This is a genomic window from Ochrobactrum sp. SFR4 (genome assembly GCF_019730395.1).
Taxonomy (GTDB): Bacteria; Pseudomonadota; Alphaproteobacteria; order Rhizobiales; family Rhizobiaceae; genus Pseudochrobactrum.
This window is the reverse complement of the sequence record NZ_JAAPBB010000010.1, coordinates 57,672-115,342: the sequence shown is the minus strand read 5'-3', so window position 1 is coordinate 115,342 and position 57,671 is coordinate 57,672. Positions and strand designations below refer to the sequence as shown.

The following is a 57,671-nucleotide window of genomic DNA, read 5'->3' as shown; positions in this document are numbered from 1 at the left end:
TCGGGCGGAACGCCTTTAAATATAACAGCGGGGTCATTTTCGAAGCCGAACCGGCGGTAGTAGTTTGGATCGCCAAGGACGACACAGCCTTTGGCTCCTACTCTCCGGATACGTTCCAGGCCTTCACGGATGAGAGCATCGCCCACTCCCTTCCCTTGAAATTCCGGGCTGACTGCGACCGGCCCTAGCCCCATCCAACCCGTTTCAGATTGAGCCGTTTTTACTGGCGAGAAGGCACAGTGTCCGATGATTTTTTCATCGACAACTGCAACCAGTGATAGGTTGAGAGCATTAGCAGAACGAAGTGCGTCAATGATCTTACTTTCAGTGCCATCGCTATGTTCAGCTGTGCTAAATGCATGCTCCGTCACCTCTCGTATATGTCCAATGTCCGCTGGGCTTTCATCCCTGATGGTAAACTTAAACATGATCTGTCCTATCGATTGTCTAGCTGTGAGCGAACTGAACGACGACCCTTCTCAGAAATCTGGTAGGGAGATGAGGATTGTGAAGAGATAAGGCGCTTACGGCGCAGCTTGAGAAACACCTCTAGTGTGCAGTCGGCCAGGACATGGCCATTCCGTGTAAAGCAGAGGATTTCGATAATTCGGCCATTATCAGACCGATGATGGCGGATGAATCCACCTTGAGCCAGCACGTGTAAAACACGTTGCTCCAGTCGAGAGATATTCATAAATGTAGCCTGTGAAATAAATAACACCCATGCATCAGGTACTACACGGTAAATTACCGCGCAGACGACGCTTACGTGTCTCGACAATTCGAGACGCTTAACGGGTGGTCACAAGCTCCAGCATCTATAATTCCCTATCTAACTTTGCTGATGGGAAAAATAAACTTTGATGTCATTGATGTCAAGGGAACGGATCATTCACGATAGCACAACAAATCCGTAAATCCGTGGCGTAAACGAGTGCGCGAAAGGTCAGTAAGTTTCAATTCTGTTCTGCAAATGTTTACAGTGTGGAAAAGAGTCAACACAAATTCGAGACGTCTAATGGGCGCTGTGAATTGGTGTGGATGGTTTGCAGGCGGAAGGGAGGATTCAGATACGATTCGATTATGGAACAGTTGTAGAACAAACCTTGCCAGAATCTTGCCACTCGCAGGCGTTTAGCTATGCGCAGCTATACATATTCAAAAATCTAAATGCTTGGGAAAAGTTAGGAAAACTGGTGCTGCGAGAGAGGATTGAACTCTCGACCTCTCCATTACCAATGGAGTGCTCTACCACTGAGCTACCGCAGCATACTGTCCGTTGCGGCGGACTTCTGGCATAAGATTCGTGAAACCGCAAGCCATCAAATGCATTTCTTTTGCTTAAAATACAAAAACCGTACAATCCTGTGCATATGTATGCTTTTCCAAACAGGATTGCTGGTGTAAAAGAACCGCATAATGACTGATAAGCCTGATACCTCATCCCAAAAAGCAGAAGCAGATCAGCGTGCTAAGCGCCGTTCTGAACAATTGCGCGCGAATCTCATGCGCCGTAAAGCGCAGATTCGTTCAAGACGTTCCGGTGCGGAAGATGAGCGCGGCGAAGGATTGCCTGCTGCCGGTAAGACTGAGACTGACTGAATATCCCGTTTGGATGATTATTTCTAAACTTTTTCAATTTAGGATCATGTTCGAAAGACTAAAACATGTCGCGGAAATGTGGGCACCGGTTTTCCGATAGCGACATGCGTAAAAACAAGAAGATAGGGTAAGCGCGGTGGATACAATTAACGCGTAAACCCACGACACGCTCTAGAGCGCCGTACGCCCCATTGGGCGCTACACAGGCTGCTCTAACATTTTAAAATTAGGGCACAATTCCTTAAACTGATCCAAGTTTAAGGAATTGGCTCTAACACCTGAATATTTACAGTTCGGGGCTGCATTATGTGCCTCCCGCATAATGCAAAGCTGCCGGACGGATCACGACTTTAATGAAAAGTGTGATTTTAGAATAAAAGACACATTTCTGATTGAATCAGGCTGTTGTGTCAGCACCAAACTGCTTTATGGCAGCATTAATATCAGCGCAGACTTTGCACGGCAAAGATATCTGTAACAGGAAAACCGGAACAGGACAGAGGCAGCGTGTGCTGTGACTGTCTGAAAACAGGCTGTCTCGACAAGCGCAGGGAATGCGTTTTGTGCAGGAAGACATTGCCGTGAAAGTGAAAAATTATGGATCGTATTAAAATCACCGGCGGCAATAAACTGAACGGCATTATCCCGATTTCTGGCGCGAAAAATGCAGCTCTGCCACTGATGATTGCATCGCTTCTGACCGATGAAACGCTGACGCTTGAAAATATGCCGCATCTGGCTGATGTGGAACTGCTGACACGCATTCTCGGCAACCACGGTGCGGATTATTCGGTCAACGGTCGTCGTGAACATCAGAACGGCTCTTATGAGCGCACTGTGCATTTCACCACGAAGAATATCGTCGACATCACCGCACCTTATGAGCTGGTTGCTAAAATGCGCGCCAGCTTTTGGGTTATCGGGCCTCTTCTGGCGCGTGCCGGTGAGGCGATTGTGTCGCTGCCAGGCGGCTGCTCGATCGGTACACGTCCGGTTGATCTGATGCTCGACAGTCTGACCGCACTTGGCGCAAAGATCGAGATTGAAAACGGTTATGCCCGCGCAACAACCAGTTCGGGGCTTGTCGGGGCTGAATTTACATTCCCGAAAGTCTCTGTCGGCGCGACCCATGTGGCACTGATGGCTGCCTGTCTCGCCAAGGGTGATACAATCATTCATAACGCGGCCTGTGAACCGGAAGTGGTGAACCTCGCAGAGTGCTTGAATGCTATGGGTGCGAAAATTGAAGGTGCGGGTACGCCAACTATTCGCATTCAGGGTGTAACCAGCCTGAAAGGTGCACGCGTTCGCGTGATTCCTGATCGTATTGAAACAGGCACTTATGCCATGGCTGTTGCTATGACCGGCGGTGATGTGGTCCTGCAAAATACCCGTTCGGATCTGCTGCAGTCTGCATTGGATGTCGTACGCCAGACCGGCACAGAGATCACCGATGTTGAAAACGGCATCCGCGTGGTGCGCAATGGTCACGGTATTGAACCGGTGAATATTACAACTGATCCGTTTCCGGGCTTCCCGACTGATTTGCAGGCGCAGTTCATGGGTCTGATGACCAAAGCCAAAGGCACATCGCATATTACGGAAACGATTTTTGAAAACCGTTTCATGCATGTGCAGGAACTGGCACGTCTGGGCGCAAAAATCTCTCTTTCCGGTCAGACCGCAACGGTTGAAGGTGTTGAGCGCCTGAAAGGTGCGCCGGTGATGGCGACCGATCTTCGCGCATCAGCAACACTGGTGATTGCAGGTCTGGCGGCAGAAGGTGAAACCACTGTAAACCGCGTTTACCATCTGGATCGTGGTTTTGAGCGTCTGGAAGAGAAACTCTCCAATTGCGGGGCCGAAGTTTCCCGCATCAGCGGTTAATCTGTTTTCAGGTTTTTCTGTTTCAGACCCCGATCTGTTGTCGCAGGTCGGGGTTTGTTATTAATCAGTAGTGCTTTTTACTGTTAAGTGCTTATATCAATGGCACAGACTGTTCGCAGCCGGTAACGCTGAAACAGCGAATTGAAATGCTCAAGGAGAATGATTGCGAATGCTCAAGCTTGTGGCAATGGATGAGGAAGACTTACAGATTATTTCTGCTCATATGCAGGATGCGGTTCTGAAAGTCGGCGATCTGGATTACCGCCCTGCGGAGCAACGTTTTATTCTTGCCTGCAACCGTTTTGCCCGTGAACAGCCGCCTGCACGCGCACGTGGCAAAGAGAGCTATGAGCGTCGTCGCAGCGTGTTGCATTTTGACCGTGTAACGCAGGTGCGTGCGCAGAATATTGACCGCGCAGCGCAGCAGGATGTGTTGTCTTTGCTGGCGATTAATTTTGAACCGGCTGATGCGCCTTCCGGTGTGATTGAATTGGTTTTTGCAGCAGATAAGACCATTCGTCTTACTGTTGAAGTGATTGAAATGCGCCTTGCTGATCTGGGACCTGCCTGGGAAACCGGCAGCAAGCCGGATCACATAGCTGCCGATAATATGACGAAATGAGGGGTTAGCGTGGTTCAGACGCTCATACAAAGTGCCGCAGATTTTGAGAACCGTTTTGCGGCGTTTCTGGCAGGTAAACGCGAAATTTCAGAAGATGTTGACCGTGCCGTGCGTGAAATTGTGCAGCAGGTACGCGAGCGCGGCGATCAGGCGCTGATCGATTATTCCAGACGTTTTGACCGGATTGATCTGGAAAAGACCGGCATTGCTGTGACGGCTGAGGAAGTGCGGGAAGCCGTTAAAAATGCCGATCAGTCTGTGATTGATGCGCTGATTGTGGCGCGTGACCGGATTGAATCCTACCATAAACGTCAGCTGCCGAAAGATGACTATTATACTGATGCTATCGGTGTTGAGCTTGGTTCACGCTGGACAGCTGTTGAATCGGTCGGACTTTATGTGCCGGGTGGCACAGCCAGCTATCCGAGTTCGGTGCTGATGAACGCAGTTCCGGCTAAAGTTGCGGGCGTTGAGCGTATCGTTATTGTGGTTCCGTCACCGGATGGCGCGTTGAATCCTCTGGTGCTGGTGGCTGCGCATCTTGCCGGTGTTTCAGAGATTTACCGCGTGGGCGGTGCGCAGGCTGTTGCAGCTCTGGCCTATGGTACGGAAACCATCAAACCGGTTTCCAAAATTGTTGGTCCTGGCAATGCCTATGTTGCGGCTGCAAAACGTTTGGTTTTCGGCACGGTCGGCATTGATATGATTGCAGGCCCGTCAGAAGTGCTGGTTGTGGCCGACAGTGAGAATAATCCGGACTGGATTGCCGCAGATTTGCTGGCGCAGGCTGAGCATGATGCTTTTGCCCAGTCAATTCTGCTGACCGACAGTGCGGATTTCGCCAAATCGGTAGAAGATGCGGTTGAACGTCAGTTGCAGACCTTGCCGCGTGAGGCAATCGCCCGTGCAAGCTGGCAGGATTTTGGTGCGGTCATTCTGGTGGAAGATTTTGACACTGCGGTGCCGCTGATTAACCGTATTGCTGCCGAGCATCTGGAAATTGCAGTGGCTGATACGGATGGTCTGCTGCCGAAAATCCGCAATGCCGGTGCGATTTTCATCGGTAAATATACACCGGAAGCGATCGGTGATTACGTTGGCGGGCCGAACCATGTTCTGCCGACAGCCCGTTCTGCGCGGTTCTCTTCCGGTCTGTCGGTGATGGATTTTGTAAAGCGCACCTCGCTTTTAAAACTGGGTGCGGAGCAATTGCGTCTTCTCGGACCATCCGCGATTACACTGGCTGAAACTGAGGGATTGCAGGCACACGGCCTGTCGATTTCACGACGACTGAATATGTAACGATGAATGAGGGACAGCGGGCAGGGTTTCTGTATACCGCCTGCGTAAAGAGTGATGACCGGAAAAAGTGACAATGCCCGGCTGATCGATGTGGAACTGGACGAGACAATCGGCCAGTCTACGCCGGATATTGAGCATGAACGGGCCGTCGCTATTTTCGATCTGATCGAGGAGAACAGTTTTTCTCCGGTTGGTGACAGTAATGGCGGGCCTTATCGTCTACGTTTGTCACTGGTTGAAAAGCGCCTGATTTTCAATATTACGCGTGAGGCAGGGGAGCTTGTGGCAACGCATATTCTCTCGCTGTCTCCGCTGCGTAAAACGGTCAAAGATTACTTTCTGATCTGCGAAAGCTATTATGCAGCCATCCGCTCGGCAACGCCGAGCCGTATTGAGGCGATTGATATGGGGCGGCGCGGCTTGCATAATGAAGGTTCCCAAACATTGATGAACCGGCTTGAGGGTAAGATCGACCTTGATTTCGATACGGCACGGCGTTTGTTTACGCTTGTCTGTGTGCTGCACTGGCGCGGGTGACGGATGAGCATAATTCCTGATCCGGTGCCGGATATTCTTGCAGATGCTGCCACTGTCAAAAAACCGGCCTCCGTTCTGTTTGTCTGCGGAATGAATGCCATACGCTCGCCGATGGCGGAGATTCTCACCCGTTCTATGTTGCAGGGTAAAACCTATGTGGCATCAGCCGGCGTAACACGTGGCGAGCGCGACATGTTTGTGGATGCGGTGCTTGAGGAAGAGGGGTTGTCGCTGAATGAAAGACAGCCTGTCGGACTGGAAGAGCTGAATGACGGGTATTTTGATCTGATTATTACGCTGACACCGCAGGCACATCACGTGGTGCTGGAGCGGATGCGCAGTTTTGCGGCCAATGTGGAATATTGGCCGATGCCTGATCCGACACTGGTCACCGGCTCGCGGGAACAGCGTTTATCGGCTTACCGCGATGTTCGCGACCGTTTAAAACAGAAAATTACTGAACGTTTTCTGTGATTCAGCAGAGCTTTTAACAGTTCTACATTTCAGTTGTTCACAAACGGACTCTAATCATATAGGTTCCGCGCAAATTCAGACCTTCTGCATGATGCAGATTTATTAAACCAAAAGACAGGTTACGTATGGCTAAAGAAGAAGTCCTTGAGTTCCCGGGTATTGTAACGGAACTTTTGCCGAATGCTATGTTTCGGGTAAAACTCGAAAATGAACATGAAATCATCGCTCATACGGCTGGCCGTATGCGTAAAAACCGCATTCGCGTTCTGGCCGGTGACAAAGTACTGGTGGAAATGACCCCATATGACCTTTCCAAAGGTCGTATTACCTACCGCTTTAAATAAAATTCCTGCTGCCGGACTCATATCTGACCATGAAGACAACAATGTCCCATACTCTGGTACTGGCCTCGGCATCGCCGCGGCGCATTGAGCTTCTGGCGCAAATAGGTATTGAACCTGCATTTCTGCAGCCTGCTGATATTGATGAAACACCACAGCGTTCGGAACATCCCCGTTCGCTGGCAAAACGTTTGTCAAAGCAGAAGGCAGAAAGAGCTAAGGACAAGCTGAAGAATGATGCGGATTATAAATCCGCTTTCATTCTCGCAGCCGATACTGTGGTGGGCGTGGGACGGCAGATCCTGCCTAAGGCGGAGAGTGAGGATGTGGCGCTTGATTGTCTGCGCCTGCTTTCCGGCCGTGCCCATAAAGTTTTTACCGGTGTTTGTCTGGTCACGCCGAAAGGCAGTCTGCGTCAGGTACTGGTTGAAAGCCGTGTGCGCTTTGACCGGTTGAGCCGCCGCCAGATGGATGCCTATATCAGTTCCGGTGAATGGCGCGGCAAAGCAGGTGGCTATGCTATTCAGGGGCTGGCAGGCAGTTTTATCGTCAAAATGGTCGGTTCCTACAGCAATATTGTCGGTCTGCCGTTACATGAAACGCAGGCATTGCTGGAAGGTGAAAATTTTCCGGTTTACGACCAGTGGCATGAAGGCAAAGTGTGATGGCAGATAAAGAAAACCCTGCCGCTTCTTATGAAAATGTGACACCGCTGCGTCCGGCACGGCCTTGCCCTGAATGCGGAAAACCCTCAGTACGCGACTCTTATCCGTTTTGTTCGCCGCGCTGCCGCAGCGTCGACTTAAACCGCTGGCTGTCAGATGCTTATGTCATTCCCGGCAAGCCGGTTGACGATAGCGATCAGGAAAACAGCTGACAGAAACAGAAGCGGTCAGGGGAGCAATATGAATTTTCTGATTGTTTTTCTCGGAGCAGGGATCGGCGGGGCAGCCCGTTACGGCACCGGTTTGCTGTTGTCACGTTTCTCTGCACTGACAATGTTTCCGCTCAGCACATTTGCGGTCAATATTACCGGCTCTCTGCTGATGGGACTGATTATCGGCTATTTTTCAGCGCGTAGTGGCCTCGCGGAGAACTGGAAGCTGTTTCTTACCACCGGTATTATGGGTGGTTTCACGACATTCTCTGCCTTTTCACTGGAAACAGTGCTGCTCATGGAAAGCGGATATATTGGCACGGCATTGGCTTATATCCTGTCCTCTGTGATTTTTGGGGCAGCAGCCCTGATGGCAGGGTTGTATTTGATGCGCTTAATTTAGAGCGTATCCCGAAAAGTGCGAAGCGCCTTCGCGGGGAAAACAGTCCGCCGGACTGTTTTCTTATCCCGCTTCGATCGGGTGAGATGCGCGTTAAAACAAAGAGTCAGAGCGGTTCTGCCGATTCAAAAATTAACCGGAACCGCTCTGGCATGTCACCACATTTCAATATGGATTTTTGAGCCATCGCTGAAGCGGTTGATATGAAACGGTGAAGGGTCAACAACGGGCTTTTCACCGGTCACCATATCGGCGATCAGTTTTCCTGCACCGGGGCCGATACCAAAGCCATGGCCGGAAAAGCCGGTGGCGACAATGCAATTCGGCAGATGATCCAGAGGCGAGATAACCGGTACAATATCCGGCGTCGTATCAATCAGCCCTGCCCATTGCTGGGCGATTTGTACATTTTTGAAGGCAGGCAAAGCCTGCTGCAGTGCTTTGAAAACGGCCTGATTGCCAGCTTTATGCGGCTCCGGATCAAGAATACGGATTTTCTCAAAGATGGAGGTCTGATCTGCGGGGCGTAATTTCCACTCAAAAGCTTCTTCAATAAAGCGCTGTCCGAACCGCAAACGCACGGTTTTCCATTCAGTGCGCAATGCAGGAATGAATTTGGGCAGAAAGCGGAAACTGTCGGGCACGATATCGGCAATACTGCCTGAGAGGCTGGCAACTGTATAGCCGCCATCCATACGTTTGCGCAGTGCGAAGTCTGAAAAGGCGATGGCAGTCTCGACGCCGGCTTCAACCGGCGTGGTGCGCAATACGGATGAGCGCATTTTCAGTTGCGGCAGGGTGATACCCAGATCAGAACAAATCAGACGGGACCAGCTGCCGCCGGCAATCACCACAGCTTCACACTCAACCGCGCCTTGTTCGGTAACCACAGTGCTGACGCGGCCATTGGTGGTTTCAATCCGGCGCACAGCACAATTCTGCATGATGACAGCACCAAGCTCGCGCGCTTTTTCTGCAATAGCAGGTGCTGCTTTTTGCGGCTCTGCACGGCCGTCCGCGGCGGTATAGAGCGCACCATAGAGCGAACGTTGCAGACCGGGGGCGAGTGCTGCGGCCTGTTGCTTGCCAACAACCTGACTGTCAATGCCGTGCTCTCTGGCAATGTTCACCCACTCGCGCCATTTTTCCAGATTTTCTTCTTTTTCCGCCGCAAAGGCAATACCGGTGGTGCGAAATCCGGTTTCCCTGCCGGTCAGCGTATTCATCTGCGCCCATTGTTTCATACTCTCAACGATCAGCGGCATTTCACGGCTGTCGCGGCCGGTATGACGGCACCAGCCCCAGTTGCGGCTTGATTGCTCACCGGCAATCACGCCTTTTTCCAGCAGGGTTACAGGAATACCGCGCTGCGCCAGATAAAGTGCTGCGGACACACCGATAATCCCGCCGCCGATAATAGCGATCTGCGTTTTTGCCGGTAATGACGGAGAGGACTGGACGCTGTCTGTCTGCGGACCCATAAGATATTCCTGTATGCCTGTATCAATTTTATTTTGCAGCTTCGGCTATTCCGGTTGATTCGACAATTGCAGAAACAATGGCGCAACCGGCTGGATTATGAAAAAAACATGTCATAATCCGCACTCAGTTTTGTCATCAAACCAATTTAATAGATAATTTGCGGGCGAGTTTTTCCACACCTTGTGTAAAAGCCGTCAAAATCGGAAATTTTGTGCCTGAGATCGGGAAATTGCGGACATAAGTTGCAATCAAGCACTTGCTATTATGCAGGCCAAAACCACATAATAACAACCGGATTTAACGAGATAATTTCGTTTATTATATAGTTTTATGAGAGTGAAAACCGCTCTTGAGGAATTTGAGGAGGGCAGGCGCGGATGGTGACGGACGGAAAAGTCCTTTTTTTGCTCATCATACTGCCATTTATTGGCTGCGCCCTTACAGGCCTTCTCAGATCGAATGACCGGCAGGTTGCTGTCTGGTTCGCGGGGCTGACTGCGGTTGCCGCACTGCTGCTGACCATTGCTCTTTATCCCTATGTGACCGGCGGCAAAGTTCTGCACACGCAGATGGCATGGCTGCCTGCCTATGGTCTCAATGTCACTTTGCGGATGGATGGTCTTGCCTGGCTGTTTGCCATGCTGGTTACGGGTATCGGCCTGCTCGTGGTGATCTATGCGCGTTATTATATGTCATCGGAAGATCCGGTGCCGCGCTTTTTCTCGTTCTTTCTTGCCTTTATGGGGGCAATGCTCGGCGTGGTGCTGTCGGGCAACCTGATCCTGATGGTGGTGTTCTGGGAACTCACCAGTATTTTCTCTTTCCTGCTGATCGGTTACTGGTATCAGAATGTCAGTGCCCGTGACGGTGCGCGTATGGCACTGACCGTTACCGGTCTTGGCGGTTTTGGCCTGTTGCTCGGTGTTTTGCTGCTTGGGCATATTGTTGGTAGCTATGAGCTGGATGTTATTCTGGCATCGGGCAATCTGATTAAAAATCATCCGCTCTATACAGTGGCTCTGGTGCTGATCCTTCTTGGTACTTTCACCAAGAGCGCACAATTTCCGTTCCATTTCTGGCTGCCCAATGCAATGGCCGCGCCGACGCCGGTTTCGGCCTATCTGCATTCTGCAACGATGGTGAAGCTCGGTGTGTTTCTGATGGTGCGTCTGTGGCCTGCACTGGCGGGTACAGAAGAGTGGTTCTGGTTGCTGGGGCTTGCCGGTCTTACAACTTTGCTGCTGGGCGCCTGGTTTGCGCTGTTCCAGCAGGATCTGAAAGGCCTGCTGGCCTATTCAACCATCAGCCATCTGGGGCTGATTACCGCTTTGCTCAGCCTCGGCAGCCCGCTGTCAGCCGTTGCCGCGATTTTCCACATGGTCAATCATGCGATTTTCAAAGCTTCACTGTTTATGGCGGCGGGGATTATCGATCATGAAACCGGCACGCGTGACTTGCGAAAATTAAGCGGCTTGTTCCGCTTCATGCCGATTACGGCAACTTTGGCGATGGTTGCCAGTGCGGCGATGGCCGGTGTGCCGCTGCTGAACGGCTTCATTTCCAAAGAAATGTTCTTTGCGGAAACCGTGGAGACGCATTTGTCTTCATGGCTCGATACGGTCACACCTTATGTGGCAACGCTGGCGAGCGCTTTCAGTGTCGCTTATTCGATCCGCTTTATCTATTCGACCTTCTTTGGTCCCGCACCGGTTGACCTGCCGCATACACCGAAAGAGCCGCCGCAATGGGTACGTTTCCCGATTGAGTTGCTGGTGCTGCTCTGCCTGCTGATCGGTATTGTGCCGACATTGATTGTCGGACCGTTCCTGCATACGGCTGTCGTGTCGGTTCTTGGCAGTGCCACACCGGAATACAGCCTTGCAATCTGGCACGGCTTTAATGTGCCGCTGCTGATGAGTGTGATTGCGCTGATCGGCGGAACCGTGATTTTCATGGTGATGAAAAACTATCTGGCAAAATGCGATGAAGGGCCGCCATTACTGCGCCATCTCAATGGTCAGCGTATTTTTGAACTGGTGCTGGTGACTGTTTCATGGAAATGGGCACGTAGTATTGAAAGCCGGTTCGGAACACGTCGTTTGCAACCGCAAATGCGGGTGCTGATGCTGATTGCGATTTTTGCCGGTGCCTGGCCTGTTTATCAGGCGGGGCTATTTATGGGGCCATTGGTGCCGCTGCCGGTGGATCCGGTCTTTGCCATTGTCTGGCTGATCGGCGCACTTTGTGCGGTCGGTGCGGCCTATCAGGCCAAGTATCACCGGCTGGCCTCGCTGATGCTGCTTGGTGGTGCAGGACTTGTGACTTGTTTTACTTTTGTGTGGCTCTCCGCGCCGGATCTCGCGGTCACGCAGTTGCTGGTGGAAATTGTCACTACAGTTCTGCTGCTGCTTGGTCTGCGCTGGCTGCCGAAACGCTGGCAGGAAGATGAAAATGCAAGCATTCCTCTGGTGCCGCGCTTGCGCCGTTACCGCGATCTGATTATCGCGCTGGCTGGCGGCGGCGGTATGGCGCTTGTTTCCTATGCGATGATGACCCGTTTCAGCCCTGCGACGCTTGCTGATTATTTCCTCGGCAATGCCTATACGGAAGCAGGCGGCAAGAATGTGGTCAATGTGTTGCTGGTGGATTTCCGCGGCTTTGATACGCTGGGAGAAATCACGGTGCTCGGCATTGTCGGTTTGACGGTTTATGCGCTGCTGCGTCGTTTCCGTCCGGCATCGGACACAATGGAATCCCCGCAACAGCAGAAAATCCAGAACGCTTTTGATGAGGCTGATCCGGAGCGTCATGCCGGTGCAACCCTGTCCGAATATCTCGCTGTGCCTTCTGTGATTATGCAATATTTGTTCGGCGTGATTATCGTTTTCGCCATGCATCTGCTGCTGCGCGGTCATGATCTGCCGGGTGGCGGTTTTGCGGCCGGTATTACGATGGCAATCGGCTTTATTCTGCAATATCTGGCCTTTGGTACCCGCTGGGTGGAAAGCCATTTGCGCATTCTGCCGGTCAAATGGATGGGTTTCGGTTTGCTGACTGCAGCGGCAACCGGTGCCGGTTCATTTTTTGCCGGTTATCCGTTTCTCACCACCTATTTTGATTATGCGGAAGTACCGCTGATCGGCAAAATGCCGGTGGCATCCGCACTGCTGTTTGACATCGGCGTCTTTACACTTGTGGTCGGTGCTACCGTGCTGATGCTGATTGCCTTGGCACACCAGTCGATCCGTCACCGACGCTCGGAAAAAACACAATCGGAGCAGGCTGAACAGGCCGTACTCGTTAAGCAGGGAGAGGGACGCTAATGGAACTTATTCTTGCTCTCGGTATCGGTATTCTGACAGCTTCCGGCCTGTGGCTTTTACAGCGCCCGCGTACTTTTCAGGTGATTATCGGCCTGTCGCTGATTTCCTATGCGGTTAATCTGTTTATTTTCAGCATGGCCAGCCTGCGTACAGATTCAGCGCCTATTCTGGGCGATCAGCCTGATCCCGCTCTTTATACCGACCCGCTGCCGCAGGCACTGGTACTGACAGCGATTGTGATCGGCTTTGCTATGACAGCCCTGTTTCTGGTGGTCATGCTGGCTTCCCGTGGTCTGACCGGTACTGACCATGTTGACGGCAGGGAGAACCAGTAATGCAGGATTGGCAGGAACATCTGATTATTGCGCCGATTCTGCTGCCGCTTGTCACTGCAGCTTTGTTGCTGCTCTATGATGAGCGTCGCCGTGTGCTGAAAGCCGCGATCAGTATTGCAGCAACTTTTGCGCTGTTCGTTGTGGCAATTATGCTGGTCAATATGGCCAATACGCCGGACGACCGTGTGATTCCTTATCTGCTGGGTAACTGGCCGGCACCCTATGCGATTGTGCTGGTGCTGGATCGTTTCTCGGCAATGATGGTATTGCTGACCAGTATCCTCGGACTGGCGGCACTGTGTTTTGCACTGGCGCGCTGGCACAAAGCGGGTTCGCATTTTCATACGCTGTTTCAGCTTTTGCTGATGGGGTTAAACGGCGCATTCCTGACCGGTGATCTGTTCAACCTGTTTGTATTTTTTGAGGTGCTGCTGGCCGCATCTTACGGGCTGGTGCTGCATGGCTCCGGTGCCACCCGCGTTAAAGCGGGCTTGCATTATATTGCCGTCAATCTCGCGGCATCATCGCTGTTTCTGATCGGCGTCAGCATGATCTATGGCGTGACCGGCACACTGAATATGGCCGATCTGACACAGCGTATTCCCAATGTGCCGGCTGATGATCTGATGTTCCTGCAGGCTGGCGGCGCTATTCTCGGCACGGCATTTCTGGTGAAAGCCGGTGCATGGCCGCTGAATTTCTGGTTACCGACAACCTATACGGCTGCGGCCGCACCGGTGGCTGCACTGTTTGCAATCATGTCCAAGGTCGGCATTTATGTGTTGCTGCGTCTGTCGCTGTTGTTTTTTGGTGAACTGACACCACGGACAACAGGTTTCGGTGATGCAGGACTGTTTTACATCGGTCTGGCGACCATCGCTTTTGGTCTGATCGGGGTGTTGGCATCGCAGGCGCTCGGGCGCATTGCCGGTTACAGCGTGCTGGTCTCTTCCGGAACATTGCTGGCGGCAATCGGTACGGGCAATGTGGCCGTTACCGGCAGCGCGCTGTTTTATATGATCAGTTCAACACTGACGATTGCGGCTTTCTTTCTGCTGATTGAGCTGGTTGAGCGTGGTCAGGATGCGGCGGCCAACGTGCTGGCGGTGACGATTGAAGCCTATGGTGACGAGGAAGAAGAAGAGGAAGAGGAAGTCGGCACAGTTTTGCCTGCAACACTTGCTATTCTCGGCGCCTGTTTTGCCGTCAGCGCTATTTTGCTGATCGGTCTGCCGCCGTTTTCCGGTTTTGTGGCGAAAATCTCGCTGTTGTCGGCATTGTTCAATCCGGCTGGCATGGGCATTGATGCGCCAATTTCCGCGGCAAGCTGGGCCTATGTTACGCTGATTATTCTGTCCGGCGTCTCTGCCCTGATTGCGATGTCGCGTTCCGGTATCCGTACTTTCTGGGCGTCGATGGAAGGCAATGTGCCGCGTGTGCTGATTATTGAACTGGTGCCGGTGGTTGGGTTGTTGTTTCTGTGTCTTGCGCTGACCATTCAGGCGGCACCGGTGATGCGCTATCTCGATGCAACCGCGCAGGCACTGCATCGTCCGCATAATTATATAGACCATGTTCTGGATGCAAAACGCTCGGCGGGATTTGAACCGGCTGTTATCAGCACGCCTGCCGCGAAGGGAGATGCACAATGAGAGCATTGTTTCCGTATCCCGTTTTGTCTCTGAGCTTCTGGATTATGTGGCTGCTGCTCAACGGCTTTACACCCGGACATATGATTTTGGGTTTCTTCGTTGCAGTTGGTGCAGGTCTGGCTTTTACATCACTTGATCCCGAGCCGATACGGATTCGCTCGGTTCGGGCAATTATCGAGCTGTTTTTTCGTGTTGTTGCTGATATTTTCTGGTCAAATATTGCGGTTATCAAAATCATTCTGACGAACCCGAAAGAGCGTCAGGCAGGATTTGTGACTATCAGCCTGCAATTGCGCGGGCGTTTGCCGCTTGGCATTCTGGCCTGTATCGTGACCTCAACACCCGGTACCGCATGGGCAAATTTTAATCCCGTAACGGGTGTTTTGCTGATTCATATTCTCGATAAGGACGGAGAAGATGAATTCCGCACTATGATAAAACAGCATTATGAACGCCTGCTGATGGAGATTTTCACATGAGTACAGTGATTTTATCCTGGGCGCTGCTTGTGTCCCAGCTTTGTCTGGGAGCCGCTCTGCTTTGTGCAACATGGCGTCTGATTGCGGGGCCGCGTGCGCAGGATCGTATATTGGGTCTGGATACGCTTTATGCCACGATGATGATGTTATTTATCACTTTCGGTATCCGCACCGGTACATCGATTTATTTTGAAGCAGCCCTTGTTATTGCGCTGCTGGGCTTTGTGTCCAGCGTGGCACTGGCAAAATTCCTGATGCGCGGCGAGGTGATCGAATGAACCATGCAACGCAACTGCCGCTCTGGGCTGCAATTCTGGTTTCGGTCTTTTTGCTGGGCGGATCAGTGATTACGCTGATCGGCGCGATTGGTCTTTTACGCTTTAAAAAGTTCTATGAACGGATTCATGCCCCGACACTCGGCACGACTTTTGGCGTCGGCGGCATTCTCATTGCATCAATTATTTTCTTTACAGTCTTGCAATCGCGACCGGTTTTGCATGAACTGTTAATTACCGCTTTTGTGTTTGTGACAACGCCGGTAACACTGATGCTATTGACGCGGGCAACCATGCATCGCGATAAAACGGATGACAGCCGGCAATTGCCGACCTCAAACGACCTTTATTAGCGATTTCTGGACGTGCCCCTTCTCTGATTTGTGTTGCGACTTATTGTCCAGACCTGCTTTGCGGGTTGCGGAGGAGCAACAATAATAATATCTGAATTTTCAGTAATTTCTGAAAATTCAGAAAATACGGGAGCAACTGATTTGGAATTGTCGCCAATCGTACAATCATTTGTACTGCACTTCGGTGAAATGGGCAGCCGCTGGGGTATCAACCGCACGGTCGGGCAGATTTATGCCTTGCTCTATCTTTCTAAAGATCCGCTCTGTGCCGATCAGATCGTGGACGCCCTTGGTGTCTCACGGTCGAATGTTTCTATGGGTATCAGAGAGCTGCAAGGCTGGAACCTTGTTTTGCTGAAGCACATTCCGGGTGACCGGCGTGATTTTTACTCCACACCGGGCGATGTCTGGCAGATTCTGCGCACATTGGCAGAAGAACGTAAAAAACGTGAAGTCGACCCGACTTTGAGTGTGTTGCGTGAAATTCTCATGGAAAAGCCGACAACGGAGAGTGACGCATTTGCGCAAGCGCGTATGGGCGATATGCATAGTCTGATTGAACGTCTGACCAACTGGTATGATGATGTGAAGTCGCTTGAAACCGAACGACTGACGATGCTTCTGAGCATGGGGTCCAAGGTCACGCGTTTCCTTGAAGCCAAAGATAAAATTGTCTCGCTCGGCCGCAGCCGCGCGCAGAAAAAAGAAGGACAATCAGAGTGAAGGAGGGACGGAGTGAGTGAAGTCTTATCCGGTTCGTCTGTCCCTTCGGAAATTCCGGCGGCAACACCGGAACGATCCGTGTCTGATACAGCAACAGTTACCGGCAGCGACAAGGCTGCCGGAACTGTAAAGGCGTCTGCACGGCGCCGTAAAAAGCGTGCACAGCCGGCAAGTTTACGCAAAGGCGGCTGGTTACAGGTTCTGGCAGCGCTGATCTGGCTGCCTCAGGCAGGGCTGATGGCCTATGCGATTAATGAACTGGCAGTCAGCGGCACAGTCAGTAATCTTCTGATGATTGTTACCGGTATTTTTCTGCTTGGTCTGCTGCGTACCATTTTGCAGGGCGCCGGCGAGCGGATTGCCTTTAAAACATCGCGCGCGGCGCTGTCTGACCTGCGGGCAAAATCGGTGCAGGCGCTGGCTGACCGTTCTCCGCTGGATCGCAACCGTGCGGCATCGGGTGAGGCGGCGAGTATTCTCGCCGAGCAGGCCGAGATGGTGGTGACCTATTGGTCGCGTTACCAGCCGGTGCAGATGAAAGTTATGATCGTTCCGATTGTCTTTCTGATTGCTGTGTTGTGGTATTCCTGGGCGGCGGCACTGGTCTTGCTGGTTGCGGCACCTCTTATTCCGGTTTTCATGGCGCTGATCGGTTATCGCGCCAAAGCCGCCAGTGAAGAGCAGCTGGTGGAAATGGGGCAGATGAATGGTTTCCTGCTCGACCGTCTGCGCGGACTGGCAACGATCCGCACATTCCACGCTGTTGATCTGACTGCACAACGGCTGCGCCATAATGCGGAAACGCTGCGCCACAAAACCATGATCGTGCTGCGCATTGCGTTCTTGTCTTCAGCGGTACTGGAGCTGTTTTCTGCGCTCGGCGTGGCGATGGTTGCGGTTTATATCGGCTTCCATCTGCTGGGTGAACTGAATTTCGGCGCGTGGGGCGCAACGCTGACATTGGGGCAGGGGCTGTTTATCCTGCTGCTGGCGCCGACATTTTTTGAACCGCTGCGCGAACTTTCCGCTGTCTGGCATGACCGCGCTGCCGGTGAAGCCGCGATTGACGCGCTGGAAAATATCAGTGCAGGCGGTATGAAACTCACCGCAGTTGCTGCGACTGCGATACCGGCTGAGACAGATAAAAACCATGCTGTCACGCTGCGCGATGTGGATTTAAGCTATGATGCAGATGATGAGACTGATCTGCTCTCCGGCTTTAGCTTACAAATTGCGCAAGGCGAGCATGTTGCTCTCCTGGGGCCAAGCGGCAGCGGTAAATCAACACTGCTGGCGATGATGGCCGGTCTGATCGCACCACGCAACGGCGATGTTCTGATACATGGTTCGGTGCTTGATCAGAGCAGTGCTGACGCGCTGCGTCAGCAATTCTCATGGGTCGGCCAGAAGCCACATATTTTCTCCGGTTCTGTGCGTTCCAATATTACGCTCGGCCGTGAAGATTTTGCCTTGAATGATGTGCAGGCTGCCCTGAAAACAGCAGCACTGGATAATGTGGCTTCGGCTGCTGCGGCCACTGATCTTGGTGAAAACGGCACTGGTCTTTCCGGTGGTGAAGGTTTGCGTCTGGCTTTGGCAAGGGCAGCACTGAAATCCGGTGCGGATATAATCTTTGCCGATGAGCCGACAGCCCATCTCGATAGTGAAACCGCGCTTAAGGCGACAGAAGGTCTGCTGACCATGGCGCAGGGCAAGACATTGATCATTGCCACACATGATGAAGAACTGGCACGCAAAATGGGACGCATCATTCGTGTAGACAGGCCAGTTGGTGCAGAAAATCTGCATGTACAGGAAGACAGTGGTCGTGCCGCTGCACCTGTATCCTCTGCACGGAGGGCGGCAGAATGAAGAAGCTTGCGGTTCTGAAACCGGTTCTCAAACTGTTTTTCTCGGAAAAGCGCGGCAAATTATGGGCAGGCATGTTGCTGGCTGCCATGACAGTTCTGTGCGGTATTCTGCTGCTTGGTCTGTCCGGCTGGTTTATCACCGCAACGGCAATTGCCGGTCTGGCATCTGCTACGGCTTTGGCTTTCGATGTGTTTGCGCCCGCTGCGGGTATTCGTTTGCTGGCTATTTTGCGCACTGCGTCGCGCTATGCCGAGCGTCTGGTCACTCATGATGCAACACTGGCTGTGCTGGCGGCATTGCGTGAGAAATTGTTCCGCAGCTGGGCAGCACCGCAGGCCGCGAAAGAACTTTTACGTCGTCCGAGCCGCCTGCTGTTCCGCCTGACAGCGGATATTGATGCACTGGATGCGCTTTATCTGCGCGTGCTGGTGCCTGCCGGTGCGGCTTTTGTCACCATATTGGTTGTTGGTTTTGCTTTCTGGCTGATGGATAGCACTTTCTCGCTGGCAATGGTTGCTGTTTTGGTGCTTGCCGGTTTTGGCCTGCCGCTGATTGCAGCGCTCTGGGCGATGAAACCGATGCGCCGCCGTGCCAAAGCCGTTGAGGCTGTGCGTGCGCGCAGTATTGATCTGGTCTCCGGTCAGACCGATCTGCTGATGGCGGGACGTCTGCAAGCGCAAAGCGCAAGCATATGTGCGGCTGATAAAAGATTGTCCGATGCCGATGAGCAGCTCAACCGGATTGAAATTTCGGTCGGTGCCGGTTTTGGCATCGCTACGGCTTTGCTGCTCTGTGTTGCTTTGCTCGGTGGCGTCTGGCTTGCAGAGGCTGGCGCAATTTCACCTGCTGTTGCTGCTTTTGCATTGCTGATGGCACTGGGGGCGATGGAGCCGTTTGCAGCATTACGCCGTGGTGCCATGGAACTTGGCCGCACATTGATGGCTGCCCGCCGCGTTGGCGACCGTTATGAAACACAGCCGCATTTCTATGTGCCTGTACAACCGGCCGATCCTCATGAGGCTGTTTATCTGGAACAGATCAATATGCGCTATGAGGACAAGATGCCTCTGGTGCTGCAGAATATCAGCCTGAATGTACGCAAAGGTGAAAAACTGGCGATTGTCGGCACGAGCGGCACAGGTAAATCGACGCTCATGGCTTTGCTGGCCGGTGAAGTAACTGCGGATTCCGGCATTATCCGCCATGAGGCAGCAACGCTGCTGACGCAGAAAACCCAGCTGTTTCAGGATAGTCTGGCGGAAAATCTGCGTCTTGCTCGCCCACAGGCAACAGAGGATGATCTGATGCAGGTGTTGGAAATGGCCGGCCTGTCAGAAACGGTAGGTGACATGCCGCAGCAGTTGGAAACAATGCTCGGCGAGGGCGGCCTTGGCCTGTCCGGCGGTCAGGCACGCCGTCTCGCACTGGCGCGTCTGTTTCTGCACAATACCCCGCTCTGGCTGCTGGATGAACCGACGGAAGGGCTGGATAAAGCCACTGCGCAGGACATTCTGCAGCGACTGGCACAGGCAACAAGTCAGAATAGTGGCCACGGCAGAACCATGATTATTGCGACGCATCTGCGCCGCGAGGCCGAGATTGCAGACCGTATCGTCGTGATGAGCAATGGTCGCATGACGGCAGAAGCATTGAAAGGAACGCAGGCATTTTCAGATATTCTGAAGACACTGCGTCAGGTTTAACAAGAATACCTGTCCGGAACCGGACACGTTGACAGCCATGTCTTTGAAAAGGAAGCCCCGCTTTATGAAGCATGATTTTTTACACATAATCAGAGGGATGATCTGACAAAAACGGATCACATTATCTGATTTTGAAAGCGGTTTTCTCCCAAGCGCCGCTTTCATCCCCACAATGTGAGAACCCTGTAACCGGCCGGTATTACCAGCCGGAACGGATATGCATTTCCTGATGCTATAAATTAGTATAGCCTAGAATTGGTCTATTTTAAGCGTGTCCCGAAAAGTGCGAAGCGGTTTTCGGACAAGATACGAATAAAAGCAAATAGATAGAGCATATCCGCCCTGCAGGTTTCTCACAGACATTTCCGGCAACAATGCCGGTCATACGGACTGTTTGATATACGCGCATTTTGACCGGAATGCCCCCTATTTTCCGGAGAGACGCGTAAAAGCTTTGTTTTCAAGCATAGTTTGCCGGATACTGAATAGTTTCCGGCGCTAGGCTACAACAGGAGCGCCGCGCCCCCGCGGCGGATGATGATGGAACTGGATATTGTTTCACTATCCCGTCTGCAATTTGCAGTCACCGCCATGTACCACTTTTTGTTTGTTCCATTGACGCTCGGCCTGTCTATTTTGCTGGCGATTATGGAAACGGTCTATGTGATGACCGGCCGCCTGATCTGGCGGCAAATGACAAAATTCTGGGGTACATTGTTTGGTATTAACTTTGTAACCGGTGTCGCCACCGGCGTTGTGATGGAATTCCAGTTCGGTATGAACTGGAGTTATTACAGTCACTATGTCGGGGATATTTTCGGTGCGCCGCTGGCGCTCGAAGGGCTGATGGCTTTCTTTCTGGAAGCGACCTTTATCGGCCTGTTTTTCTTCGGCTGGGACCGCTTGTCCAAAATCGGCCACCTGACCGTGACTTATCTGATGGCGATCGGCTCCAATATTTCCGCTTTGTGGATTCTGGTTGCCAATGGCTGGATGCAAAATCCGGTCGGATCGCGCTTTAATCCTGAAACCATGCGTATGGAAATCACGGATTTCTTTGCCGTTGTTTTCAACCCTGTTGCGCAGGCCAAGGTCGTGCACACGGTTTCTGCCGGTTATGTGACGGCGTCTATTTTCATTCTCGGTGTTTCGGCATGGTATATGCTCAAAGGCCGGCATCTGGAACTGGCCAAACGCTCGATGACTGTTGCGGCTTCTTTCGGTCTGGCCGGTGCTTTGTCGGTTGTGGTGCTGGGGGATGAAAGCGGCTATCTGACATCCGACCATCAGAGCATGAAAATGGCTGCAATTGAGGCCATGTGGGACACAGAACCGGCTCCGGCATCATTTACGGTCATTGGTTTGCCTGATCAGGAAAACCGCGTGACACATTATGCCATTCACATTCCTTATGTGATGGGGCTGATCGGTACGCGCTCGCTGACCATTGAGATTCCGGGTATTAATCAGCTGGTTTTGCAGGCTCAGGATCGCATCCGTGATGGCATCAAGGCCTATGATGCTTTGCAGACAATCAAAGCAACACCACGGGGCGAGCAGGCACCGGCAGAAGCCAAACAGGCTTTTGAACAATATGGTGAGCGTCTGGGTTATGGTCTGCTGCTGAAGAAATATGTTGATGATCCGCGCACCGCTACGGATGAGCAGATCGTAGCTGCCGCCAATGATACTGTTCCCGGTGTGCTGCCGCTGTTCATCGCCTTCCGTGTGATGGTTGCGCTCAGTATGTATTTCCTGTTGCTGACCGGCACTTTCTTTTTCCTGTCTGCACGCAGAAAACTGGACAAACATCGCTGGCTGCTCTGGGTTGCGGTTTTCTCTATTCCGCTGCCTTGGCTGGCTGCAGAAATGGGGTGGCTGGTTGCAGAATTCGGCCGTCAGCCATGGAGCATTGAAGGGGTTCTGCCGACAGTCGTGGCGGTATCCAATCTCAGCCCCGTAACCGTGCTGATCTCACTGAGCGGATTTATCCTGATCTATACAGTGCTCTTCATTATTGAGATGGGCGTGATGATCCGTGCGATCCGCAACGGGCCGCAGCCGGATCATGCTCCGGTTTCCGCACCCTTTGAGAAACCTGTTCCCAGTAAACCGGTACAAATCGGGGAGGCAAAATAATGGTTTTGTCCGAACTTCTTGATTATTCAACCTTACGTCTGATCTGGTGGGTATTGCTGGGTGTGCTGCTCATCGGCTTTGCGGCGATGGATGGTTTTGACCTTGGTATTGAAACCATGCTGCCTTTTGTTGCCCGTACTGATCTGGAACGCAGGCTGGTGCTGGAAACCATTGAACCGGTCTGGGAAGGCAATCAGGTCTGGCTCATTCTGGCCGGCGGTGCGATTTTTGCCGCATGGCCGCAGCTTTATGCGGTGTCTTTCTCCGGCTTCTATCTGGCGATGTTCATCATTTTGTTCGCGCTGATCCTGCGGCCGGTCGGTTTCAAATACCGCAACAAGCGTGAAAGCTCGCTGTGGCGCAACAATTGGGACCGGGCATTGTTCATCGGTGGTTTTGTGCCGTCACTGATTTTTGGTGTGGCTGTCGGCAATGTGTTGCTCGGCGTGCCGTTCCGTATCAATGACGATATGATGATCTTCTATGAAGGTTCATTCTTTGCCTTGCTCAACCCGTTTGCACTGCTGGCAGGTCTGATGTCGGTCATCATGCTGGCCATGCATGGTTGTGTGTGGCTCTGTGTCAAAACCACAGGCATTGTGGCTGAGCGTGCTAAAAAATACGGCACGCTTCTCGCATTGCTGACAGTGGTCTTTTATGTCGCCGCTGGGCTATATCTCTGGAAATCCGGTCTGGGTTACCGCATTACCAGTGAGATTGATCCGAACGGTCCGTCTAACCCGCTGTTTAAAACCGCAGTGATTGAGCAAGGCGCATGGCTTGCCAATTATCTGCGCTATCCGGCTCTGTGGGCTGTGCCTGCACTCGGCCTGCTGTCGCCTTTCGCGGTGATCCTCTTTTTGTGGGCACGGCGTCCGCTCGTGGCATTGCTGTTCGGTAAATTGTCCATCTTCGGTGTGATTACATCGGTGGGTGTGGCAATGTTCCCGTTCATTCTGCCATCCTCGCTGAATCCGAGTGCCAGCCTGACGGTTTGGGACAGCTCATCCAGCCATCTGACCCTGTTCATCATGCTGATCAGTACCGGCATTATGCTGCCGATCATCATGCTCTATACCAGCTGGGTCTATTATGTGCTGCGCGGAAAAGTGACGGAAAGTGATCTGGAAGAGGGGCATTACTGATGCTCGTTTCATCATCATTTCTGTCTCTTGTATAATATGAGGTTTTAAATGTGGTATTTCGCCTGGATTTTGGGGTTACCCCTCGCAGCGGCTTTCGCGGTGCTCAACGCCATGTGGTATGAGCTGGTGGATGATGCTGCCAAGCGCAAAGAACATAGCCATACAGGCTCTGAACATTAAATAAAAAAAAGCCGGTCTGAGAAAACTCAGACCGGCTTTTTAGTCGTGTCAGAACCGGTAATTCACACCGATTTTGAATGTATGAAAATCAAGCGAATTGGATGCTTTGCGTCCGTTTTTAACACTCGACGATCCTTCATGCTTGACGGTCTCATAGATTGTTTTCTCATAAGGTTTACAGAAACGCGGGAACTGAGTGCAGAAGTCGCCCATTCCCGGCTGTTTTGACGGGTCAACAATCTCAACACCAACCTTTTCCTGTGTTTCCCAGTCACGCATGATACCGGCACGGGCATTGTTAAAGTTGAAATTGGTTTTGCCGAAACGTGTGTAGGAATAATCCGCCATCACCGACCACCGGTCATTAATGGCATATTCAATCCCGCCGCCGGCTGTCCAGCCGAAGCGTGTTGCTTTCTCCTTTTCAGTCAGCGCAATTTCTGTGACTTTGTCAGAGCTGTCTGCACTGACACGATATTGCTCGCGCGACTGACTCTCGCGGGCAAAGGCCACACCGCCGCTGCCGTAAAGCATCCATTTATTGTCAAAAGCATAGCCGAGTTTACCGCGCACAGCGGCAGTCCAGTCAATGTCATAGATGGTCTGTGCCTGCACATTACCGGTGCCGGCAAAATCGCCTTCTGTTGTGCGGGCTTTATGTGCAGCATTCAGATAGGTTTTGCTCCAGTCTGCACCGATGCCCAGCACCACACGGTTTGGCAATTGCCAGTTATAACCGGCCTGCACACCAAACAAACCGCTATCCATGCCGAAATCAGCGGATTCCGTTGCCGCAACCGCATTGGATGTGCCGTCGAGAGCGGTTGTGTTGCCCCATGTCCGGCCAAAAACACCACCGGCATGGGCGCCGGCATAAAGGCCTGTCCAGTCAATCGGAGCGCCTTCAGCTGTCGGACGCCGTGTCAGGAAGGACGGCAGGGACGGCAATTGCTGTTCACCGCCGATATCCGCCGTGAGGCTGGCATAGAAAGTACGGCCCGGGCCCGGCTGCGTCACAAGCCCCAGAGGATCAATGTAGAATTTATCAAACACATTCTCGACGCGGAATGCCGCTGTCAGATTGTCAGTGATTTTATATTCTGCAAACAGGTCAACAAGCGCATAAGGTTTCCAGAGCACCGGTGTGATGAATTCCGATGCGCCTTGTGCAGTCACATCGCCATGACCGATAGCACGCGGCCCCGTATAGGAGACACGGCCGCCGAGCATCAGCCGTTCTTCCAGCAGTTTCTGCGACAGGGTCAGGTCAACCGAATATTTGGGCTGTACATGGTTGGTGGCATAATCACCATAAAGGCTCTTACCGTCACAACTGTCGGATGTCCGGCAATATTCAACATTCAGATAATAATTGGCTGCCAGATCAGCTGTGAAACCGTCCAGCTCATAGCGACCGGAAAATTCCAGACCGGAAAACTTTGCACGGTGGATATTGCCGATATTCAGAGCGAAATTGCTCGGATTTTTAGTGTCATATACAATATTGCGCGAGATGTAGTTTTTAACATCCCAGTTGAAGTAACCGAGTTTCAGCATACCCGTATCTTCATCGGCAAGCAGGCCGTTACGGACGACATTGGTACCGATTTCCCAGTTGCTGGAACGCTCAGGCTTTACATCCGTATTTGCGGTAACGCTGTTAAATGCGGAAACGGATTCAATAATGCTCGGCGCGCGCAGCGTATTGGAATAATTGACATAGAACTGGGTCTGTTCCCACGGTTCAAAAGTCAGACCGACAGACGGGCTGAAACCGCCGTCATTGGTTCTGGAACCCTGTTCCTTTGCATTATTGATCTGATTGCGCTCATAGGGGTCGAAACGGTCTTTCGACCAGAAATGCGAATAGCGCAAACCACCATTCACAGTAAGCCAGTCAACAGGCTTATAAGCAGCCTTCGTATAAGCCGCGACTTCATGGCGGATCGCATCGCGCGGTGTCATCCAGCCTTCCAGAGCTGCGGAATGTTCACTGCCGCGCGTATCTTCCACACGGAAAGACGTGCCGTAAGTCAGATCCAGATCGCCTGCATCAAAAGTGAAAGCGGATTTGTTCTGGATATCCCCGCCCCACATATCACTGTCAGATCCGACACGGAAATCGGCAGGCAGGCCGATCCCTCCCGGTGTAACACCACGACCGCCGCGTACCGGATTACGCAATTGCAGATGCGTCCAGTAGAGATTGGCGCGCAGATCAATCAACTCGTTGTCTTCCGGCTTCCAGTTATAACGCGCAGTCACCGTGTCGAGGCTGGTTCCCGCGGTTTGCTTTTGCTGTATGGACTGGTCTTTAATGCCGCTCAAGCGTGAGGCCAGCCTGTCACCAGCCTCGCTGCGATAGCCCATATAGCCGAGCTGCAATTCATGATCGTCCGCAAAACGGGCATTGAGTTTTGTCAGCCATGACTCGGTTTCCAGCTGGGTATTGAGTATTTCCTCACCCGGACGGTAATTGGTCAGCCCCTGATTGGCATAATATTCGTTCCAGTAATTGCTTGGGCTTCTGGGTGTGCAATTAATGGCAACCATTGAATTGCAATAAGGCTGTTTGCCCAGATTGACCGGATCGGCCGCTGCAGAGCCACGCGTTCCTGCATGGTAATTACCCTGTTTACGCCGCGCATAACCGGCCAGAACATCGATTGAATCGCCTTTATAGGCGCCGACAATACTGCCGGAAGCGGATGTCGGAGACAGGAATGACGGCCTGTCCAACCCGTCTTTTGAGCCAACAGGTGCTTTCATTGCATCCCACGGCGCATAGGGCCACTGATAACCGCTGAGAGCGCCGGCCAGTGGCTTGGATGTGTTGCCGCCAATGCCGCCTTTAACGCGGATACCCCAGTGATTACCGTCTTTAACAATATCGTCCACGCCGACAGTGCGCATACTGACCGAACCGGCATTGCCCCATGAAGCGGTGTCCGCCCCCTTGTTGATTTCCACACCGGCAATAAAGTCAGGATCAACAAAGGTGCGGTTGGAAACACCCTGATAGCCCTGATAGACGGTGACAGAGTTTTCCGCTCCGTCAATGGTCGTGGATACGCGCCCCATGCCCTGCATACCGCGAATATTGACATCAATTGATCCTGCACCATTGCGGGCTTCACCGGATTTGACACCGGGTGTACCGCGAAACATATCCGCAGGGCTGGAACCGCGATAACGCTCAATTGTTTCGCCGGAAATATAGGTGGTTGGTGCTGCCGTTTCATAAGGCGCTGTTGCGGCGGCGATTGCTCCGCCGCTGGAAACAGTTATCTGGTTCAGAATGAGTGAGCCGTCCGGTGCAGCGCCGCCGGTATTGGCGGCAAGACGCTCGGTAATCAGCACGGATTTTGTGCCGGTGAAATTATAGGTCAGGCCGGAACCCTGCAAAATCCGCGCCAGCGCCTGCTCCTTGGTGGCTGCACCTGAAATTCCCGGAGAAGATTTCCCGCGCACAACAGCAGGTTCATAGGATAGCTGGGTGCCGGATTGGCTGCCAAAGGCTGCGAGTGCACGGTTGAGCGGACCGGACGGAATATTGAAGCCTGTCTGTTGCTGTGCCTGTGCATTGAAGCTGGTTGCTGTCAGAACCACGCCGGTTATCATTGCGGTGGTTGCCAGCAAAGCGGCTATCATGGCTTTGCTGCATTTGGTGTGTCGTGCCGCTTGTTTGGTGGCGCCTGTCATGCCTGCTCACTCCGTCGGTCAATCATTACAGGCGTTTTTTCTGCATGAGAAAACGCCCTCATATTCTTCTTTACGAGTGGCGGATAAAAATATTCAGTTTTTACTCATATTTTATACGGAAGAGACAATTGTCAGCAAAGATGCAATTTTTCGTGTTTTAGCGCCAAAAGGCCGGACAACTGCTGCAATGGCTGCATCAGGGTCGTTAAGATCAAACACACCGCTGACCGTGCGCGATCCGAGTGAAGGATCAGCGATCAATACGCGCCCGTTTTGCCAACGGGAAATTTTTGCACAAAGGGCGGCAACAGTTTCATTTTCCGCAAACAGCATATTGGAGCGCCATGCTGCAATTTGTGATGGCTCCTGTTCGCCGCGGGTAATCCGGCTGGTTGCGCTGTCAAAAGTCAGCCACGTACCGGCTTCCAATCTTTCTCCGGCGACTGTGCCGGTTCTGGCTTCAACACTGCCATGCGCGACGGCCACAGAGAGAAAGCCTTTTTCTGCAGAAACATCAAAAGCCGTGCCCAACGCCGTGACCAGCATAGGGCCGGTTGAGACGGTAAAAGGGCTTGTGCTGTCCGGCTGAACCTGAAAATACGCCATGCCGGACAACAGCCCGATACGGCGGTCTTGCTCAGAAAAATCAACGGCAATTGCACTGTCAGGCCCCAGCGTGGCGAGGCTGCCGTCAGGCAGGGGAATGTCCCGGATCTCTGCCGTGGAGGTGATGTGATCGGCCTGCGACAGGAGCCACAGATGCGGCACTGTCAGCGCGCCGGTGGTCAGGGCTCCAAGGCCGAGTGTGGTTCCGGCTATAAAATTGCGGCGGGATAGTTTGCTTTTCTCCGGTATTTTCCGGTTCTCTGTGAACAAAGTGCCGGTCATGCCATGAATGGCAGCCACACGCGCCCAGGCTGCGGCATGGGCAGGGCTGCGGGTGACCCATGTTTTAATCATGTCGGCAGAAACGGGATTAACGGGGTCATTTTGCAGACGGATAGCCAGATCGGCTGCTTCACGAAACAGCCGCTGTGCTTCTTCTGTCTCATCAGCGGAATTGGTCATATGTTCCAAGCCTGTCCGGATAGATTACTGTCTCATTTCTGTTTACGAATGAGCGTGGTTAATTTTCAGTGTATGGGAAAATTTGTCACAGTCCGGTAAGGCGCCTGTCAATAAATTCATAGGCATCTCTGATGAGGGTCCATGTTCTGCCCACGGAGAGATTAAGTTCCGCTGCAATCGCCGCAATGGTCATCTCATCCATGCGGTGCATTTCAAATGCTTTGCGCGTTCGGGCGGGCAGTTCCTGCAAAGCCTGTTGTGCCAGCATCAGTTTTTGCCGGTCATAGACCTGTTTTTCCGGTGAGGGAGAGGGGTCAGCAATGGCAGAAAAATCTTCGGGTGTGAGATCGGCTCTGCGCAGCAAACCTTCACGCCGCTGATGATCTGTACCGAGGTTGCGCGCAATTCTGAACAAATAGGCTGCGGGATTATAAGTGGTTTTGCTTTCCGCAGGCGGAGAGACCAAAACGCGTAAAAAAGTATCCTGCGTCAGATCGGCAGCAGTTTCTTCAGGAAGCCCTCTGCGGCGTAATGATTGTATAATATCACGCGCATGTTTTTTAAAAAGATGATGGAGATCCCACATCTGTGCAACCGTTTTCTGAAAGCATTTGCCTGCCGGCTGCGCAGAAAATTATGCACATATCTGTCCGGCTCGTCAGGCAATGACGATATAATAAATCTTGACTATAATAATCAAGTTTATTTTGCAAGGCATAAATCTCGCTTCAGATACGGGTAGGGGCTATGCCGGTGAGTGTGACCCAACGGCATAGCGGTCTGGTTGTCCCTGCGAGCCTTAAAAATTGGCCGTCAGAGATGCATAGAATGTCCGGCCCGGTCCCGGTTGCTGTGCAAGGCTGAGCGGATCGACATAGAACCGGTCTGTCAGATTTTCCACGCGCACACTGGCGGTATAAGTATCGTTGATTTTATATTCTGCAAACACATCCACCAATGTGTAAGGCTGCCAGTTGATCATAGTAATAAACTGCGACATGCCCTGACCTGTGACATCACCGTGTCCGCTCGCACGCGATGCGGTATAGGAAATGCGGCCGCCGACTGTGAGTGCATCATCCAGCAATTTCTGGGTCAGGGTCAGGTCTACACCATATTTAGGCGGCACCTGATTGGTGGCATAGTCGGCATAGAGAGACTTGTTTTCACAGGTTTCGGCGGTACGGCAGAACTCCACATTCAGATAATAATTGGCAGCCAGTGTGGCTTCGAAACCGCCGAGCGTATAATTCGCCGACATTTCAAGGCCGGAGAAACGGGCACGGTCTATATTGAAAATGCGTACATTCGCAGAGTTCGCATATTTGTGGAATTCGCGCGCGATGTAATCTTTTACATCCCAGTTGAAGTAACCCAGTTTGAGCATTGCACGATCTGTACCGGCAATCAGGTCATCCTGAATGAAGTTTGCACCGATTTCCCAGTTGTTGGAGCGCTCTGCCTTGGCATCCTCATTCACAGTCATATTGAATGCGGACACGGCCTCCATAATGCTCGGAGCGCGTAAGGTGCTGGAATAATTGGTGTAGAATTGTGCGCCTTCAAACGGCTCGATTGTTACGCCCAATGACGGGCTGAAGCCGCCCTGTTTGAAACGCGCTTTGCCGTAAACCATGTCAGGATGAACATATTTTGTGCGGCTGCGATCGCGCGACCACATATGGGAATAGCGCAGGCCGCCATTGACCGTCAGCCAGTCAACCGGTTTATACGCTGTCTTGATATAGGCTGCGGCTTCTTTACGGGTGCCGTCACGCAAATCAAGAAATGTGTCCCATTTCCTTGTTCCTTCGGTCGGCTTGGTATCTTCTTCTTTGTAAGACGCGCCATAGGTCATATCAAAATCACCATAGGCAGTCGTGAACTGTGAACGGTTGCTGATATCGCCGCCCCATGTCCACAGGTCCGGTCCGGATTTAAAGTCGACCGGCGCATTTGCCGGCAGCCAGTCGACCGGATTGCGTTGCTTCAGTTTCGTACCCCAGAGATTGGCCTTGAGATTAATCAGATCATTCTCTTCAGGATCCCAGCGATATTTAAATGTTCCTGTATGCGCTTCAATATCTGTCGTCAGGCGCTGTTGTCTGGCTTGTTGTCCGAGCGTGCTCAAAGCATTGGCCTTAAAAGTACCGGCCTTGCTTTCAAAACCTGTATAGCCAAGCTGAATACTATGCCCGTCGCCGAACATAACCTTACCTTTCAGCAGCAAGGACTCCGTTTTCAGCTGGGTGTTGAGAACCTGTTCCCCGGGGCGGTAATTGGCCAGACCTGTGTTCTCAATATATTGCGGATACCATCTGTATTCAGGATTGGGTAAGTTACAAAGAAAACTGCATACGCTCATCCCGCCGAGATTGGCGATATCGGCGGCAGGGCCGTTTTTACCGGCATGGTAATTGCCGCGCTCGCGATAGGCATAGCCTGCCAGCAGTTCAATATTTTCATCCTGCATTGCCGCAACGATACTGCCTGAACCATTGGTCGGCTTCAGAAAAGCCGGACGATTCATGGTGTCATCCGAACTTTTAACACTTGGTACATAGAGATGATCGAATTCCGGCTGCAGATCGCCGGGATAACCGCTATTGATAATTTCATAACCCGCTTTTGTGTCTGTCACCGGTTTGCTGGAATTGGTACCGAAACCGCCTTTGACACGCAGGCCGAAGCGGTTGCCTTCCTTGACAATATCGCCCGCCTCAATTGTACGCATGGCGACCGTACCGGCAATGCCGCTGGAAGCAGCATCAGAGCCTTTTTGGATATCAATGCCGCCGAGAAAATCCGGATCAACAAAGGTGCGGTTCGAGATACCCTGATAGCCCTGATAGACATTAATGGCATTTTCCGCGCCGTCGATAGTGGTCGCGACGCGTCCCATGCCCTGCATACCACGGATATTCACATCAATCGCACCGGCACCGTTGCGGGCTTCACCGGACATCACACCCGGTGTGCCGCGGAAAATATCAGCAGGGCTTGCACCGCGAAAACGCTCAATCGTCTGCTCTGAAATATAAGAGGTCGGCGCTGCGGTGTGATATGGCGCTTCAGCCGCGGCGATTGAACCGCCATTGGTCACTGTGATTGTGTTCAGTGTCACGGTGCCGTCCGGCGCAGCTGCGGCCCGGGCGTTGCCTGCAGGATCATGAATTGTGAGCGTTGTGCCCTGAATAGAGTAATTCAGGCCGGAGCCGGACAGCAATCTGCCCAGTGCCTGTTCCCGTGTCATCGTGCCTTGTACCGCAGGGCTTGTCTTGCCGGATACCATATCGGATCGCATCAGCAGTTTGAGACCGGCACGATCGGCAAAACCGGCAAGTGCTGAACCCAGATTTTGTGCGCGGATATTGAAACTGATCGTCTGCGATACAGCGGTCTGCGCATTGGCAATTATCGGCAAGCCCGTGCCAAGCACTGCAATGAATGCAACCGAAGCCAGAAGTCCGGCCTTTTGCGCATGTTGGGGCAAAGAGCGCTTTTTCGCCTTGATGATAGCCTGCATGGAAATATTCCGCCTTACCAATATGACACATTCCGGGCTCCGCTCATGACGGAAATTCCGGCCTCATAATTCAAAGACGAAACGGCATGGCTGATCTTGCACCGGTAAAATATAAAAATATGATTATTTTTATCATAAATTTGAAACGGATAGTTTTTTAGCGCAAAATTGTCACAAAAGGCAGGCGGATAACGGAGACAGGCAGGGTGGTTTCAATGGCCTGTAAAATCTCTTCCGGCTGGTTGAGATCAAAAACGCCGGTGATCTGCAGTGTTTGCAGGTGTCTGCTGGCAAGAACAATTGTTCCGCCGCGATAACGCTCAATTTCTGTAACCACATCGCCGAGCGGTTTGGCGTTGAAAATCAGTTTGCCGCGACGCCATGCGGTTTCAATGTCGGAATCCACTTCTTCCGGTGCGGATATAGTCCCTGTGTCTTCATAATGGATACGGGTATTGGCACCGGCGACAACCATATTGCTTGTCCGGTTTGCAGGTTGTATCCGGCTGCTGACGCCGACAGTGCCTTCAATCACCGTGACAGCAACCTGCTGAGGTTTGATATCAATATCAAAAACCGTGCCCAGAGCACGGGTCTGCCCGTCAAGCGCCTCAACAATAAACGGGCGTGTTGTGTCTTTTGCGACAGTAAACAAGGCTTGCCCTTCATAGAGGGTCAGGCGTCTCTCATTTGCTGACATATCAACGGAGAGTGCAGAACCGGCATTGAGAAACACGGTTGAACCATCAGTCAGCGTAATGCTGCGCTGCTCACCCGTAGCGGTTGTATAATCGGCATAGAGACGCGGCCCGATGAGTCCCGTCTGATGCAGCGCGGCACCGCCGGTTATCAGTCCGGCTAGCCCGAGAACTGTGCGTCTGGTGAATTGTTTTTGCTTTGCGGATTTGCGCAGGCTTTTACCGGCACTACCAATACCGTGCCACAGTGCCTCGGCCTCGCGTGCAGCCATTTCATGCTCAGTGCTTTGACGGCGCCAGTTCGCAAATCCTGCATGATCCTGTGCGGTTGCCCGTCCGGAGCTGAGCTGCACAATCCGGTCGATAGTCTCATCGCTTAAGCTGATATCCGTTTTATATTTGATTTTTCCGGTCATGGCGGCTCAGGCGAGTGTACGAAAATGATCGCGGCAATGGCGCAATGCCTGCGCGAGATAACGTGCGACCATGCTTTCCGATACACCCAGACGGTGAGCAATCTCATAATGGGTCAGCAGGTCGCAACGTGCCAGCAACAAGGCTTTGCGCGGTTTTTCCGGTAATTGCAGCAGAGCGTAAATAAGCTGTCGCAATTGATCCCGGTCAATCGCAAAAGCTTCCGGTGACGGAGCAGTATCGGCAATCGCCTGTAATGTTTCTTCGTCGCTGAGGCAGGCTTTGTGATGGCGTTGTTCTTTGCGCAGCAGATCAATCGCAATATTATTGGCAATCCGCATGATGAAGGCGCGATGATCGCGAACCTCAGAAGAGCGTTCCTGTATTTTGGACAGGCGCAGCCATGTTTCCTGCAAAGCATCATCGGCCAGCTCATGGGAGCTGGTGCGTTTTTTGAGCTTTTCACGCAGCCATTTCAACTGCCGTAAATAGACAGACAACAGGTCTGCAGAATGATCGGTTGATTGAATGCTCATGCCGTGTGACTGCGTGCAAGGGGGGGCGAATGAATGGACTTATAATACTATACAAAAATACTCATATTTAAAAGCTGAAAAATTTCGGCGCAGAAATATCCTGTGTGTAGCGGTGAAAATACTGCTGAAAGATCAAAATCGCCGCGTTTGGGCGGGTTCAGCAGTTTCCTGTAGTTTCTGCGCCGAAGCTTAACAAAAATATTGTTTGTGTTGCCGTTCCGGATGCAATTCCGCCAACCTGAAAGGTAATTACATATGAGGTTTCTGTTATGCCTCTCCCTGTCCGCATATTCTCTGGCCGTTTCAACGGCTTTTCCGGCTGAGGCTGCCCGTGCAGATGCGGCGATTGCGGGGGCTCAGATCACCGTGACGGAGCGCACTGTCACCACTTCGGTGGCCAAGCCGGTGCCAATGGAATGGAAACTGGGTTTTAACGGATTGTTTGTGCCGCGAGAAGAAGTGGCCGTAGGCACAACATTACAGGATCAGCATATTGCAGCGGTTGAAGCGGAGGCCGGTGATTATGTAACCGCCGGACAGGTGCTGGTGCGGCTGGATACAGTGAAACTGGATATCAAGCTCAGAGAAACAGACGCGCGTGTTGCCCGCGCCCGTGCGTGGCTGGCTCAGCAGGAGGCTGCACAGATACAGGCACAGTCCAATCTGAACCGCACACAGCGCCTGCGCAGCAATGGTGCTGTCAGCGAGCAATCCTATGATGACAAGTTGTCGGCGCTGAATATAGCCGAGCAGAGTGTGGCGGTGGCAAGGGCCGAGTTCACGCAGGCAGAGGCGCAGCTGGCAGAGGCTAAAAGCGAGAGAGCACGGGCGATTATTCATGCGCCGGTCAGTGGTATCATTTCGGAGCGCAATGCCCGTGTCGGTGCGCTGGCTGGTAACGGCACGCTTTTCAGCCTTATCCGTGACGGCGAAATAGAATTTGCGGCTGAAGTGCCGGAAAGTGAAATCCTGCTGATGAAAGCAGGTCAGGCGGCGCATGTCACGCTGCCGGATGGTAAAATCACAGCCGGACATATCCGGTTATTGTCGCCGAAAATTGACCGTCAAACGCGGCTGGGCAGAGCCTATATTGCGATAGAGAGCAAACAGACGCAGCTCTTCTCCGGTGCTTTCGGCAGGGCAGATGTGGTGTTCTCGCAAAGCAAGGCAATTCTGGTCAATGACTCTGCGCTTTTGCATGGCCGCGAGGCATCCGATGCTTCGGTTTTTGTTGTTGTCGGTGGCAAGGCCATCAAGAAAAAAGTCAAACTCGGATTGCGCAAGAACGGAGCTGTTGAAATCCGCTCCGGCTTAAATGCAGGTGATTACATCATTGAAAAAGCAGGGCCGCTGCTCCGTGACGGCGAGACAGTAACACCTGTTCCTGCACGGGCGCCTTGAAAATCCGGATTCCCTGAAAGTATTGTTTATGACCAGTAATATTTCCGCCTGGGCCATCCGCAAGCCGGTGCCGACGCTTGTTCTTTTCATTGTTCTGACCCTTGCCGGCTGGGCTGCATTCAGTAAGCTGCCGGTGAATGCCTATCCTAACATATCCTTTCCGGTGGTGACGGTTGCGGTAACGCAGGCCAGTGCTGCTCCTTCTGAGATGGAGGCGCAGATTACCCGCCGTATTGAAGGTGTGGTATCCGGCATTACAGGGGTAAAACATCTGCGCTCCTCCATTGCGGATGGCGTGTCTACAACGACAGTCGAGTTCCGCATCGGAATCGATCCCGACCGTGCCACCAATGATGTACGTGAGGCCGTGGCGCAGATCCGCTCAGATCTGCCGCAGACCATTCAGGAGCCGGTGGTCAGCCGTGTTGATGTTGAAGGCGGGGCAATCCTTTATTACACGATTTCCGCGCCGGATATTTCTGCGGTTGATATGTCATGGTTCGTGGATGATACGATTACCCGCGAATTGCTGGCCGTGCCCGGTGTGCAGAAAGTGCAGCGGCTGGGCGGTGTCAATCGTGAGGTGCGTATTGCGCTGAAACCGGAGCGGTTGCTGGCACTTGGTGTATCGGCGGATCAGGTCAATTCTGCTTTGCGCGAGCTGAATGTGAATGTGCCGAGCGGGCGGGGTAATATCGGTGACAGGGAACAGTCGTTGCGCACGATTGCAAGCGCCGGAACGGTGGAAGAGCTTTCCGCTTTAACGATCTTATTGCCGGGCAACCGGTGGATACCATTGCGCGAGATTGCCACAATAAAGGACGGGGCAGGTGAACCGCGCGGCTTTTCCCGTCTGGATGGCAAAGCCGTGGTTGGCTTTTCTGTGTTCCGTTCAAAAGGGTACAGCGACACAGTTGTTGCCGATGGTGTCAAAAACCGGCTTGAGGACATAAGGCAGCTCAATTCGGGCACAGAGATTAGGGAGGTCAGCTCCACGGTCGAATATACGGTGCAGAACTATAATAATGCGATCACCACACTGCTGGAGGGTGCTGCGCTGACGGTTGCGGTGGTGTTTCTTTTCCTTCGCAACTGGCGCGCGACCGTGATTGCTGCGGTGGCTATGCCGCTGTCGGTTTTGCCGACTTTTGCGGCGATGTATCTTCTCGATTTTACACTGAACAACATCAGTCTGCTGGCTCTGACACTCGTGATCGGCATTCTCGTTGATGATGCGATTGTGGAGATAGAGAATATTGAGCGCCATATTCATATGGGCAAGCGCCCCTATATTGCAGCGCTTGAAGCATCGGATGCGATCGGACTGGCCGTTGTAGCGACAACGCTGACGATCGTCGCTATTTTTGCGCCGGTCAGTTTTATCGGCGGGGCAGTCGGGCAATATTTCAAACAGTTTGGTCTTACTGTTGCGATTGCGGTGCTGGTTTCCCTCGCTGTTGCGCGTTTGCTCACGCCGCTGATGGCTGCCTATATGTTGCAGCCGCATCCGGTGAGCGATAAAGCGCCGGGCTCTTCCGTGTTTGGCCGTTGGTATCTCGGATTACTGAGCTGGACTTTGCAGCACCGCAAAGCAACCTTTGCCATGGTGGCGGTCATCTTTGCCGGTTCGGTCTATCTCATGTCACTGCTGCCCACCGGTTTCATGCCGCAAAGCGACTCCAATGTTTCGCAGGTCAGCGTAACACTGGCGCCGGGTACGCGCCTTGATGAAGCCGCCCGCGTTTCAGATAATATTGTCAATCAGTTGCTGAAACGACCTGAAGTCAAAGATATTCTGGCTTCATCATCGGATGGTGTGAATGAGTTCTCACTGCTCATTAATCTCAAGCCGCGTGCGGAACGGGAGACGAGCCAGAAGGAATTTGAAGCAGCTGTCCGCCCTCTGATTGCTGCAATACCGGATATTCAGTTTACCTTTACAAAAGACAGCGGCGGCAAAGAAGTCGCTATTATTCTCGTCGGAAACAGCGGAGAAAATCTCACCCGTGCTGCCCGTGAACTGGAAGCGCAGATGCGCGGTTTGCCGGAACTCGCCAATGTGGTTTCATCTGAACCTCTGCCTGCACCGGAGCTGCATGTAAAACCGCGTCTGGACGAGGCCGCACGCCTTGGTGTGTCACCGGCCTCGATCGGCATGGTTGCCCGCATCGGAACAGTGGGCGAGACAGATGCTAATTCCGCGCAATTCAATCTGGGTGACCGGCAAATACCGATCCGTGTTTTGCTTGAAAACTCTGCCCGCAGCGATCTGGATATGCTGAAGAACCTGAAAGTGGGAACTGCAACCGGCAATCCGGTTCCGCTTGCTGCTGTTGCAGATATTTCGTTCGGTTCTGCGGAAAGCCGTGTAGAGCGTTTGAACCGGATGCGAATGATTGAGGTGGAGGCTAATCTGAGCAATAATGCGACGCTGGGTACTGCACTCGCAGCGATTACTGCGCTTCCCGCCTATAAAAACCTGCCAGAAGGTGTTCGCGAAGCGGAATATGGCAATGCGGAATATATGGCAGAAATGTTCAGCAATTTTGGGCTGGCGCTGCTGATCGGTATTCTGATGGTGGCGGCGGTGCTCATTCTGTTGTTCAAGAATTTCCTGCAACCTTTCACTATTCTGATTGCTTTGCCGCTTTCCATCGGCGGCGCGGCGATTGCACTGCTTCTCTATGGTGCGGCTTTAGATCTGTCCTCTGTTATTGGTATTTTGATGCTGATGGGGATTGTCTGCAAAAATTCTATTCTGCTGGTGGATTATGCCATTGAGTGTCGCAAGGAAGGTCTTGATCGTGATGCAGCTTTGCTGAAAGCCGGTATTACGCGTGTCCGGCCGATTGTTATGACCACAATTGCCATGGTGGCGGGGATGGTGCCTGCCGCCATCGGTATCGGCGGGGATGCGGGTTTCCGCGCACCGATGGCCATTGCTGTCATCGGCGGGCTGATAACGTCAACGGCACTCAGTCTGGTTTTTGTACCGGTTATGTTTGCCGCAATGGATGATCTGAACATCTGGCTGGGCAGAAGGTTGAAGAAACTGACTTCGGTTACCGAGCATGACCGTGAGCTTGGGACGCGCATTCTCAAGGAGCCGGAAGCCGGATAAGATATTAGAAAGTATATTTTGCAGGTCATGCTGTTTTTCTGGAAGAAAGCAGCATGGCCTGCAGAGTTTAGCTGGCGGCAGTTCCGATGCCCGCTGCCTGCATTATGACGCAACGATCTCCGGCAAGCCCTTAGAACGATGTTGGCTTTATAACTGGCCGCCAATGGGGTAGTGCACGCTACTCCTTCCCGGAAAACTGCCAATATCCATGGTCCTGCGGCGTTGCTTTTCAGATAATCTGAACCGCAATGCGGATTGTTTAGCTTTCTTCCTGCTTTATAGAACTGCACGTAACGGAAAATGAAAAATGATGAATCTTAATATTGATTACAACTTTAGATTGTTTTAAATCTTGAAATCAACAAAGAGATTGTTTTGTACTCTTGCCATCTCTTTAATTTGAAATTTGCTTATTATTTTAAAATTTATAGTTTAATCAATATGATAATTAAAATTATTCTCGTAAAGTTAAAAAAATTTCGATTTAATTGAATTTTTAATTGCGCGATTAATACAACCTATGGTAGATATTTTGTGAGAATTGCAATTGAATGAAATGGTGTTGTGCGCAATGCGTACACGACCCTCAGACACGCGGAAACCTTCGCAGGGCGGGTGTTAAGGGCGACGGCAGCATATGCAGGGTGCTTAATATAAAGAGTAAATAATGTTTAATTCATTGGGGTGAGAAATGAACAATCTATTTACGCCGACCGTGGAAGATCATGCTACAGTTTCACAAGGGGTCTTATTCCGTGAGGCGGATACAAAACTGAATAGCAGTTTCTCTGATACATTTAAGAATCTGGTACATTACAATAATCAAATTGCCTATATTCTGAGCCACAGCGGAAAGTTCGGCTATCAGCATGATCATTATGTGGTCATCATCACGCTTGCAGCAATCAAAGATCTGCATTGGTCTTTGCAGGGTAAATTCGGGGAGAGTTTTGATGCGCCTGCCGGTTCGGTGCTGATTATTCCGCAAGGTGCCGAATATGTAATGAGCTGGCCGATTGAAACGGATTATATTCAGATTGCACTGGATGACTCTTTGCTGAGCGACTTGCAGGATATTACCGGCGGCTTATCTCTTAAAGAATTGTTCCCGCATCCTACAAGGCTGCCGAATCCGAAAGCATTGTTGATTGCCAATCTGCTGCGCGCAGAACTATTGAAAAATGCACCCGTCAGCGCAGGATATATTAAAGCATTGCTGTCGGTCCTGATGGTGCAGCTGGTACAGAACCATTCCTTCCTGAGGGCAGGGAGCAGCCGGCAGGAAAGCGGCGGGCTGTCTTATCAGGCATCGAGGCGTATCGAAGCTTATTTGCGCGAAAACTATATGCGCAAATTATCCATCTCTAAAATGGCGGATATATTGGGCGTGTCCGGCGGGCATTTCCTGACATCATTCCGCGAGAGTTTCGGGCAGACGCCACATCAATTCTTGCTGATGCTGCGGTTGAATGCGGTAGAGGAGATGCTGGTCGATACGGATATTTGTCTGGCGGAAATTGCTGACAGGGCAGGTTTTTCCAGCCAGAGCCATATGACAACAGCATTGAAAAAATGCCGGATGGTGACCCCGGGGGAATTACGCCGCAAACGATTGAGTGCTGCCAAAGCACACAAGTAAGATGCGCAACAAGGCTCATAAGAAAAGCCGCCGCCTGAAACAGGTGGCGGCTTTATCAATTATTTCTGAATTATGCGCCGTATGGCACCCAGATATTTTTCACCTGCACCGCACGGCGCAGATAATCGCGTCCCTGACCCTGCGCTGTATCCAGCCAGTTGCGCTGACGGCCATTGCTTACCCATGTGGCTTTGAGATTGCCTGTCGAGGCTTTTTCAACCATGGCACTGCCTGCTTGTGACCCGACATACCAGAGCGCGGACACGGCATCATGCTCAGCCAGCGTTTTAGCCAGAACATCGCGCTCACCGGTGATGAGATTGACCACACCGGCCGGTACGTCTGATGTATCCAGCACCTGATAGAAAGCACCGGCGATCAGCGGATGACGGCCTGACGGCACAACAACAGCGCGGTTGCCCATAGCGATTGCGGGCAGGATCAGCGAGATCATCGAGAGCAATGGCAGTTCATCCGGACAGACAATACCGGTCACGCCCCATGGCTCATTCATTGCCAGTGTGACATGACGCGATTTGGTGGAGTGAACGGCTCCGTCAAACTTGTCTGCCTGTGCAGCGTAATAGAAAATACGACGGATTGAAGCGTCGAATTCTTCTTCTGCCTTTTTCTCAGAAACACCGGTGCTGGTGGTGAGCAATTCAATGAATTCAGCACGGCGCTGTTCGAGATTTTCGCCTAAGTAATACAGCACCTGCGCACGATTATGAGCGGTTGCGCCACCCCATGAACCTGCTTTTGCGGCTGCTTCTACGGCATTGCGGATATCTTTGCGGTTGCTGAGTGGTGCTTCACCGATGACAACATTGCTTTTGCCGTAGACCGCATAGCTTGCGCCGCCGTCAGGGCGTGCCTGCTTGCCGCCGACATAGTTTTTCATCGTGCAGTCAATGGAAACGGCTGCTACTTTTTCATCAGCGACAGGCAGAGCGGAGAAAGAAGTGCTTTCGGTTTCTTTGGCGAGCGGCAGAGCTTTTTCCCAGTCGCTGACCAGATATTCGTAAAGCCCTTCGCGCGCACCCTCACGACCGAAACCGCTTTCACGATAACCGCCGAAACCGGCACCGGCATCAAGCATATTGGTGCAGTTGATCCAGACAACACCGGCTTTAACGGAAGCCGCAATATCGAGTGCAGTATTGATATTTTCCGACCAGACGGAAGCAGCCAGCCCGTAAGAGGTGTTGTTGGCCAGTGCAATTGCTTCAGCAGGTGTACGGAAAGTTGTTGCAGCTGCAATCGGGCCGAAAATTTCGACCTGACAAACGGTGGAAGCCTGGTCAACTTCAGTGAAGAAGCCTGGCGCGATGAAATTGCCTTTGGCCGGCAGTGCATTCGCAGTCTGCCAAAGCGCACCGCCTTCTTCCACGCCTTTGGCGATCAGTGCGGAAATACGCTTAACCTGCAACGGGGAGACGATTGCGCCGACATCAGTGGATTTATCCAGCGGATCACCAACGCGGATTGTTTCAAGGCGCTTGCGCAGCTTGGCATAGAAGCGCTCGGCAATGCCTTCCTGAACCAGCAGGCGCGATCCTGCACAGCACACTTCACCCTGATTGAACCAGATCGCATCAACAACACCTTCAACAGCGCTGTCGAGATCAGCATCTTCAAAAACGATGAACGGTGACTTGCCGCCGAGTTCCAGCGACAGTTTTTTACCGGAACCGGCAATCTGTTCGCGGATGACACGGCCGACATTGGTCGAGCCAGTAAAGGCAACCTTGTTGACATCCTCATGGCCGCAGATCAGCGCACCGGTTTCACCGTCGCCCTGTACGATATTGACCACACCGGCAGGCAGACCGACTTCATGGCAGATTTCCGCAAAGGCGATCGCTGTCAGCGGGGTCAGATCGGCAGGCTTCAGTACAACTGTATTACCGGCAGCGAGTGCAGGGGCGATTTTCCATGCCAGCATCAAGAGCGGGAAGTTCCACGGGATCACCTGACCGCAAACGCCGACAGGGGAGAAACCACGGAACTCATCTTCCACCATCTCAGCCCAACCGGCGTGATGATAGAAATGACGGACAGCCAGCGGCACATCAATATCGCGGCTTTCGCGGATCGGTTTGCCGTTATCCATGCTTTCCAGCACGGAGAAGAAACGCTCACGCTTCTGCAGATGACGGGCAATGGCGTACAGATATTTGGCGCGCTCATGACCGGAAAGCTTTGACCATTTGCCGAACGCAGCGCGTGCGGCTTTGACAGCCGTATCAACATCTTCCGCAGTGCCTTTGGCAATGCCTGCCAAACGCTGCTCCGTTGCCGGATTGATGACATCAATAATCTGCGCATTGCCTGCATCGGTAAAGCGGCCATTGATGAAATGACCAAACGGCGCGGAATGATTTTTCAGCCATGCAACAACATCGCCATTGGCTTCGGGAGACGGACCATATTCCATTGTGTTCAGAATATCCTTGATCTGTGCCATAGTCGTAATTCCTTATGCCGCAGCGTGACGGGAGAGGTCGGCATAACGGCCGGTCACATAATGTTCGAGCTGGCGTTCAATATCGCCGAGCAATGAGGAAGCGCCGATGCGGAACAGATCCGGCTGTAGCCAGTCATGACCCAGCTCTTCCTTCATCATCGACAGCCAGACGAGGGCTTCTTTTGCAGTACGCAGGCCACCGGCAGGCTTGAAGCCGATAATCTGGCCTGTGAGTTCGCCGTAATCGCGCAGCGCACGCACCATGGTCAGGCTGACCGGAAGAGTTGCGTTGACTTCTTCTTTGCCTGTTGAGGTTTTGATGAAGTCGGAACCGGCCTGCATTGCAACCATCGATGCCTTATAGACATTGGTCAGGGTCTGCAGATCGCCGGTAGCCAGAATGGCCTTCATATGGGCTTCGCCGCAGGCTTCACGCATCGCAGCCATTTCATCATACAGCGCCTGCCAGTTCTGGGTCAGAACATGCTCGCGGGTGATGACGATATCAATTTCCTTGGCACCTTCTTCAACCGCATAACGGATTTCAGCGAGACGCAGCGGCAGCGGAATAAGACCGGCAGGGAAGCCGGTGGCGACGGAAGCAACAGGGATATTTGTGCCTTCCAGCGCTTTAACCGCATGGGGAACCATTGTCGGATAAACGCAGACCGCACCGGTGGTGATATTGGCATCAGCGAGGCCAAGACCTTCCAGAATATCCGTACGGATCGGGTTTTTGGCTTTGGCGCAAAGGCGGCGCACACGGCCGGCAGTGTCATCACCGGCCAGTGTTGTCAGGTCAATGCACTGGATGGCACGTACCAGCCAGGCAGCCTGATATTCCTTTTTCACCGAACGGCGGGCGGGAATGGTCGCGGCACGGCGCTCAAGTGCCGAGCGGTTGACGTTGATATCGTCAAACCATTCGGTTTTCAGCGGGGTTCCGGTGTTACGTGCATGAGAAGTGCTCATCGTATATCCGTAAAATTGGGGTGCAATCAGAGGCCTGTTCTGGGCGGAAGCAAGCTGCCCTGACAGGTTTCCGGCTACGGGGGTAGAACCGGAAAGCTGTCAGTTCCGGTGATTGCACCGGTTAAATCAACGCGCCGTTCTGCCTGTTATCAGGCGTTTGGCGCAGCATATTTAGTTTCAGCTATGGCTTTTGCAGAACTCTGCAAACTCTTCGAGAGATGCATAGGATTTCTGCGTGCCTGTCTTTGTAATGCTGTCGGCGGCATAGAGACTGGCGCTTTTCAGAGCCTCCGCCACATTGCCGTGTTCGGCATAGAACCGTGCGAAAGAGCCGATAAAGGCATCGCCTGCGCCGGTTGTATCTTTCGGGGTGACTTTGACCGGTGCGATATTGACCACCTCATCAGCGGTTACCAGACGCGCACCACGGCCGCCGAGCGTGACGATGACAGTGCGGATACCTTTGGCAATCAGCGAGCGGGCAGCAGCAATAGTCTCTTCGTCTGTCGAGGTCGGCATGCCGGAAAGCAGCGCCAGCTCGGTCTCGTTAGGTACGAGGAATGACACTTGGCGGATACGTTCAGGATCAAGATCAGCCGCAGCCGGTGCCGGATTGAGAATGGTTTCAATCCCATTGGCCGCTGCAAAGGCGATGGTGTGATAGACGGTCTCGACCGGTACTTCCATCTGCATCAGGATCAGGCCGCATTGTTTCAGATCTTCGGCAGCGTCATCCACATCCTGTGGCAGCAGATCGGCATTGGCACCCTTAACGATGAGAATGGAATTTTCACCGCTTTTATCGACAAAAATCGGGGCAACGCCACTGGATTTACCTTTGATAACGCCGACATGTTTGGTGTCAATACCAGCCTTTTTCAGGTTGAAAATAGTGTTGTCGCCGAAAATATCATCGCCGACTTTGGTCACCATCATCACATCGGCACCAAGACGTGCCGCAGCAAATGCCTGATTGGCACCTTTGCCGCCGCAGCCCATTTCAAACAAAGGTGCTTCCAGCGTTTCGCCGAGAACCGGCATACGATCCATATAGGTAACCAGATCGACCATATTGGAACCGACAACAGCGATTTTTTTCGACATCAGAACTACTCTATCTCTTTGTTTCCGCACTTAATCTTATTCGGAACACCATCAGCTGTTCCGGATCAGTGCCTTAAAGCGCAGTGATCATCTGCTCAAATTCATCAGCTTCCGCAGGTGCCAGATAGCCGAGGCGTACAGGGAAAGTCGCGCGTTCGCCCGGAGCCAGCAGGCGCACATTGCCTTTGGCTTTTTCTGCCAGATAGCCTTCCGGTTCGCAGGTGGAAGGCAGGGCAAAAGCTGCAACCTGCGCATCGCCATTGACCAGAACCCAACGCACGCATTTCGGGAAATCTGCCGCCGGATAGGAGATGGCAAAAGCCTCACCCTGTTCCAGCTTCATCATCTGATGAATGGTGCCGTTTTCATCCTGTTTCAGATTGCGCAGATAGAAAACCTGTTCAGGATCGTAACGATCAGGATCGTCCAGCACTTCCATGACGGACGGGTTTTTTGCCAGCTCGTCAATCAGCGTCAGATAGTCAGGATTTGGTGTCACATGAGCAGGCACGGCAGTGCGCACTTTGGTATCTTCCGGCGAGAAGGAGGTCGGCTGAATGATACGGGCATCTTCGTCATAGGCGAAGTTGACATGGCACATATACATCAGTTCCATCGGGGCATAGGAGAGGTTCTCCACGTCCATTTCGATGTCGAATAATGTGTCATCCGCATAAAGGCGCACGGATGGTCGTGCCAGATAATGCGCACCGAAGCCCATCACATATTCATATTCGCCTGTCACTTCGACATAGGCGCCCTGTTCATCCTCACCGAAGATAAGCCCTGCAACATTCATATTGGCACAAGGCATTTCACCATGCGCGGCATGGGTATCCTGTGCTGATGGCACACCATTGCGCAGCAGGCCGGAATGGAAAGCAAAGCAGCCATAGGTCTCGGCAATGGTTTTGGCAGGACGCGGCATGGCAAAGCTGTTGCCCATCGTCAGGTCAACGCCGTCAAATTCCGCGCCCCAGACCATCTGCCCCATATAGGGCAGCACGATCAGATGGCCGCGCTGATTTTCAATCATCAGCGCTTCAACGCCGGTGGCGTAGCGGAATGCAGTAACAGTCAGACCATCCGATGAAGCAATTTCATGCGGCTTGTCGGTGAAATCCTGACGGCGAAGATGAACGGAAATATCCTGCATGGCTTTACCTGTCTGAATTGCGGAATGCATTGATTGCAATCACCAGAATGAGGAATGCCCCCCAGATGAAATCAATCAGATGATTGGAGAAACGCAGCATCTGGAATCCCGATGACAGCAGCATCAGTGCAACAAGCGCAATACCCACACCCAATACACGTCCTTTACCGCCAGCCGGATTGGTGCCGCCGAGTACGGCAATCAGCACGGCCTGCAGCAGATAGGACGCGCCGTAATCGGATTTTGCAGCATTGGTACGACCAGACAGGATGATACCGGCCAGTGAGGCGAGCATACCTGTAAGCATGTAGGAGTAGAGGATCATGCGGTCTTTTTTCAGACCTGCAAATACCGCAGCTTTCGGATTAGTGCCGATCAGCATCAGATTGAGGCCGAGGGTGGTGCGGCTGAGCAGCAGCGCAATCAGACCGGACACGGCAACAAAGATGATGAAAGGTGTGGCAATACCGAAGATTTTGCCATTGCCGATCATGTTCCATGCATCAGGAAAGCCGACAATCGCAGGGCCGCCGGTGAGCACCAGTGCCAGCCCCATAAACACCTGACCGGTGCCAAGTGTGGCGAGAATTGGCGTGATGCGCAATTTGGCGATCAATATCCCGTTGACCAGCCCTGCCACCAGTCCCACCAGCAAGGCAAGCAGCACACCAATCACCGTATAGAACAGCATATTACTGTCGGAGTTTTGAGCCGCCTGCACCATGGTGGAGTGGAAATACACACCGGCAAGAATGCCGGAGAGATTGGCAATGCCGACAACTGACAGATCAATGCCGCCGGTCAGCATGGCAATCATCATGGCAATCGACAGAATGCCGAGTTCCGGCATGATGTAGCTGATCGATTCAAAATTGTAGTAGCGCAGGAATTTATCCGGATTGAGCCAGCTCATGGCAGCAAACACCAGCACGGTGATAATCACCAGCTGCAGGATATTGCGATCCATATTGGCAGGGCTGAGAAAACGGCGCGTATCAATATCTTTTTTCATATCTTTATCCCCGCCGCTCACACCAGATTTTTCCGGTCACGCCATGCGGTAATTGCCGTGGCGATGATGATGATGAGACCAACGACAACTTTCTGCCATGTGGTGTCGACTTTCATGATGATCAGCGAGTTCTTGACCATCACCAGCATGAAAACGCCGAGCAAAGTGCCAAGCACCGAGCCGCGACCGCCGAAGATCGACGCGCCGCCGAGCACAACCGCTGCAATCACTTCCAGCTCAAGGCCGGTAAAGTCACGCGGATTGGCAAGCCAGATCATCGAGGAATGCAGCAGACCTGCAAAACCGGCCAGCGCACCGGCCACACAATAGACCACGAAAATGGTTTTGGCGGTGCTGAAACCAACGCGTTTTGCTGCCTCAGGCGAACCGCCATAGGCATAGATCGAGCGGCCGATCATTGTATATTTCAGCATCAGATGAATGAGCAGCGCGATGCCGAGATAGACCAACACCATTGCCGTGAGGCCGAAATTCGTACCGGTGGCCGAGGTCATAGAGACAACATCGGTCTTGCCGAATTCGATCAGTTCTTTCGGCATCTTGTTGATGTTGACAATACTGGTGCCGACCAGACCGAGTACCAGACCGCGTACAATAGAGCCGGTGCCAAGCGTCACGATCAGCGGGATCATGCGGAACTTGTAAATAATCGCCGCGTTGAAAGCGCCGAGCGCCAGGCCGATCAGCGTTGCCGCGATAAACGGAATGACCACACCGTCATAGCCGATGGCGACCATGGCTTTAACAGTCAGATACATAGCCGCAATTGCGAAAGCGGTGAAAGACACATCAATCCCGCCGGAGATCATCACCAGCAATACGCCGAGCGCCATAATACCGATCACGACATTGGAGCGTAGCAGGCCGAACATATTGTCCAGCGACCAGAAGGCCGGATTGATAAAGCCGATAGTAATCATGGCCAGCAGCAGAACGCAGGCGATGATAAATTCTGTTGTTTGATAGAACTTCATGACCGGTTCCTCAGTTCAGTGTCTTCAGCCGGTCATTGACGGCATCTTCAGTCATGGTGCTGCCGGACAATTCATCCACCAGCTTGCCCCGATGCATCACGACAACACGATTACAGTTCTGCACCAGCTCCGGCACATCATCGGAGATCATCAGAACAGCAAGGCCGTTATCCTTGGCGAGTTTGCGGATAATCGCATGAATCTGCGCCTTGGAACCCACATCCACACCAACCGTCGGGCCGTTGAGGATCAGCACTTTCGCGCCGGTCAGAAGCCAGCGGGCAAGCACCACGCGCTGCGCATTACCACCGGACAGATGGTTGACCGGTGTATGCGGGCCCGGTGCCGCAATCTGCATGGCGTCGAACATTTCTTTCGTGACCTGATCGACTTTTTTACGGTTGATGAAGAGGCCGCTCACCATCTTATCCAGCGAGGTCACAATAATATTGCGCTCAATCGACTGGGTGAGGAACAGGCCTTCCGTGAGGCGGTCTTCCGGCACATAGGCAATGCCGAGATCAATGGCCTGACGCACCGATTTCGGATGAATGGTTTTGCCGTTCAGCTGCATTTTTCCGGTGCATTGCGGCAGCATACCAAACAGCGACAAAGCGAGCTCTGTACGGCCGGAGCCGATCAGACCGGAAATGCCGACAATCTCACCGGCATGAAGCGACAGGTTTACCCCGTCGAGCAGCACATTGCCGGTCGCTGAATCTTTGGCTTTCAGGTCTTCAACCTGAAGCACCGGCTGTGTGCTCTGATCTTGTGTCTGCCAGACATAGTTGTCCGGTTTAAGGTCCAGACCGGTCATCGCACGGGTAATTGCCGGTTCGTCGAACTCACTGATCGGGCCTTCCGCGACCTTCTTACCGTTGCGGAATACGGTGAGGCGCTCGCTGATTTCCAGCATTTCGCGCATTTTGTGGCTGACAAACAGCACGGCAATGCCCTGTGCCTGAATATCGCGCACGATTTTGAAGAGTGCATCCACCTCATGGCGGGTCAGCGCTGTCGTCGGCTCATCCATGATGATGAGGCGCGCATCGGCCATGACCGCACGGGCAATGGCAACAATCTGTTTGCCCGAGGTTGGCAGACTGTCGACTTTCGCATCGAGATTAATTTTAACATCAAGGCGGTCGAGCGCCTTCTGTGCCAGTTCGCGAACCTGTTTCCAGTTGACGGTTTTACGGCCTTCGATCAGGAAAGTGTTCAGCGCCAGATTTTCGGCAACGGTCAGATTTCCGAACAGGGAAAAGTCCTGATAAATCACCTGAACGCCGTGATGTACGGATTTGACAGGATTGAGCTTGCCGGCAGGTTTGCCGTCAAACAGGATTTCGCCGTCCTGGGGTGTGTAAACACCGGACATCACTTTGATGATTGTGGATTTTCCGGAGCCGTTTTCACCGGCAAGGCAATGGATTTCACCGCGGCGGATGGTCAGCGACACATCATCAAGGGCTTTAACACCCCCGAAGCGCATGCCGATATTGCGCAGTTCTATCAGATTTTCAGTCATATTATTCCTGCCTGTGACAGAACGGATGTGTTCCCGCAGAGCTGGAGCATTTCACAGTCAACCCGGATCAATTCGGACATCTGTGATAATGCGGCCATTAAAGAAACCAGAGCGATATCCATGATTGAATTTGGATGTAACCCGCTCCGGTAAAAACAGAGGCGGCAACAAGCCTGTTACCGCCTCCGGCTCTTTACAGATTAGAAGTCGTATTCAGCCATGTTGTCTTTGGTTACGCCAACCCAGCCTGCACCATAGAGCAGATGCGGCTGTGCAGCATCCGGAGCGAGCAGAGAATTGTAACCGGCAAGGCCGAGGTCAAGACCGGCTTTGATCTGGTCGTTTTTCTTTTCCAGAGCAGCAACGGCCAGCATGTTCATGGCATAACCGGCAACAGCAGGATCCCAGAACTGGATATACTGGATATCGTCATTCTTCAGATATTCACCGGCAACCGATGGCAGACCTGTACCTGCGAAGAAGACTTTACCCTTCAGACCGCCTTCAGCGATCAGACGGCCGGCACCGGCAGAAGTCGGCATCGGCGCACCCAGAATACCGGTAATATCCGGATAGGTGGTCATCGCTTCTTTCAACTTGGTGTAGTCGGTATTGGCATCGTCATAGGTTTCCAGACGCTCGGTTGCCTGTGACATTTCAGGGAAATTGGCTTTCTGATATTCTACAGCACCGTCAACCCAGTCCATCTGGGACTTCGAGGTGAGGCTGCCGACAGTGGCAACATATTTGCCTTTGCCGCCCATATATTCGCCGAGCTGTTTCATCAGATTGGCACCGTAAGCTTTGTTGTCAAAGGCTTCGATGTCATAATCGACGTTTTTGATGTTGGATGCTTCGTGGGAGATAACCACGATGCCGCGCTCGCGGGCTTTCTTCAGAACCGGCTCAACCGCTTCAACCGAGAACGGGACAATGGTAATAGCGTCAACGCCCTGTGCGATCAGATTTTCAACGATCTGCACCTGAGCGGCCGCATCAGCCTGACTTGGGCCAACCATCCATACATCATGGCCGGTTTCGTCTTTAAACTGGGCCACACCGTCACGCATACGGTCAAACCAGGCAATACCATCAACCTTAACAACGGTCGCAATAGTGTATTTCTTGTCATTGGCTGTGGTGATGAGGTCTTTATTGACCTTGGATGTGTCGATCACACCTTCCGCGAAAGCGGATGGCATAGCGATGGACATTGCAACTGCAACAGAAGCGAGAAGTTTTTTCACGCGATCCTCCCTGAGAAACCCTACCTGTTAAACATCCTGTTATCCGATAATTCCCGTCACCCCCGGATCATGAGAATTATCTGACAATAAGACGGATATTATATTGTTAGTATCCGATCATTATGTTTGGATCGTTTCACTAAATAATTTAATGTGTCAAGTCTGCAAAGACTGCTGCTTCGCGCAACGCACTATTTTTTGTAGGTGGGAGAGTAAAAATGATTCAAAAAGGGGGAGAATCTTGAGCAGAACCAGCCGCAGGGACGAGCGTCTCACAGAACTTGCAGTATTAATGGAAAAACAAGGTGTGATGCGTCTGCGGGATGCGGCAGCGCAACTCGGTGTTTCTGAAATGACTATCCGCCGTGATATGGCGCAGCGGGATCTCAACGGCGGGGATCTTACGCGCTCGGATAGTGATGTGCTCAAGGGATTGAACTGCCTTGGCGGTTATATTTTCTCTGCGCAGGATAATAACGGTCACAGCGATTACAGTCTTGACCACGAAAGTGACTGCCATGCGGGCGCCAAAGCACAGGCTTGCGCGGAAGCAGCAGCGATGATTGAAGAACATGACACAATTTTCATTGATTGCGGCACGACCACACCGCATCTGGCGCGTCTGGTGCCTGAGAATAAGTCTGTTACGGTTGTTTGTTATTCACTCAATGTTGCGGAGATCCTGTCCGCGCGTGAGGATGTACGCCTGATTGTGCTGGGTGGCCTGTTTCACCGTTCCGCGGCCTCTTTCTCCGGCGAGGAGGGGATTGAGACATTGAAGAAAATCATCATCAATAAGGCCTTTATCTCGGCAGGCGGCGTGCATGACGAGCATGGTGTGACCTGTTCGCATTTCCATGAAATTCCGGTCAAACAGATGGCGATTGCCCGCGCGATGGACTCTTATCTGGTGGTGGATAGCAGCAAATTCGGTAAAGTGCGCTCGGCACCATTTGCGCAAATTACGCAATTCCGCAGGATTTTCAGCGCGTAATTGTAAAATTAGCGGGCAACAGAGCGGGCTGGTCACTTTTTTAAAAACATCTATGGTTCAGAGCGTTTTAAAAAGGTGCCCCATGCAACTCACAGAGATCTTAACGCATACACCTTGGTGGGTGTGGGTTTTGTTGGTATATCTTGTCTACCGTGGCATATGCCTTCTGTCGCCAACAAATATCTCCCCTAAACGAATGTTGTTGATGCCGTCTGTTTTTTGCTCTGGGGCATCTATGGTATGTTCAACAAGCTTTATATGCCTTGGACGGCGCTTTTTATTTTTGTATTTGCATTGATTGCTGGCCTGTTACTTGGAAAAACTATTATGGTAATGCAACAGCCTGCCATTTTTGATAGAGTAACCGGTATGGTGCAACGTCCCGGCTCTGCGGTGCCAATAATCGCTATTTTGCTGAATTTCAGCTGTCTCTATGGCATGAATGTTTATGCCGGATATCATCCGGATAGTATAAGAGAGCTAAATTTTACGGTAATTTACAGTGTGACATCAGGCTTGGCCGATGGTTTTTTCTGGGGAATGTCCTTGGCAATTTTAATGAAAGCATTTTCCGGTTCAGTCATGCGTTCCGCTGTTTAAGTGTATTTTAAACTATTAATCCTGTATCCGCTCTGTTCATCGGGCTTTTGAGCTGTTAATCACATCCTATCCAGAATGTGATTGTGGTTTTCTCAAATGTCTTCGCCTGAAAAAAACGGCAGCCGTCTGAAACGCACGGCAGACCGTCTTTTTGCGCCCTTGCTGGCCGGTGCAACTTTTCGTTCCCGCCTGATTGCCAGTCTTGGTATTCTGCTTTGTGTTGTTGTGACCGGTATGGTCAGCGCCTGGTTCTATGACCACACTACGCATTATGTGTTTCTGATCGCACCGGTCGGCGCCTCGGCTGTTTTGCTCTTCATTGTTCCGACCAGCCCGATGGCCCAGCCATGGGCTATTATCGGCGGGAATACGATTTCTGCCCTGATCGGCGTTATTGTCTATCAGCTGGTGAAAGAGCCGTTTCTGGCGGCCGGTCTGGCGGTTTCTTTGTCCGTGCTTGCTATGTCGCTGGCACGTGCCATGCATCCGCCCGGCGGCGCGATTGCGCTTACTGCTGTGATCGGCGGCCACACAGTGACCGAGGCGGGCTTCTTGTTTCCGTTTACGCCGGTGGCTTTGGATTCTGCGATTGTGGTGCTGTTCGGCATTGTCTTTCACAGGTTGCTGAGGCGCCCATATCCGCATACGATACCGGTCATTAATCCACACCAGACGCAGGATACGCCGACGCAAATGCGCGGCGGCCCGACTTCCGCTGATATTGATGCTGCTTTATCTGAAATGCAGGAGAGTTTCGATATCAGTCGTGAAGATCTGGAAGTCTTGCTGCGGCAGATCGAGATGCAGTCTGTAATGCGTAACAATGCGACGGGTAAAGCAGGACCGGATTGTGCTTCGATTATGTCGCGTCACGTTGTATCCGTGAAAGCGGATGATACAGATGATTATGCCCGTTCATTATTGCTCCGGCATAATATCCGCTCGCTGCCGGTGGTTGATGAGCGCAACGTGTTGCTTGGCACGGTGGGCTTGCGTGAATTGCTGAAAGGCAAAGGGGCTGTTGCAGCACTGATGACCAGCCCGCCTGTGGCTCAGCCGCAGGATTCGGCTCTGAGTCTTTTGCCGGTGCTTACCAATGGCCGTTCTCATGCGGTAATTATTGTTGATAAGGATCACCATGTGCAGGGGCTGATCTCGCAAACCGACTTGCTTGCAGCCCTCGCGCGACTGGTGCAACCGGATATGCCGGTGAAAAGCTCCGGATGAGATAATACAAAGTTGATTTCTTTTATCCACTTATCTATAGCATAAGGCAAAGTGATGAGGCATTGTCAGAAATGATGTTTGCCTGCCGTGTAGCGAGTTTTGTGCGCCCGATGGGGCGTACGGCGCTCTGAATGCCTATAGGGAGTGAATATGCAAATGACACCGGATCAGACGACACCAGTACAGACCCCGCCGGCAGGCCGTCCGCAACTGCGTCAGTGGGAGCTGACTGTAACCGCTGTGGCGGATGCTCCGGCCAATATGCGCCGTGTCACTTTTACCGCACCGGATATTGCAGAATTCACCTATCGTGCAGGACAGGCCATTGTGATGATGCTGCCGGCCGGTGATGGTGAATTTGGTCGCCGTGACTATACAATCCGCAGCCTTGATAAAGAAAAAGGTCTGCTGGATGTGGATTTTTTCATGCATGGCGACGGCACACATCTGACACCCGGACCGGCTTTTGCCCGTGATGCTAAAATCGGCGACATGATCAGTGTGCGTGGTCCGCGCGGCGGTGCGTCTTTCCGCGAGGATGCTGACTGGCATCTGATTACCGGTGATGAATGCTGCATTCCGGCGATTTTCCATATTCTTGAAACTATGCCTGCAAAAGCGCAGATGCATGTCCTGATCGAGGTGGACAATGTGGCCTCGCAGATCGCGCTGAATGATGTCCGCGAAGGATTGTCAGCGACACAGATCACATGGCTGCATCGCGGTGATCAGAAAGCCGGTCCGAGCGATCTGATGGCAGAGGCTGTTGCCGGCTTTATGCTGCCGCATGGCCGTGGCCATGCCATTCTGATTGGTGAAACCAGCAATGTGCGCAAGCAGCGCCAGAATCTGATTTCGCGCGGCCTGACCCGCGAGCAGATCGCTTCTGAAGGTTACTGGCGTCCGGGTCGTATCGGCGGCCATGACCATGTTGAAGACTGATACGTGAAATTTCGAAAATCTGCCGGATAAATCAGGCTATTGAAGAGGAAAAGCAATGAAACGGATGACAGGACTTTTCGCAAGCATCGCTGCCGGTGCCCTAATGTTTGCAGGCGCGGCTCTTGCCGGTGAAGTCACCGTGAAACACGCACAGGGTGAAACAAAACTGCCGGATGTTCCGCAGAAAGTTATCACTTTTGACCTTTCATCCCTTGATACGCTGGATGCACTGGGCGTTAAGGTTCTGGGTGTTCCGACCATCAAAAAGCAGGATTATCTGACCAAATATGATGCCGATGAATATATCAAGATCGGTACATTGTTTGAGCCGGATTATGAGGCTGTTAATGCTGCACAGCCGGATCTGATTATTGTCGGCGGCCGCTCTGCTGCCAAATATGCTGAACTGGCAAAAATCGCGCCGACGATCGATCTGACAGCCAATGCTGCAAATTTCGTGAAAAGCTCGGAAGACAATGTCCGCACTCTGGCGAATATTTTCGGTAAAGACAAAGAAGCTGAAGATGCGCTGACCAAGCTGAATGCCAAAAAAGACGAGCTGAAAGCGCTGACAGCAAAAGCAGGCACCGGTCTGCTGGTTCTGACAACCGGCGGCAAGATCAGCGCCTATGGTCCGGGTTCGCGCTTTGGTGTTCTTTATGACGATCTCGGTGTGAAGCCTGCTGCCGATGATATCAAGCCGGGCGGTCATGGCCAGCCGATCTCCTTCGAATATATTCTCGAAAAGAATCCAGACTGGCTCTATGTGATTGACCGTGATGCAGCGATTGGCCGTGAAGGTGTGGCTGCCGAGAAATTCCTCGACAATGCAGTGGTTGCCCAGACCAATGCCTGGAAGAACAAGCAGGTTATCTATCTGGACGGTTCTGCATGGTATCTCAATGCCAGTGGTCTGACATCGATGGGCAAAATTGTTGATGAACTGATTGCCGGTTTAAAGAAATAAGCCTGCGGAAATAAGATTCCGGACGGCTTTACGGATAAGCGGAGTAAATATGTCGTGTTTTGACTTTACCCCGCCGGTTCTTTCAGGTTAAAGCATCCGGATTGTCTGCAAGGATATCAAAAAAGGCGGCAATGCATTGTCACTGCTGCCTTTTGTTTGTCCTGTATTATGCCCGCCGCTAATCGCAATTGTCAGATCCTTTCTGGCTGTGCGGAATAGCTTGTTGTGTGTCTGTGCGTCCTGTTCCATTTTTTGGATGCGCCTAGAACGGTTGCCGCCTTGTGAAACTGATCGCTGCAACATGCCTGCTGGTTCTTCTTGCTCTGATAAGTCTGTTTATCGGTGTGAGCGACGTGTCTTTACAAAGCCTGTTTGGCGATGAAACCGCACGGCGTGCGCAATTTGTACTGGTGGAGACCCGCATTCCGCGCACGCTTGCGCTGATCCTTGCCGGTGCGGGCATGGCTGTTTCCGGCACAATCATGCAAATTCTGGCACGCAACCGCTTTGTAGAGCCGTCAACGGCCGGTACGGTGGATTCTGCCTCACTCGGTATTCTCACCGTGATGATCCTTGCACCCGGTCTGCCGGTCTTTGGCAAAATGCTGGTGGCAACCAGTTTTGCACTCGCAGGCACTGCGCTGTTCATGCTGATTTTGCGCCAGATTCCGCTGCGCTCTCCGGTGATTGTACCGCTTGTCGGTATTATGCTCGGCGGTGTGATCTCGGCAATCACCACATTTTTTGCCTATCGTTTTGATCTGCTGCAATCCATGGGCGCGTGGACGACGGGTGATTTTTCTGCCGTGCTGCGCGGGCGCTATGAGCTGTTATGGCTGTCTTTCGGCCTGACCATTGCCGCCTATATTGCCGCTGACCGTTTCACTGTTGCGGGTATGGGCGAGGCATTTACCACCAATCTCGGTCTGAATTACCGCCGCGTGATGACTTTGGGGCTGACCATTGTCTCCATGGTCACGGCCTGCGTGGTGACGACTGTTGGTATTGTGCCGTTTCTCGGTCTGATTGTGCCGAATGTGGTGAGCATGGTGATGGGCGACAGTATGCGCCGCTCGCTGCCGTGGATTGCGCTGCTTGGTGCAGGACTGGTGCTGATCTGCGATATGATCGGCCGCACGATTAACGCACCTTATGAAATTCCTGTCGGTACAATTCTTGGCGTGCTGGGCAGTGCCTTCTTCCTGTATCTCGTTTTAAGGAAGTCCGCCCGTGGTGCATGAAACAATTTACCCGGTGCACAGTGAAGGCACATTGCCGGTTGAAAATCCGGCCAATCGCAGAAGCGCTGTGAAACGGCTGATCTTGCTTGGTGCATTGGCGCTGATTGCGATGGCAGCTTTCATGACCATTGGCGCAAAAGGCAGCTGGAGCTTTGTATTGCCGTTTCGCGGCACCAAGCTCGCGGCCATGATTTTAGTGGCCTATTCGATCGCTTTGTCGACGGTTTTGTTTCAGACCATTACCAATAACCGGATTCTTACGCCCTCAATCATGGGCTTTGACGCGCTTTATGCATTGTTGCAGACGGTGCTGGTGTTCTCGCTGGGTGCTCATGCGGTTTCAATGGCCAATCCGAAGCTGATGTTTCTGGTTGAAATCGCTTTGATGATGGGTTTTTCCGGTCTGCTCTATCGCTGGCTGTTTGCCGGTGAGGGGCGCTCGCTGCATCTTTTGATGCTGGTGGGGATTATTTTCGGCGTATTCTTCCGCTCCGGCACCGGCTTTATGCAGCGGATTATCGATCCGAATGATTTTGTGGTGTTGCAGGACAGGCTGTTTGCATCATTCAACACGATTGACAGTCAGTTGCTCAGCCTCTCAACTTTTGTTGTCGGGTTGGTCTCTGTCGTGGCATGGCGCATTGGTCACCGGTTCGACATTCTGTCACTGGGGCGCGAGACCGCCATCGGGCTGGGTATTAATTACAAACGCACTACGATGCTTATTCTGATGATGGTGGCTGTGCTGGTTTCTGTGTCCACTGCTTTAGTGGGGCCTGTCACTTTCTTCGGGCTGCTGGTAGCCAATCTGGCTTATATGATGATGCCGGTTACCCGTCACCGTTACACAATACCTGCTGCCGTGCTGCTGGCTGTGATTGCCCTTGTCGGCGGACAGCTCATTCTTGAGCGCGTTTTCGCTTTCAATACCGCATTAGGCATTGTGATTGAATTTGTTGGTGGTCTGTTCTTTATTCTGATGCTGGTACGAGGAGTTGCCCGATGATCGAGGTCAAAGCCGTCAGTAAAACCTATGGCGAAACTCTGGTTGTGAATGATGTCTCCCTGACATTGCCATCCGGCGGTATCACATCAATTATCGGCCCCAATGGCGCGGGAAAATCTACGTTGTTATCGATGATAAGCCGCCTTATTCCGGCTGATCAGGGGCAGGTTCTGGTCGACAATATGGATGTGGCGCGCACTGCCGGTGATGTGCTGGCCAAGCGTTTGTCGATCCTGCGTCAGGAAAACCATATGACGGCGCGCCTGACTGTGCGCGATCTGGTAACATTCGGCCGTTATCCTTACAGCAAAGGCAGGCCAACAGCAGAAGATGCGCAATTCGTGGCGCGTTCTATTCAATATCTGAACCTGAATGATCTGGCTGATCGTTTCCTTGACGAATTAT

At 52.3% G+C, this 57,671-nt stretch carries 50 protein-coding genes and 1 tRNA gene (2 of these 51 cut by a window edge); 33 read left to right on the top strand and 18 right to left on the bottom strand.

Annotated features, from left to right (window positions below; all coding sequences use genetic code 11):
- The 3 genes from HBA93_RS13310 to HBA93_RS13300 form a co-directional block, all read right to left on the bottom strand.
- Window positions 1-428, bottom strand: partial view of a GNAT family N-acetyltransferase gene (locus tag HBA93_RS13310; RefSeq protein WP_221723580.1) — the 5' portion only. The gene continues 79 nt to the left of window position 1, outside the view; the window shows 428 of its 507 coding nt (coding positions 1-428); it begins with the start codon at window positions 426-428; the stop codon falls past the left edge of the window.
- A gap of 8 nt (window positions 429-436) precedes the next feature.
- On the bottom strand, window positions 437-694 hold the full coding sequence (locus HBA93_RS13305; protein ID WP_221723579.1) for a YjhX family toxin: 258 nt from the start codon (window positions 692-694) through the stop codon (window positions 437-439).
- Between the two features lie 500 nt (window positions 695-1,194).
- Window positions 1,195-1,269: transfer RNA gene (locus HBA93_RS13300), tRNA-Thr, on the bottom strand.
- Between the two features lie 150 nt (window positions 1,270-1,419).
- Between HBA93_RS13300 and HBA93_RS13295 the strand changes: the two genes are divergently transcribed.
- The 10 genes from HBA93_RS13295 to crcB all read left to right on the top strand — a co-directional run bounded on the left by HBA93_RS13295 (window position 1,420) and on the right by crcB (window position 8,045).
- Entirely contained in the window at window positions 1,420-1,602 is a 183-nt protein-coding gene (locus tag HBA93_RS13295; RefSeq protein WP_221723578.1) for a hypothetical protein, read from the top strand.
- A gap of 597 nt (window positions 1,603-2,199) precedes the next feature.
- On the top strand, window positions 2,200-3,489 hold the full coding sequence (gene murA / locus HBA93_RS13290; RefSeq protein WP_221723577.1) for a UDP-N-acetylglucosamine 1-carboxyvinyltransferase: 1,290 nt from the start codon (window positions 2,200-2,202) through the stop codon (window positions 3,487-3,489).
- Window positions 3,490-3,652: 163 nt separating this feature from the next.
- Window positions 3,653-4,111: a DUF2948 family protein gene (locus tag HBA93_RS13285; RefSeq protein WP_221723576.1), complete on the top strand. Its 459-nt coding sequence runs from the start codon at window positions 3,653-3,655 to the stop codon at window positions 4,109-4,111.
- Between the two features lie 9 nt (window positions 4,112-4,120).
- Window positions 4,121-5,413 (top strand): histidinol dehydrogenase, encoded by a 1,293-nt coding sequence (gene hisD, locus HBA93_RS13280; protein ID WP_221723575.1) that lies wholly within the window; start codon window positions 4,121-4,123, stop codon window positions 5,411-5,413.
- Window positions 5,414-5,467: 54 nt separating this feature from the next.
- Entirely contained in the window at window positions 5,468-5,950 is a 483-nt protein-coding gene (locus tag HBA93_RS13275; RefSeq protein WP_022709172.1) for a UPF0262 family protein, read from the top strand.
- A 3-nt stretch (window positions 5,951-5,953) separates the two neighbouring features.
- Complete coding sequence (locus HBA93_RS13270; RefSeq protein WP_121993574.1) at window positions 5,954-6,424, top strand: arsenate-mycothiol transferase ArsC; 471 nt, start codon at window positions 5,954-5,956, stop codon at window positions 6,422-6,424.
- 125 nt (window positions 6,425-6,549) lie between these two features.
- On the top strand, window positions 6,550-6,768 hold the full coding sequence (gene infA / locus HBA93_RS13265; RefSeq protein ID WP_022709174.1) for a translation initiation factor IF-1: 219 nt from the start codon (window positions 6,550-6,552) through the stop codon (window positions 6,766-6,768).
- A gap of 41 nt (window positions 6,769-6,809) precedes the next feature.
- Window positions 6,810-7,430, top strand: a complete 621-nt coding sequence (locus tag HBA93_RS13260) for a Maf-like protein (RefSeq protein ID WP_245257268.1) — start codon at window positions 6,810-6,812, stop codon at window positions 7,428-7,430.
- Window positions 7,430-7,642, top strand: a complete 213-nt coding sequence (gene yacG, locus HBA93_RS13255) for a DNA gyrase inhibitor YacG (protein WP_121993572.1) — start codon at window positions 7,430-7,432, stop codon at window positions 7,640-7,642. Before HBA93_RS13260 ends, yacG begins: the two co-directional genes overlap by 1 nt.
- Window positions 7,643-7,670: 28 nt before the next feature.
- The gene (crcB, locus tag HBA93_RS13250) at window positions 7,671-8,045 is read left to right on the top strand and encodes a fluoride efflux transporter CrcB (protein WP_121993571.1); all 375 of its coding nucleotides are present in this window, start codon (window positions 7,671-7,673) and stop codon (window positions 8,043-8,045) included.
- Window positions 8,046-8,197: 152 nt separating this feature from the next.
- Here the strand turns inward: crcB and HBA93_RS13245 are convergent, their stop codons facing one another.
- Entirely contained in the window at window positions 8,198-9,523 is a 1,326-nt protein-coding gene (locus HBA93_RS13245; RefSeq protein ID WP_221723574.1) for an NAD(P)/FAD-dependent oxidoreductase, read from the bottom strand.
- A gap of 378 nt (window positions 9,524-9,901) precedes the next feature.
- On the opposite strand from HBA93_RS13245, the gene HBA93_RS13240 reads away from it, so the two are divergent.
- From HBA93_RS13240 to cydX, 12 genes are all read left to right on the top strand, one after another.
- Window positions 9,902-12,847: a monovalent cation/H+ antiporter subunit A gene (locus HBA93_RS13240; RefSeq protein WP_221723573.1), complete on the top strand. Its 2,946-nt coding sequence runs from the start codon at window positions 9,902-9,904 to the stop codon at window positions 12,845-12,847.
- Window positions 12,847-13,182, top strand: coding sequence for a Na+/H+ antiporter subunit C (locus tag HBA93_RS13235; protein WP_121993568.1), 336 nt, complete (start codon window positions 12,847-12,849; stop codon window positions 13,180-13,182). Before HBA93_RS13240 ends, HBA93_RS13235 begins: the two co-directional genes overlap by 1 nt.
- The gene (locus HBA93_RS13230; RefSeq protein ID WP_221723572.1) at window positions 13,182-14,834 is read left to right on the top strand and encodes a monovalent cation/H+ antiporter subunit D; all 1,653 of its coding nucleotides are present in this window, start codon (window positions 13,182-13,184) and stop codon (window positions 14,832-14,834) included. The genes HBA93_RS13235 and HBA93_RS13230 overlap by 1 nt, the downstream gene beginning before the upstream one ends.
- Window positions 14,831-15,313: a Na+/H+ antiporter subunit E gene (locus HBA93_RS13225; protein WP_286201922.1), complete on the top strand. Its 483-nt coding sequence runs from the start codon at window positions 14,831-14,833 to the stop codon at window positions 15,311-15,313. The genes HBA93_RS13230 and HBA93_RS13225 overlap by 4 nt, the downstream gene beginning before the upstream one ends.
- The gene (locus tag HBA93_RS13220; protein ID WP_121993566.1) at window positions 15,310-15,591 is read left to right on the top strand and encodes a K+/H+ antiporter subunit F; all 282 of its coding nucleotides are present in this window, start codon (window positions 15,310-15,312) and stop codon (window positions 15,589-15,591) included. Before HBA93_RS13225 ends, HBA93_RS13220 begins: the two co-directional genes overlap by 4 nt.
- A complete protein-coding gene (gene mnhG, locus HBA93_RS13215; RefSeq protein WP_075656470.1) occupies window positions 15,588-15,941 on the top strand; it encodes a monovalent cation/H(+) antiporter subunit G in 354 nt (117 codons plus the stop codon). Before HBA93_RS13220 ends, mnhG begins: the two co-directional genes overlap by 4 nt.
- Before the next feature lie 141 nt (window positions 15,942-16,082).
- On the top strand, window positions 16,083-16,664 hold the full coding sequence (locus HBA93_RS13210) for a GbsR/MarR family transcriptional regulator (RefSeq protein ID WP_162994546.1): 582 nt from the start codon (window positions 16,083-16,085) through the stop codon (window positions 16,662-16,664).
- A 78-nt stretch (window positions 16,665-16,742) separates the two neighbouring features.
- Entirely contained in the window at window positions 16,743-18,536 is a 1,794-nt protein-coding gene (gene cydD / locus HBA93_RS13205; protein ID WP_221723587.1) for a thiol reductant ABC exporter subunit CydD, read from the top strand.
- The gene (gene cydC, locus HBA93_RS13200; RefSeq protein WP_221723571.1) at window positions 18,533-20,239 is read left to right on the top strand and encodes a thiol reductant ABC exporter subunit CydC; all 1,707 of its coding nucleotides are present in this window, start codon (window positions 18,533-18,535) and stop codon (window positions 20,237-20,239) included. The genes cydD and cydC overlap by 4 nt, the downstream gene beginning before the upstream one ends.
- A 540-nt stretch (window positions 20,240-20,779) precedes the next feature.
- Entirely contained in the window at window positions 20,780-22,378 is a 1,599-nt protein-coding gene (locus HBA93_RS13195) for a cytochrome ubiquinol oxidase subunit I (RefSeq protein WP_121993673.1), read from the top strand.
- Window positions 22,378-23,523: a cytochrome d ubiquinol oxidase subunit II gene (cydB, locus tag HBA93_RS13190; RefSeq protein ID WP_221723570.1), complete on the top strand. Its 1,146-nt coding sequence runs from the start codon at window positions 22,378-22,380 to the stop codon at window positions 23,521-23,523. The genes HBA93_RS13195 and cydB overlap by 1 nt, the downstream gene beginning before the upstream one ends.
- A 48-nt stretch (window positions 23,524-23,571) precedes the next feature.
- Entirely contained in the window at window positions 23,572-23,703 is a 132-nt protein-coding gene (cydX, locus tag HBA93_RS13185; protein WP_121993564.1) for a cytochrome bd-I oxidase subunit CydX, read from the top strand.
- A 48-nt stretch (window positions 23,704-23,751) separates the two neighbouring features.
- On the opposite strand, the gene HBA93_RS13180 is transcribed toward cydX, so the two are convergent.
- The 6 genes from HBA93_RS13180 to HBA93_RS13155 form a co-directional block, all read right to left on the bottom strand.
- Entirely contained in the window at window positions 23,752-27,405 is a 3,654-nt protein-coding gene (locus tag HBA93_RS13180) for a TonB-dependent receptor domain-containing protein (protein ID WP_286201921.1), read from the bottom strand.
- Between the two features lie 111 nt (window positions 27,406-27,516).
- Entirely contained in the window at window positions 27,517-28,473 is a 957-nt protein-coding gene (locus tag HBA93_RS13175) for a FecR family protein (RefSeq protein WP_221723569.1), read from the bottom strand.
- Window positions 28,474-28,558: 85 nt separating this feature from the next.
- Window positions 28,559-29,059, bottom strand: a complete 501-nt coding sequence (locus HBA93_RS13170) for an RNA polymerase sigma factor (RefSeq protein ID WP_121993562.1) — start codon at window positions 29,057-29,059, stop codon at window positions 28,559-28,561.
- Between the two features lie 213 nt (window positions 29,060-29,272).
- A complete protein-coding gene (locus tag HBA93_RS13165) occupies window positions 29,273-31,999 on the bottom strand; it encodes a TonB-dependent receptor (RefSeq protein WP_221723568.1) in 2,727 nt (908 codons plus the stop codon).
- Between the two features lie 157 nt (window positions 32,000-32,156).
- The gene (locus HBA93_RS13160; protein ID WP_221723567.1) at window positions 32,157-33,113 is read right to left on the bottom strand and encodes a FecR family protein; all 957 of its coding nucleotides are present in this window, start codon (window positions 33,111-33,113) and stop codon (window positions 32,157-32,159) included.
- A 6-nt stretch (window positions 33,114-33,119) separates the two neighbouring features.
- Window positions 33,120-33,647 (bottom strand): RNA polymerase sigma factor, encoded by a 528-nt coding sequence (locus HBA93_RS13155; protein WP_121993559.1) that lies wholly within the window; start codon window positions 33,645-33,647, stop codon window positions 33,120-33,122.
- A gap of 255 nt (window positions 33,648-33,902) precedes the next feature.
- On the opposite strand from HBA93_RS13155, the gene HBA93_RS13150 reads away from it, so the two are divergent.
- The 3 genes from HBA93_RS13150 (at window position 33,903) to HBA93_RS13140 (ending at window position 39,808) form a co-directional block, all read left to right on the top strand.
- The gene (locus HBA93_RS13150) at window positions 33,903-35,048 is read left to right on the top strand and encodes an efflux RND transporter periplasmic adaptor subunit (RefSeq protein WP_221723566.1); all 1,146 of its coding nucleotides are present in this window, start codon (window positions 33,903-33,905) and stop codon (window positions 35,046-35,048) included.
- Window positions 35,049-35,076: 28 nt separating this feature from the next.
- The gene (locus HBA93_RS13145) at window positions 35,077-38,169 is read left to right on the top strand and encodes an efflux RND transporter permease subunit (protein WP_221723565.1); all 3,093 of its coding nucleotides are present in this window, start codon (window positions 35,077-35,079) and stop codon (window positions 38,167-38,169) included.
- 691 nt (window positions 38,170-38,860) lie between these two features.
- Window positions 38,861-39,808 carry a helix-turn-helix domain-containing protein gene (locus HBA93_RS13140; protein ID WP_221723564.1) on the top strand — a complete coding sequence of 316 codons (948 nt, stop codon included), beginning with the start codon at window positions 38,861-38,863 and terminating at the stop codon, window positions 39,806-39,808.
- Between the two features lie 70 nt (window positions 39,809-39,878).
- On the opposite strand, the gene HBA93_RS13135 is transcribed toward HBA93_RS13140, so the two are convergent.
- The 8 genes from HBA93_RS13135 to HBA93_RS13100 all read right to left on the bottom strand — a co-directional run bounded on the left by HBA93_RS13135 (window position 39,879) and on the right by HBA93_RS13100 (window position 50,289).
- Window positions 39,879-42,275: an aldehyde dehydrogenase family protein gene (locus HBA93_RS13135; RefSeq protein ID WP_221723563.1), complete on the bottom strand. Its 2,397-nt coding sequence runs from the start codon at window positions 42,273-42,275 to the stop codon at window positions 39,879-39,881.
- 12 nt (window positions 42,276-42,287) lie between these two features.
- Window positions 42,288-43,247: a deoxyribose-phosphate aldolase gene (gene deoC / locus HBA93_RS13130; RefSeq protein WP_221723562.1), complete on the bottom strand. Its 960-nt coding sequence runs from the start codon at window positions 43,245-43,247 to the stop codon at window positions 42,288-42,290.
- Between the two features lie 177 nt (window positions 43,248-43,424).
- A complete protein-coding gene (gene rbsK / locus HBA93_RS13125; RefSeq protein ID WP_121993554.1) occupies window positions 43,425-44,351 on the bottom strand; it encodes a ribokinase in 927 nt (308 codons plus the stop codon).
- A gap of 73 nt (window positions 44,352-44,424) precedes the next feature.
- Window positions 44,425-45,507 (bottom strand): aldose 1-epimerase family protein, encoded by a 1,083-nt coding sequence (locus HBA93_RS13120; protein ID WP_221723585.1) that lies wholly within the window; start codon window positions 45,505-45,507, stop codon window positions 44,425-44,427.
- 4 nt (window positions 45,508-45,511) lie between these two features.
- Window positions 45,512-46,519: an ABC transporter permease gene (locus tag HBA93_RS13115; RefSeq protein ID WP_028233306.1), complete on the bottom strand. Its 1,008-nt coding sequence runs from the start codon at window positions 46,517-46,519 to the stop codon at window positions 45,512-45,514.
- Window positions 46,520-46,536: 17 nt separating this feature from the next.
- Window positions 46,537-47,514 (bottom strand): ABC transporter permease, encoded by a 978-nt coding sequence (locus tag HBA93_RS13110; RefSeq protein WP_022709626.1) that lies wholly within the window; start codon window positions 47,512-47,514, stop codon window positions 46,537-46,539.
- 10 nt (window positions 47,515-47,524) lie between these two features.
- Window positions 47,525-49,042: a sugar ABC transporter ATP-binding protein gene (locus HBA93_RS13105; RefSeq protein ID WP_221723561.1), complete on the bottom strand. Its 1,518-nt coding sequence runs from the start codon at window positions 49,040-49,042 to the stop codon at window positions 47,525-47,527.
- Between the two features lie 200 nt (window positions 49,043-49,242).
- Window positions 49,243-50,289: an autoinducer 2 ABC transporter substrate-binding protein gene (locus tag HBA93_RS13100; protein ID WP_121993550.1), complete on the bottom strand. Its 1,047-nt coding sequence runs from the start codon at window positions 50,287-50,289 to the stop codon at window positions 49,243-49,245.
- A gap of 241 nt (window positions 50,290-50,530) precedes the next feature.
- Between HBA93_RS13100 and HBA93_RS13095 the strand changes: the two genes are divergently transcribed.
- The 8 genes from HBA93_RS13095 to HBA93_RS13060 all read left to right on the top strand — a co-directional run.
- Window positions 50,531-51,283, top strand: coding sequence for a DeoR/GlpR family DNA-binding transcription regulator (locus HBA93_RS13095; RefSeq protein ID WP_121993549.1), 753 nt, complete (start codon window positions 50,531-50,533; stop codon window positions 51,281-51,283).
- A gap of 240 nt (window positions 51,284-51,523) precedes the next feature.
- On the top strand, window positions 51,524-51,883 hold the full coding sequence (locus tag HBA93_RS13090) for a hypothetical protein (protein WP_221723560.1): 360 nt from the start codon (window positions 51,524-51,526) through the stop codon (window positions 51,881-51,883).
- A 96-nt stretch (window positions 51,884-51,979) separates the two neighbouring features.
- Entirely contained in the window at window positions 51,980-53,110 is a 1,131-nt protein-coding gene (locus HBA93_RS13085) for an HPP family protein (RefSeq protein ID WP_221723559.1), read from the top strand.
- A gap of 150 nt (window positions 53,111-53,260) precedes the next feature.
- Complete coding sequence (locus HBA93_RS13080; protein WP_286201920.1) at window positions 53,261-54,052, top strand: siderophore-interacting protein; 792 nt, start codon at window positions 53,261-53,263, stop codon at window positions 54,050-54,052.
- A gap of 55 nt (window positions 54,053-54,107) precedes the next feature.
- Window positions 54,108-55,019: a siderophore ABC transporter substrate-binding protein gene (locus tag HBA93_RS13075; RefSeq protein WP_121993545.1), complete on the top strand. Its 912-nt coding sequence runs from the start codon at window positions 54,108-54,110 to the stop codon at window positions 55,017-55,019.
- Between the two features lie 281 nt (window positions 55,020-55,300).
- A complete protein-coding gene (locus HBA93_RS13070) occupies window positions 55,301-56,260 on the top strand; it encodes an ABC transporter permease (RefSeq protein ID WP_022711978.1) in 960 nt (319 codons plus the stop codon).
- A 109-nt stretch (window positions 56,261-56,369) separates the two neighbouring features.
- Window positions 56,370-57,266 carry an iron chelate uptake ABC transporter family permease subunit gene (locus HBA93_RS13065; RefSeq protein WP_221723583.1) on the top strand — a complete coding sequence of 299 codons (897 nt, stop codon included), beginning with the start codon at window positions 56,370-56,372 and terminating at the stop codon, window positions 57,264-57,266.
- On the top strand, window positions 57,263-57,671 hold the 5' portion of the coding sequence (locus HBA93_RS13060; RefSeq protein ID WP_022711980.1) for an iron ABC transporter ATP-binding protein. The gene runs 350 nt beyond the window's last position; only the first 409 of its 759 coding nucleotides appear in the window; it begins with the start codon at window positions 57,263-57,265; its stop codon lies beyond the right edge, outside the window. The genes HBA93_RS13065 and HBA93_RS13060 overlap by 4 nt, the downstream gene beginning before the upstream one ends.

Excerpts from the sequence above, each read along its gene's own strand:
- HBA93_RS13235 (WP_121993568.1), top strand. The coding sequence starts at position 12,847 with ATGGAACTTATTCTTGCTCTCGGTATCGGTATTCTGACAGCTTCCGGC.
- HBA93_RS13195 (WP_121993673.1), top strand. The coding sequence starts at position 20,780 with ATGGAACTGGATATTGTTTCACTATCCCGTCTGCAATTTGCAGTCACC.
- HBA93_RS13220 (WP_121993566.1), top strand. The coding sequence starts at position 15,310 with ATGAGTACAGTGATTTTATCCTGGGCGCTGCTTGTGTCCCAGCTTTGT.
- cydB (WP_221723570.1), top strand. The coding sequence starts at position 22,378 with ATGGTTTTGTCCGAACTTCTTGATTATTCAACCTTACGTCTGATCTGG.
- crcB (WP_121993571.1), top strand. The coding sequence starts at position 7,671 with ATGAATTTTCTGATTGTTTTTCTCGGAGCAGGGATCGGCGGGGCAGCC.
- HBA93_RS13090 (WP_221723560.1), top strand. The coding sequence starts at position 51,524 with ATGTTCAACAAGCTTTATATGCCTTGGACGGCGCTTTTTATTTTTGTA.
- cydC (WP_221723571.1), top strand. The coding sequence starts at position 18,533 with ATGAAGAAGCTTGCGGTTCTGAAACCGGTTCTCAAACTGTTTTTCTCG.
- HBA93_RS13110 (WP_022709626.1), bottom strand. The coding sequence starts at position 47,514 with ATGAAGTTCTATCAAACAACAGAATTTATCATCGCCTGCGTTCTGCTG.
- deoC (WP_221723562.1), bottom strand. The coding sequence starts at position 43,247 with ATGAGCACTTCTCATGCACGTAACACCGGAACCCCGCTGAAAACCGAA.
- mnhG (WP_075656470.1), top strand. The coding sequence starts at position 15,588 with ATGAACCATGCAACGCAACTGCCGCTCTGGGCTGCAATTCTGGTTTCG.
- HBA93_RS13085 (WP_221723559.1), top strand. The coding sequence starts at position 51,980 with ATGTCTTCGCCTGAAAAAAACGGCAGCCGTCTGAAACGCACGGCAGAC.
- HBA93_RS13120 (WP_221723585.1), bottom strand. The coding sequence starts at position 45,507 with ATGCAGGATATTTCCGTTCATCTTCGCCGTCAGGATTTCACCGACAAG.
- HBA93_RS13305 (WP_221723579.1), bottom strand. The coding sequence starts at position 694 with ATGAATATCTCTCGACTGGAGCAACGTGTTTTACACGTGCTGGCTCAA.
- infA (WP_022709174.1), top strand. The coding sequence starts at position 6,550 with ATGGCTAAAGAAGAAGTCCTTGAGTTCCCGGGTATTGTAACGGAACTT.
- HBA93_RS13225 (WP_286201922.1), top strand. The coding sequence starts at position 14,831 with ATGAGAGCATTGTTTCCGTATCCCGTTTTGTCTCTGAGCTTCTGGATT.
- HBA93_RS13240 (WP_221723573.1), top strand. The coding sequence starts at position 9,902 with ATGGTGACGGACGGAAAAGTCCTTTTTTTGCTCATCATACTGCCATTT.
- HBA93_RS13160 (WP_221723567.1), bottom strand. The coding sequence starts at position 33,113 with ATGACCGGAAAAATCAAATATAAAACGGATATCAGCTTAAGCGATGAG.
- HBA93_RS13135 (WP_221723563.1), bottom strand. The coding sequence starts at position 42,275 with ATGGCACAGATCAAGGATATTCTGAACACAATGGAATATGGTCCGTCT.
- HBA93_RS13075 (WP_121993545.1), top strand. The coding sequence starts at position 54,108 with ATGAAACGGATGACAGGACTTTTCGCAAGCATCGCTGCCGGTGCCCTA.
- yacG (WP_121993572.1), top strand. The coding sequence starts at position 7,430 with ATGGCAGATAAAGAAAACCCTGCCGCTTCTTATGAAAATGTGACACCG.
- HBA93_RS13105 (WP_221723561.1), bottom strand. The coding sequence starts at position 49,042 with ATGACTGAAAATCTGATAGAACTGCGCAATATCGGCATGCGCTTCGGG.
- HBA93_RS13295 (WP_221723578.1), top strand. The coding sequence starts at position 1,420 with ATGACTGATAAGCCTGATACCTCATCCCAAAAAGCAGAAGCAGATCAG.
- HBA93_RS13275 (WP_022709172.1), top strand. The coding sequence starts at position 5,468 with ATGACCGGAAAAAGTGACAATGCCCGGCTGATCGATGTGGAACTGGAC.
- HBA93_RS13150 (WP_221723566.1), top strand. The coding sequence starts at position 33,903 with ATGAGGTTTCTGTTATGCCTCTCCCTGTCCGCATATTCTCTGGCCGTT.
- HBA93_RS13245 (WP_221723574.1), bottom strand. The coding sequence starts at position 9,523 with ATGGGTCCGCAGACAGACAGCGTCCAGTCCTCTCCGTCATTACCGGCA.
- cydX (WP_121993564.1), top strand. The coding sequence starts at position 23,572 with ATGTGGTATTTCGCCTGGATTTTGGGGTTACCCCTCGCAGCGGCTTTC.
- rbsK (WP_121993554.1), bottom strand. The coding sequence starts at position 44,351 with ATGTCGAAAAAAATCGCTGTTGTCGGTTCCAATATGGTCGATCTGGTT.
- HBA93_RS13155 (WP_121993559.1), bottom strand. The coding sequence starts at position 33,647 with ATGAGCATTCAATCAACCGATCATTCTGCAGACCTGTTGTCTGTCTAT.
- HBA93_RS13080 (WP_286201920.1), top strand. The coding sequence starts at position 53,261 with ATGCAAATGACACCGGATCAGACGACACCAGTACAGACCCCGCCGGCA.
- HBA93_RS13065 (WP_221723583.1), top strand. The coding sequence starts at position 56,370 with ATGGCAGCTTTCATGACCATTGGCGCAAAAGGCAGCTGGAGCTTTGTA.
- HBA93_RS13145 (WP_221723565.1), top strand. The coding sequence starts at position 35,077 with ATGACCAGTAATATTTCCGCCTGGGCCATCCGCAAGCCGGTGCCGACG.
- murA (WP_221723577.1), top strand. The coding sequence starts at position 2,200 with ATGGATCGTATTAAAATCACCGGCGGCAATAAACTGAACGGCATTATC.
- HBA93_RS13175 (WP_221723569.1), bottom strand. The coding sequence starts at position 28,473 with ATGACCAATTCCGCTGATGAGACAGAAGAAGCACAGCGGCTGTTTCGT.
- HBA93_RS13170 (WP_121993562.1), bottom strand. The coding sequence starts at position 29,059 with ATGTGGGATCTCCATCATCTTTTTAAAAAACATGCGCGTGATATTATA.
- HBA93_RS13165 (WP_221723568.1), bottom strand. The coding sequence starts at position 31,999 with ATGCAGGCTATCATCAAGGCGAAAAAGCGCTCTTTGCCCCAACATGCG.
- HBA93_RS13230 (WP_221723572.1), top strand. The coding sequence starts at position 13,182 with ATGCAGGATTGGCAGGAACATCTGATTATTGCGCCGATTCTGCTGCCG.
- HBA93_RS13140 (WP_221723564.1), top strand. The coding sequence starts at position 38,861 with ATGAACAATCTATTTACGCCGACCGTGGAAGATCATGCTACAGTTTCA.
- HBA93_RS13115 (WP_028233306.1), bottom strand. The coding sequence starts at position 46,519 with ATGAAAAAAGATATTGATACGCGCCGTTTTCTCAGCCCTGCCAATATG.
- HBA93_RS13270 (WP_121993574.1), top strand. The coding sequence starts at position 5,954 with ATGAGCATAATTCCTGATCCGGTGCCGGATATTCTTGCAGATGCTGCC.
- HBA93_RS13180 (WP_286201921.1), bottom strand. The coding sequence starts at position 27,405 with ATGACAGGCGCCACCAAACAAGCGGCACGACACACCAAATGCAGCAAA.
- HBA93_RS13260 (WP_245257268.1), top strand. The coding sequence starts at position 6,810 with ATGTCCCATACTCTGGTACTGGCCTCGGCATCGCCGCGGCGCATTGAG.